General features: G+C 54.7%; 46 protein-coding genes and 1 tRNA gene (1 of these 47 cut by a window edge). 23 read left to right on the top strand and 24 right to left on the bottom strand.

What is annotated here, in order from left to right:
• Window positions 1-282: 282 nt before the first annotated feature.
• The 6 genes from NR201_RS11730 to aspA all read right to left on the bottom strand — a co-directional run bounded on the left by NR201_RS11730 (window position 283) and on the right by aspA (window position 6,013).
• Window positions 283-358 (bottom strand) — tRNA-Phe (locus tag NR201_RS11730).
• 107 nt (window positions 359-465) lie between these two features.
• Window positions 466-1,041, bottom strand: coding sequence for a transcriptional regulator (locus tag NR201_RS11725; protein ID WP_010252014.1), 576 nt, complete (start codon window positions 1,039-1,041; stop codon window positions 466-468).
• A 63-nt stretch (window positions 1,042-1,104) separates the two neighbouring features.
• A complete protein-coding gene (locus NR201_RS11720; RefSeq protein WP_256849796.1) occupies window positions 1,105-2,808 on the bottom strand; it encodes a protein-disulfide reductase DsbD in 1,704 nt (567 codons plus the stop codon).
• Window positions 2,784-3,098, bottom strand: a complete 315-nt coding sequence (gene cutA, locus NR201_RS11715) for a divalent cation tolerance protein CutA (protein WP_052271182.1) — start codon at window positions 3,096-3,098, stop codon at window positions 2,784-2,786. The genes NR201_RS11720 and cutA overlap by 25 nt, the downstream gene beginning before the upstream one ends.
• A gap of 65 nt (window positions 3,099-3,163) precedes the next feature.
• A complete protein-coding gene (locus NR201_RS11710; protein ID WP_033759606.1) occupies window positions 3,164-4,465 on the bottom strand; it encodes an anaerobic C4-dicarboxylate transporter in 1,302 nt (433 codons plus the stop codon).
• A 111-nt stretch (window positions 4,466-4,576) separates the two neighbouring features.
• Window positions 4,577-6,013: an aspartate ammonia-lyase gene (aspA, locus tag NR201_RS11705; protein WP_010251996.1), complete on the bottom strand. Its 1,437-nt coding sequence runs from the start codon at window positions 6,011-6,013 to the stop codon at window positions 4,577-4,579.
• Between the two features lie 328 nt (window positions 6,014-6,341).
• On the opposite strand from aspA, the gene NR201_RS11700 reads away from it, so the two are divergent.
• The 5 genes from NR201_RS11700 to NR201_RS11680 all read left to right on the top strand — a co-directional run bounded on the left by NR201_RS11700 (window position 6,342) and on the right by NR201_RS11680 (window position 10,358).
• Window positions 6,342-6,803, top strand: coding sequence for an FxsA family protein (locus NR201_RS11700; RefSeq protein ID WP_010251992.1), 462 nt, complete (start codon window positions 6,342-6,344; stop codon window positions 6,801-6,803).
• A 538-nt stretch (window positions 6,804-7,341) separates the two neighbouring features.
• Window positions 7,342-7,635, top strand: coding sequence for a co-chaperone GroES (locus tag NR201_RS11695; protein ID WP_010251990.1), 294 nt, complete (start codon window positions 7,342-7,344; stop codon window positions 7,633-7,635).
• 49 nt (window positions 7,636-7,684) lie between these two features.
• On the top strand, window positions 7,685-9,334 hold the full coding sequence (gene groL, locus NR201_RS11690) for a chaperonin GroEL (RefSeq protein WP_010251987.1): 1,650 nt from the start codon (window positions 7,685-7,687) through the stop codon (window positions 9,332-9,334).
• Between the two features lie 217 nt (window positions 9,335-9,551).
• Entirely contained in the window at window positions 9,552-9,707 is a 156-nt protein-coding gene (locus NR201_RS11685) for a DUF1508 domain-containing protein (protein WP_010251985.1), read from the top strand.
• A gap of 303 nt (window positions 9,708-10,010) precedes the next feature.
• Window positions 10,011-10,358 (top strand): DUF4156 domain-containing protein, encoded by a 348-nt coding sequence (locus tag NR201_RS11680; protein WP_010251983.1) that lies wholly within the window; start codon window positions 10,011-10,013, stop codon window positions 10,356-10,358.
• A 53-nt stretch (window positions 10,359-10,411) separates the two neighbouring features.
• On the opposite strand, the gene epmB is transcribed toward NR201_RS11680, so the two are convergent.
• Complete coding sequence (epmB, locus tag NR201_RS11675; RefSeq protein ID WP_033759609.1) at window positions 10,412-11,440, bottom strand: EF-P beta-lysylation protein EpmB; 1,029 nt, start codon at window positions 11,438-11,440, stop codon at window positions 10,412-10,414.
• Window positions 11,441-11,483: 43 nt separating this feature from the next.
• Here epmB and efp point away from each other — a divergent pair, with 43 nt between their 5' ends.
• The 3 genes from efp (at window position 11,484) to NR201_RS11660 (ending at window position 12,470) form a co-directional block, all read left to right on the top strand.
• Entirely contained in the window at window positions 11,484-12,050 is a 567-nt protein-coding gene (gene efp, locus NR201_RS11670) for an elongation factor P (RefSeq protein WP_010251979.1), read from the top strand.
• A gap of 51 nt (window positions 12,051-12,101) precedes the next feature.
• Window positions 12,102-12,233, top strand: coding sequence for an entericidin A/B family lipoprotein (locus NR201_RS11665; protein ID WP_003848306.1), 132 nt, complete (start codon window positions 12,102-12,104; stop codon window positions 12,231-12,233).
• A 102-nt stretch (window positions 12,234-12,335) separates the two neighbouring features.
• Window positions 12,336-12,470 (top strand): entericidin A/B family lipoprotein, encoded by a 135-nt coding sequence (locus tag NR201_RS11660; protein WP_003848302.1) that lies wholly within the window; start codon window positions 12,336-12,338, stop codon window positions 12,468-12,470.
• Between the two features lie 55 nt (window positions 12,471-12,525).
• Here NR201_RS11660 and NR201_RS11655 read toward each other — a convergent pair whose 3' ends face one another.
• A complete protein-coding gene (locus NR201_RS11655; protein WP_010672015.1) occupies window positions 12,526-13,050 on the bottom strand; it encodes a lipocalin family protein in 525 nt (174 codons plus the stop codon).
• A gap of 135 nt (window positions 13,051-13,185) precedes the next feature.
• Here NR201_RS11655 and epmA point away from each other — a divergent pair, with 135 nt between their 5' ends.
• Complete coding sequence (epmA, locus tag NR201_RS11650; RefSeq protein WP_003848297.1) at window positions 13,186-14,163, top strand: elongation factor P--(R)-beta-lysine ligase; 978 nt, start codon at window positions 13,186-13,188, stop codon at window positions 14,161-14,163.
• A gap of 151 nt (window positions 14,164-14,314) precedes the next feature.
• Here the strand turns inward: epmA and degS are convergent, their stop codons facing one another.
• From degS to zapG, 3 genes are all read right to left on the bottom strand, one after another.
• Window positions 14,315-15,376, bottom strand: coding sequence for an outer membrane-stress sensor serine endopeptidase DegS (degS, locus tag NR201_RS11645; protein ID WP_010251964.1), 1,062 nt, complete (start codon window positions 15,374-15,376; stop codon window positions 14,315-14,317).
• Window positions 15,377-15,465: 89 nt separating this feature from the next.
• Window positions 15,466-16,839, bottom strand: a complete 1,374-nt coding sequence (gene degQ, locus NR201_RS11640; protein ID WP_010251960.1) for a serine endoprotease DegQ — start codon at window positions 16,837-16,839, stop codon at window positions 15,466-15,468.
• Window positions 16,840-16,949: 110 nt separating this feature from the next.
• Window positions 16,950-17,351: a Z-ring associated protein ZapG gene (gene zapG / locus NR201_RS11635; RefSeq protein ID WP_003848291.1), complete on the bottom strand. Its 402-nt coding sequence runs from the start codon at window positions 17,349-17,351 to the stop codon at window positions 16,950-16,952.
• Between the two features lie 178 nt (window positions 17,352-17,529).
• Between zapG and zapE the strand changes: the two genes are divergently transcribed.
• The 5 genes from zapE (at window position 17,530) to sspB (ending at window position 21,183) form a co-directional block, all read left to right on the top strand.
• Window positions 17,530-18,657, top strand: a complete 1,128-nt coding sequence (zapE, locus tag NR201_RS11630; RefSeq protein WP_022625259.1) for a cell division protein ZapE — start codon at window positions 17,530-17,532, stop codon at window positions 18,655-18,657.
• Between the two features lie 227 nt (window positions 18,658-18,884).
• Entirely contained in the window at window positions 18,885-19,313 is a 429-nt protein-coding gene (gene rplM / locus NR201_RS11625) for a 50S ribosomal protein L13 (protein ID WP_008925400.1), read from the top strand.
• A 15-nt stretch (window positions 19,314-19,328) separates the two neighbouring features.
• Entirely contained in the window at window positions 19,329-19,721 is a 393-nt protein-coding gene (rpsI, locus tag NR201_RS11620; RefSeq protein ID WP_008925401.1) for a 30S ribosomal protein S9, read from the top strand.
• Between the two features lie 331 nt (window positions 19,722-20,052).
• Entirely contained in the window at window positions 20,053-20,694 is a 642-nt protein-coding gene (gene sspA, locus NR201_RS11615; protein ID WP_009092481.1) for a stringent starvation protein SspA, read from the top strand.
• Window positions 20,695-20,697: 3 nt separating this feature from the next.
• The gene (gene sspB, locus NR201_RS11610) at window positions 20,698-21,183 is read left to right on the top strand and encodes a ClpXP protease specificity-enhancing factor (RefSeq protein ID WP_010251939.1); all 486 of its coding nucleotides are present in this window, start codon (window positions 20,698-20,700) and stop codon (window positions 21,181-21,183) included.
• A gap of 111 nt (window positions 21,184-21,294) precedes the next feature.
• On the opposite strand, the gene NR201_RS11605 is transcribed toward sspB, so the two are convergent.
• A complete protein-coding gene (locus NR201_RS11605) occupies window positions 21,295-23,052 on the bottom strand; it encodes a sulfite reductase subunit alpha (RefSeq protein WP_010251935.1) in 1,758 nt (585 codons plus the stop codon).
• 185 nt (window positions 23,053-23,237) lie between these two features.
• The gene (locus tag NR201_RS11600) at window positions 23,238-28,769 is read right to left on the bottom strand and encodes a glutamate synthase-related protein (RefSeq protein WP_010251932.1); all 5,532 of its coding nucleotides are present in this window, start codon (window positions 28,767-28,769) and stop codon (window positions 23,238-23,240) included.
• 889 nt (window positions 28,770-29,658) lie between these two features.
• On the opposite strand from NR201_RS11600, the gene arcB reads away from it, so the two are divergent.
• A complete protein-coding gene (gene arcB, locus NR201_RS11595) occupies window positions 29,659-31,992 on the top strand; it encodes an aerobic respiration two-component sensor histidine kinase ArcB (protein WP_256849795.1) in 2,334 nt (777 codons plus the stop codon).
• 888 nt (window positions 31,993-32,880) lie between these two features.
• A complete protein-coding gene (gene mtgA, locus NR201_RS11590; protein WP_062759360.1) occupies window positions 32,881-33,600 on the top strand; it encodes a monofunctional biosynthetic peptidoglycan transglycosylase in 720 nt (239 codons plus the stop codon).
• Window positions 33,601-33,603: 3 nt separating this feature from the next.
• On the opposite strand, the gene npr is transcribed toward mtgA, so the two are convergent.
• From npr to NR201_RS11535, 11 genes are all read right to left on the bottom strand, one after another.
• Complete coding sequence (npr, locus tag NR201_RS11585; protein WP_010251923.1) at window positions 33,604-33,876, bottom strand: PTS phosphocarrier protein NPr; 273 nt, start codon at window positions 33,874-33,876, stop codon at window positions 33,604-33,606.
• Window positions 33,873-34,727: an RNase adapter RapZ gene (gene rapZ, locus NR201_RS11580; RefSeq protein WP_010251920.1), complete on the bottom strand. Its 855-nt coding sequence runs from the start codon at window positions 34,725-34,727 to the stop codon at window positions 33,873-33,875. The genes npr and rapZ overlap by 4 nt, the downstream gene beginning before the upstream one ends.
• Window positions 34,728-34,774: 47 nt before the next feature.
• Entirely contained in the window at window positions 34,775-35,254 is a 480-nt protein-coding gene (ptsN, locus tag NR201_RS11575; RefSeq protein ID WP_010251916.1) for a PTS IIA-like nitrogen regulatory protein PtsN, read from the bottom strand.
• Window positions 35,255-35,406: 152 nt separating this feature from the next.
• The gene (hpf, locus tag NR201_RS11570) at window positions 35,407-35,694 is read right to left on the bottom strand and encodes a ribosome hibernation promoting factor (RefSeq protein ID WP_010251913.1); all 288 of its coding nucleotides are present in this window, start codon (window positions 35,692-35,694) and stop codon (window positions 35,407-35,409) included.
• 21 nt (window positions 35,695-35,715) lie between these two features.
• Window positions 35,716-37,149, bottom strand: coding sequence for an RNA polymerase factor sigma-54 (rpoN, locus tag NR201_RS11565; RefSeq protein ID WP_010251911.1), 1,434 nt, complete (start codon window positions 37,147-37,149; stop codon window positions 35,716-35,718).
• Between the two features lie 48 nt (window positions 37,150-37,197).
• On the bottom strand, window positions 37,198-37,923 hold the full coding sequence (lptB, locus tag NR201_RS11560) for an LPS export ABC transporter ATP-binding protein (protein ID WP_003851107.1): 726 nt from the start codon (window positions 37,921-37,923) through the stop codon (window positions 37,198-37,200).
• Window positions 37,924-37,928: 5 nt separating this feature from the next.
• Entirely contained in the window at window positions 37,929-38,480 is a 552-nt protein-coding gene (gene lptA, locus NR201_RS11555) for a lipopolysaccharide ABC transporter substrate-binding protein LptA (RefSeq protein ID WP_010672013.1), read from the bottom strand.
• A complete protein-coding gene (lptC, locus tag NR201_RS11550; protein WP_010251907.1) occupies window positions 38,455-39,027 on the bottom strand; it encodes an LPS export ABC transporter periplasmic protein LptC in 573 nt (190 codons plus the stop codon). The genes lptA and lptC overlap by 26 nt, the downstream gene beginning before the upstream one ends.
• On the bottom strand, window positions 39,024-39,590 hold the full coding sequence (gene kdsC, locus NR201_RS11545) for a 3-deoxy-manno-octulosonate-8-phosphatase KdsC (protein ID WP_010251905.1): 567 nt from the start codon (window positions 39,588-39,590) through the stop codon (window positions 39,024-39,026). Before kdsC ends, lptC begins: the two co-directional genes overlap by 4 nt.
• A 13-nt stretch (window positions 39,591-39,603) precedes the next feature.
• Window positions 39,604-40,587: an arabinose-5-phosphate isomerase KdsD gene (gene kdsD, locus NR201_RS11540; protein ID WP_010251903.1), complete on the bottom strand. Its 984-nt coding sequence runs from the start codon at window positions 40,585-40,587 to the stop codon at window positions 39,604-39,606.
• 16 nt (window positions 40,588-40,603) lie between these two features.
• Window positions 40,604-41,584: a calcium/sodium antiporter gene (locus NR201_RS11535; RefSeq protein ID WP_010251901.1), complete on the bottom strand. Its 981-nt coding sequence runs from the start codon at window positions 41,582-41,584 to the stop codon at window positions 40,604-40,606.
• Between NR201_RS11535 and NR201_RS11530 the strand changes: the two genes are divergently transcribed.
• From NR201_RS11530 to ibaG, 7 genes are all read left to right on the top strand, one after another.
• The gene (locus NR201_RS11530) at window positions 41,583-41,840 is read left to right on the top strand and encodes a hypothetical protein (protein WP_124889623.1); all 258 of its coding nucleotides are present in this window, start codon (window positions 41,583-41,585) and stop codon (window positions 41,838-41,840) included. The two genes, NR201_RS11535 and NR201_RS11530, sit on opposite strands and share 2 nt — an antisense overlap.
• On the top strand, window positions 41,812-42,627 hold the full coding sequence (gene mlaF, locus NR201_RS11525; protein ID WP_010672012.1) for a phospholipid ABC transporter ATP-binding protein MlaF: 816 nt from the start codon (window positions 41,812-41,814) through the stop codon (window positions 42,625-42,627). Before NR201_RS11530 ends, mlaF begins: the two co-directional genes overlap by 29 nt.
• A gap of 4 nt (window positions 42,628-42,631) precedes the next feature.
• Window positions 42,632-43,414 carry a lipid asymmetry maintenance ABC transporter permease subunit MlaE gene (mlaE, locus tag NR201_RS11520; protein WP_010251894.1) on the top strand — a complete coding sequence of 261 codons (783 nt, stop codon included), beginning with the start codon at window positions 42,632-42,634 and terminating at the stop codon, window positions 43,412-43,414.
• A gap of 4 nt (window positions 43,415-43,418) precedes the next feature.
• Window positions 43,419-43,964 carry an outer membrane lipid asymmetry maintenance protein MlaD gene (gene mlaD / locus NR201_RS11515; RefSeq protein WP_010251890.1) on the top strand — a complete coding sequence of 182 codons (546 nt, stop codon included), beginning with the start codon at window positions 43,419-43,421 and terminating at the stop codon, window positions 43,962-43,964.
• A 15-nt stretch (window positions 43,965-43,979) separates the two neighbouring features.
• A complete protein-coding gene (mlaC, locus tag NR201_RS11510) occupies window positions 43,980-44,615 on the top strand; it encodes a phospholipid-binding protein MlaC (protein ID WP_010251887.1) in 636 nt (211 codons plus the stop codon).
• Complete coding sequence (mlaB, locus tag NR201_RS11505; RefSeq protein ID WP_010251883.1) at window positions 44,615-44,920, top strand: lipid asymmetry maintenance protein MlaB; 306 nt, start codon at window positions 44,615-44,617, stop codon at window positions 44,918-44,920. The genes mlaC and mlaB overlap by 1 nt, the downstream gene beginning before the upstream one ends.
• Before the next feature lie 113 nt (window positions 44,921-45,033).
• Window positions 45,034-45,053 carry the start of a BolA family iron metabolism protein IbaG gene (gene ibaG / locus NR201_RS11500; protein ID WP_010251880.1) on the top strand. The gene runs 238 nt beyond the window's last position, so 20 of the gene's 258 nt are visible here — the first part of the coding sequence; it begins with the start codon at window positions 45,034-45,036; its stop codon lies off the right edge, out of view.

The raw sequence follows: 45,053 nt of genomic DNA, 5'->3' as shown, positions 1-45,053 counted from the left end.
CATCGCGCGGCTTCGCGCGACCCGGAGGGTGAGCCACAGGATGTGGCGAGTGTATCGAACCTTCGATAACGGGTTCGTTCCACAAAAGCAAAAACCCGCCAGAGGCGGGTTCTTTAAATATGGTGCCCGAACCCGGACAAAAATGCCGGGAGCATTTTTGCATCGCGCGGCTTCGCGCGACCCGGAGGGTGAGCCACAGGATGTGGCGAGTGTATCGAACCTTCGATAACGGGTTCGCTCCACAAAAGCAAAAAACCCGCCAGAGGCGGGTTCTTTAAATTTTGGTGCCCGAACCCGGAATCGAACCAGGGACACGGGGATTTTCAATCCCCTGCTCTACCGACTGAGCTATTCGGGCAACGGGGCGCATTAAACCGTAAAGGCCGCGGGTCGTCAACGGCTTTCACCAAAAAACCCCTGGAAACGTGACTGATTGCCTGATTTTCAGTCAAAGCGGGTAAAACCTCAGGCCAGCGCGCCATTTTTACGGCACAGCGCGATGCTGTAAACATCCTCCGCCAGCCGCTGTGCGGTGGCGACATCCTGCACATTGCGCTTCACCAGCAGCTTGCTGAGGCAGCCTTCAAGAATCAGCTCCATCTGATCGGCCACCATGCTGGGGTTGTCCAGCGCCTGCTCCACCAGAATGTCGTGGGTGAACTGCCATGAGCCGCGTTTCTGCTGTTCGGCCAGTTGATGGATGGGCTGATCGGGCTGCGGGTAGAAGCTGCAGGCGGCGATAAACAGGCAGCCTGGAAAGCGTCCTTTGCTGACCTGCTCACTCAGGACCTCATAGCGTGCCATCAGCTTCTGGTCGGGCGACAGCGATTCATCCAGCAGGATCTGGCGTCGCCAGGTATCAATCTGCTGCCCGTGATAGCGCAGTGCATCGTAGAGCAGGGCGTCACGATCGGGCCAGAACTGCTGAAGCTGATCACGGGTTAATTCGGAACCCGCCAGGGTTTCCAATGAGAGGGTGGCGGCGAGGCCGTTCTGTTCAAGCACATTCAATGCATGCTCGAGTATCTGTTCACGCTGCAAGTGACTCTCCTCTGGTATGCAGGCCCGGTAATGCACCGGGCAATGACCTGACTCCAGTGTTGTTTACGGGGTAAGTTTCTGCAAATGCGCCCGGAAGTCGGCGGCATTGAGAAACCCGGTGATGCGCGATCCGGCGATTTCGCGGCCCTGCGCATCAAAGAACAAAATCGTCGGTAAGCCCAGCACCTGAAGGTGCTGCAACAGCGCGTTATCACTGGCGTTGTTGGCGGTGACGTTGGCCTGTAGCAGCTGTACCTGACTCAGGCTATCGCGCACGGCGCTGTCACTAAAGGTATATTTTTCAAACTCTTTGCAGGCGACGCACCAGTCAGCGTAGAGATCGACCATGGTGATGCGGCCACGGGCCTGCTGCAGCGCGCTATCGAGCTGCTGCGGCGTCTGGATAGTATGGAACGGCAGCGGTGCCACAGCCTGCTGCTGCGCCGCCGGGCCACCAAAGGCCCAGTCCTGCAACGGGCGTGCGCTGATCAGCGCAGCGGCCAGCATGATAATCTGCACGATGCGCCACTTACCGCTGCTGGCGCGCAGGCTGACGCTGAACGCCCAGCCAAAGAACGCGACGCCGAGCAGGCTCCAGAGCCGCAATCCCCACGCATCGCCCAGCACCCGCTCCAGCAGGAAGACCGGCAGCGCCAGGATGACAAAACCAAAGCCCTCTTTAACGGTTTGCATCCACGGGCCGCTTTTTGGCAGCAGCCGGTTGCCAAACAGGGTCACGGCGATCAGCGGTAATCCCATTCCGACCGCATAGAGCCACAGCGTCCCGGCACCGGCCCACAGATTTCCGCTCTGCGCGATGTAAAGCAGAATGGCGCTGAGCGGGGCCGTGGTGCAGGGCGAGCAGATCAAACCCGCCAGTGCCCCCATCAGGAAGACGCCGGGCAGCGAGCCACCCTGCTGACGATTACTCCACAGGGTCAGGCGGGTTTGCAGGCTGGCGGGCAGTTGCAGCGTAAACAGGCCGAACATTGACAGCGCCAGCACGATAAACAGCAGTGAGAGCGTGAACAGCACATAAGGATGCTGCAACGCGGCCTGGAAGCGCAGGCCCGCTGCCGCGACGACCACTCCCAGCAGCGTGTAGGTCAGCGCCATCCCCTGCACATAGACCATCGCCAGCGCGAACAGTCGGCCCAGCGAATAGTGGCGCTGTCCGCCAAGGATAATGCCGGAGATCAGCGGATACATCGGCAGTACGCAGGGCGTAAACGCGACACCGATACCAATCAGTAGCGCCCAGAGCGGCGAGAAAGGCAGCGGGCTGGCGGGCGCGGGCTGAGCGCTGACCGGCGGCGGTGCGCTGCTGGCGGTTACCGCACTTACCGGAACGCTGCGCGTCTCTGGCGGATAACAGAATCCGGCGGCGGCACAGCCCTGATAAGTCACACTGAGCGTGGCGCCGCTGGCCGCCTGTTGCAGCGTCACCGGCAGCGTCAGATCCTGCGGATAGATTTCACTTTTGCCGAAGAATTCATCTTCATGCGGCTGACCAGCCGGCAGCGTTAACGGCGCGATGGTCGCGTTCTGCGGTGTGATGTGGATCTGCTGGCGATAGAGGTAATAACCCGATTTCACTTTCCAGTGCAGGTTGAGCTGCGCGCCCTGCTGGTCGAAGTCAAAAGTAAAGGCCTGATCGACCGGCACAAAGCGACTGGTCGCCGGATTTGAAAAGAGTGAAGCGTGCGCCTGCAGGCCGATAAACAGCGTCAGCAGAAGCGTAATTAAGCGAGAGATGCGTGCAGCCATGACAAGTATTCACTGTCTCCATATTGAACCGGCAGCGCCAGCAGTTCGGGCACATCGTAAGGGTGAGCGTCTTTGAGCAGATCACACAGCGCCTGCTGATGATCGCTGTCGCATTTCAGCAGCATCTGGACTTCGCTGCTCTGCTCCATTTTTCCCTGCCAGAGATACCAGGAGGTGGCGCCCGGCAGCAGTGTGACACAGGCCGCCAGCCTGGCTTCCAGCGCTAGGCCAGCAAGGTGCTCCGCCGTGACCTGATCGGGTGTGGTGCAGAGGATAACGACAGCATTCATCCTGTGACTCCTGTTTTAAAGAGCGCCGATGATAGCACGCTCCATCCGTAACACGAGGAGTGCGCTTATAGCAGCAATCCGCCAAAAACGAAGCCAGAGAGCACCGACAGCGCAATGGCGATCACGCCGGGAATGATAAAGGCATGGTTAAACACATACTTGCCAATCCGGGTCGAGCCGGTGTCATCCATCTCAACGGCGGCCAGCAGGGTCGGGTAGGTCGGCAGCACAAACAGCGCCGAAACCGCCGCGAAGGAAGCGATGGCAGTAAGCGGCGTAACGCCCAGCAGCAGCGCGGCGGGCATCAGCGCTTTGGTAGTCGCAGCCTGCGAGTAGAGCAGCATCGAGGCGAAGAACAGCACCAGCGCCAGCATCCACGGATAGGTTTTCAGCGTGTCGCCCGCCAGCATCTGAATCTCCGCCAGATGTGCCTTCACAAAGGTATCGCCCAGCCAGGCGACGCCCATTACGCAGATACAGGCGCTCATGCCGGACTTAAAGGTGCTGGCGCTGAGGATTTCGCTGGTGTCGAGTTTGCAGGTCAGGCTGATCAGCGTGGCGATGGTCAGCATAAACACCACAATCGCTTCATTGCGTGGCAGCGGCGGATTGACGATCAGCCCGACGCTGGCGCTGGTCGCGGTGGCATAAAGCACCACGGCCACAATGCCCGTCAGAAACAGCAGCACCGATTTTTTCGCGCCCGGTTTTGCCTGGTAGAGGCTGGCGCCGCGCAGCGTGACTTCGCCTTTGGCGAGGCGCGCCTGATAGACCTCATCATCCTTTAGCTCACGGCCTAAGAAGTTAGTCACCAGAGCCGCCAGGAAGAGGCCCACCATGGTTGAGGGGATGGCAATCGCCAGCAGCGTGATATAGCTGACGCCGCGCGGCTCAAGCAGGGTGGCGAAGAAGACCACCGCGGCTGAAATGGGTGACGCGGTAATCGCGATCTGCGAAGCCACTACCGCAATCGACAGCGGCCGGGAAGGGCGAACGCCTTGCTCTTTCGCCACTTCTGCAATCACCGGTAATGTCGAGAACGCGGTATGTCCGGTACCGGCCAGCAGCGTCATCAGGTAGGTCACCAGCGGGGCCAGCAGCGTAACGTGGCGAGGATGGCGGCGCAGCAGGCGTTCCGCCAGACTCACCAGATAATCCATGCCGCCTGCCACCTGCATGGCGGCTATCGCGGCGATCACCGCCATGATGATTTCAATCACATCGAACGGAATAGCACCGGGTGCCATGCCAAATCCCAGCGTCAGGATCAGCACGCCCATTCCGCCTGCGAACCCGATACCAATGCCGCCAAGACGTGCGCCCAACCAGATCGCCATCAAGACGATAAGCAGCTCAACCACAAACATGAATGACTCCTGAAAGATAAACCGGTAATAGCCGGGTGTGCTGTTTAACAAAAAAAAAGGCACACCGTGTTGATCGCGGTGTGCCTTTGGTTAACCAGCGTCGGTTAAACCTTACTGTTCGTTTTCATCAGTATAACGTTTGGCTTTATAAACCGGGTACATCAGGTTCTGCACCGAGAAGATATCGTCCAGCTCACTTTCCGTCAGCAGGCCGCGCTCCAGCACGACTTCACGTACGCTTTTACCGGTTTCCGCACAGATTTTACCGACGATGTCGCCGTTGTGGTGGCCGATGTAAGGGTTGAGGTAAGTCACGATACCAATCGAGTTGAAGACATAGGCTTCGCACACTGCGCGGTTGGCGGTAATGCCGTTGATGCACTTCTCCAGCAGGTTATAGCAGGCGTTAGTCAGAATGCTGATCGACTCAAACAGCGCCTGGCCAATCACCGGCTCCATCACGTTGAGCTGCAGCTGGCCCGCTTCAGAGGCCATCGTCACGGTGATGTCGTTGCCAATCACTTTGAAGCAGACCTGGTTTACCACCTCCGGTACAACCGGATTGACCTTGGCGGGCATGATAGAGGAACCCGCCTGCAGCTCTGGCAGGTTGATTTCATTCAGACCAGCACGCGGGCCTGAGGAGAGCAGGCGCAGATCGTTACAGATTTTAGAGAGCTTCACCGCCAGACGTTTCAGCGATGAATGGACCATCACATAGGCGCCACAGTCGGAGGTTGCTTCAATCAGATCTTCCGCTGGCACCACCGGCAGGTTGCTGACTTCCGCCAGACGCTGTACCGCCAGGTGCTGATACCCTTCCGGCGTGTTGAGGCGGGTGCCGATGGCGGTCGCGCCCAGGTTCACTTCCAGCAGCAGTTCCGCGGTGCGCAGAATGCTTTTGGTCTCTTCGTTCAGCAGTACGCTGAAGGCGTGAAATTCCTGCCCGAGGGTCATCGGCACGGCATCCTGCAACTGGGTACGGCCCATTTTCAGGATGGTCTGGAACTCATCGGCTTTGTGCTGGAAGCCTTCGGCCAGCTGGCTGATGCCATCAAGCAGTTTCAGTAGCGAGCTGTAGACCGCGATGCGGAAACCGGTTGGGTAAGCGTCGTTGGTGGACTGGCATTTGTTCACATGATCGTTGGGGTTGAGGTACTGATATTCCCCTTTCTGGTGGCCCATCAGCTCAAGGCCGATGTTCGCCAGCACTTCATTGGTGTTCATGTTGACCGAGGTTCCGGCACCGCCCTGATAAACATCCACGGGGAACTGGTCCATACAGCGGCCGTTGTTGAGCACTTCGTCGCAGGCCTTAATGATGGTATCGGCAATATTGCGCGGGATGGTCTGCAGCTCTTTGTTGGCCATCGCCGCCGCTTTTTTTACCATCACCATGCCGCGGACAAATTCAGGTATGTCGCTGATTTTGCTGTTGCTGATATAAAAATTCTCAATCGCACGCAGAGTATGAACGCCATAATAGGCATCCGCCGGAACTTCGCGCATACCTAACAGGTCTTCTTCGATACGAATGTTGTTCGCCATGATAACCTTCTTGTTGTTGCCGCTAACCATCACAAAGGATGTGTTTATTTTGTCGTGGTGTACCCGTGCCGACATATTATCCGTCTTCATAGGGGCGTGTGCGATCATATTCTGATGCATATGAAAAGCACGCATGCAGATCACTTAATGCTGCAGCCTGGTTAACGATATGTGAAGTTGGTTACAAAATTAACCCCGCAGGATAAATTTGACAGGATCGGTTGAAAATGGCGGCGCGGGTGCCCATCTCTTTTCTTATCATCCTCAGGATGAACGCTTTCTGCTGACCGGCACGCTGCCGTTCAGCCCCTACTTACAGGAGAGTACGGTGCGCTGGATACCGTTATTAGTCTTTTTCGTTCTGGCCTGGATTGAGATTTCCCTCTTCATTCAGGTTGCACACGTCATGGGCGTGCTGCTTACCATGCTGTTGGTGGTCTTCACCTCGTGCATCGGCGTCTCGCTGGTCAAAAATCAGGGCATGAAAAACTTTATGCTGATGCAGGAGAAGCTGGCACGTAATGAAAGCCCGGCCAATGAGATGATCAAAAGCGTGTCGCTGATCATCGCCGGTTTCCTGCTGCTGCTGCCTGGTTTCTTTACCGACCTGCTGGGCCTGCTGCTGCTGCTGCCACCGGTGCAGAAACATCTGACGCTGAAGCTGATGCCTCATCTGCGCGTCTGGCGGGGGCCGGGAGCCGGTCCAGACAGCGGCTACACCATGGATGGCGAGTTCGAGCGTAAAGACAGCGATCGCCTTGAGCATCATGACGATCACAAGGATCGTTAACCGCAGCTGTCACCTTTGAAAGCGCAACCCTCGGGTTGCGTGAGATTGTTGAAAAACCTGACCCGGCCAGCTGTGAGACCGGAGCCGCACAGGGAACAGGGTCAGATCGGAAAGTCGCAAAATCGTCATCCATGACTGCTCGGCCCGCGCGATTACGCACCTCATCCCTGAGGTGCGCCCGTAGCCCGGGCCAACGCTTTGCGTTGTTCAAAAACGCTCCCGGCGTTTTTGTCCATGCGCGGGACGCTTTCCTCTTCTGACCCTGTTTCCTGCGCCCTGAGCTTAGCCGTTGCTGCCAGGGTCATCCTGTACTGAGTTTGTCAGCACGCTGGCGCAACCTTCGGGTTGCGTTTTTTATTTGCCCCATCATCTGTTCAAAAAGCCATCACTTATCACTCACAGGTAAAAAATTTGTTGTCCGCCCCCTTGAAAGTGGGTGGTAGCGGCCCTATCTCTCTGGTCACGAGGCCGGAAGCCATGCAGCCCGGTGTTCAACCCCAAAACTGAATGATTGGACTTCTCAAAGGAGAGCTATCAAATGAAAATTCGTCCATTGCACGATCGCGTTATCGTCAAGCGTAAAGAAGTTGAAGCTAAATCAGCTGGCGGCATCGTGCTGACCGGTTCCGCAGCCGGTAAATCCACCCGTGGTGAAGTACTGGCTGTCGGCAATGGCCGCATCCTTGAGAGTGGCGACATTAAGCCGCTGGACGTGAAGGTTGGCGACATCGTGATCTTCAGCGAAGGTTACGGCGCGAAAACCGAGAAAATCGACAACGAAGAGGTGCTTATCATCTCTGAGAGCGACATTCTGGCCGTTGTTGAAGCGTAATTTTTACGCGTAATTCACTGAACGAAACGAATTTAAGGGATATTTAAAGATGGCAGCTAAAGACGTAAAATTCGGTAATGACGCACGCGTAAAAATGCTGCGTGGCGTGAACGTACTGGCAGATGCAGTAAAAGTTACCCTGGGTCCTAAAGGCCGTAACGTAGTCCTGGATAAATCTTTTGGTGCACCGACCATCACTAAAGATGGTGTTTCTGTGGCACGTGAAATCGAGCTGGAAGACAAGTTCGAGAACATGGGCGCGCAGATGGTGAAAGAAGTTGCCTCTAAAGCGAACGACGCTGCGGGCGACGGTACCACCACTGCAACCGTACTGGCACAGTCTATCATCACCGAAGGCCTGAAAGCGGTCGCAGCGGGTATGAACCCGATGGACCTGAAGCGCGGTATTGACCAGGCTGTTATCGCTGCAGTTGAGAAACTGAAAGCGCTGTCTGTTCCTTGCTCTGACTCTAAAGCGATTGCGCAGGTAGGTACTATCTCTGCTAACTCCGATGAAACCGTGGGCCAGCTGATTGCTCAGGCGATGGAGAAAGTGGGTAAAGAAGGCGTGATCACCGTTGAAGAAGGCACCGGCCTGCAGGATGAGCTGGATGTGGTTGAAGGTATGCAGTTTGATCGCGGCTACCTGTCACCTTACTTCATCAACAAGCCAGAAACCGGTGCGATTGAACTGGAATCTCCGTTCATCCTGCTGGCTGACAAGAAAATCTCTAACATCCGTGAAATGCTGCCAGTGCTGGAAGCCGTTGCGAAAGCCGGCAAACCACTGCTGATCATCGCGGAAGATGTTGAAGGCGAAGCGCTGGCAACACTGGTGGTTAACACCATGCGCGGCATCGTGAAAGTGGCTGCGGTTAAAGCACCAGGCTTCGGCGACCGTCGTAAAGCTATGCTGCAGGATATCGCTATCCTGACCGGTGGTACCGTAATCTCTGAAGAGATCGGTATGGAACTGGAGAAAGCGGCTCTGGAAGATCTGGGCCAGGCAAAACGCGTTGTGATCAACAAAGACACCACCACCATCATCGACGGTGTGGGTGAAGAAGCGACAATTCAGGGCCGTGTAACCCAGATTCGTCAGCAGATCGAAGAAGCAACGTCTGACTACGACAAAGAAAAACTGCAGGAACGCGTAGCGAAACTGGCAGGCGGCGTAGCCGTTCTGAAAGTAGGCGCAGCAACTGAAGTTGAAATGAAAGAGAAGAAAGCCCGCGTTGAAGATGCGCTGCACGCAACCCGTGCTGCTGTAGAAGAAGGTGTGGTTGCTGGTGGTGGTGTGGCGCTGGTTCGCGTGGCAGCACAGCTGGTTGATCTGCGTGGTCAGAACGAAGATCAGAACGTCGGTATCAAAGTTGCGCTGCGCGCGATGGAATCTCCACTGCGTCAGATCGTTTCTAACGCCGGTGAAGAGCCATCTGTTGTCGCTAACAACGTGAAAGCGGGCGACGGTAACTACGGTTACAACGCGCAGACTGAAGAGTACGGCAACATGATCGACTTCGGTATCCTGGATCCAACCAAAGTGACCCGTTCTGCTCTGCAGTACGCGGCCTCTGTTGCGGGTCTGATGATCACAACCGAATGTATGGTCACTGACCTGCCAAAAGGTGACGCACCTGATTTAGGCGGCGGCGCTGGCGGTATGGGTGGCATGGGCGGTATGGGCGGCATGATGTAATTGCCGTTGACTGCTTAAGTCATCAAAGAACCCCCGATCGGAAACGGTCGGGGGTTTTTCTTTTTCAGCGTCTGAATGCTGGCAGCAGCAGGAAAAACCCATTAACTTTTTTTATGTTCTGCATCATGGTTTAGTCAGGGCGGGATGCTCTAACGTGGATCCCGGCGCAAAATAGCGCGCTCTGAAAGGGATAAACAACAGATTAAGGAAAATTAAAATGCACGATAAATGGGAATTTTATAAGGACGAAGCACACAAGTGGCGCTGGAGAAGAACGGCGCCCAACGGCAATATTACCGGCGCCGCCAGTCAGGGCTACGTTAACAAAGCCGATTGCATCGAAAATGCACGACGTAATGGCTACACCGGTTAAGGGCATCACGCTCTGACATCACCCCCGATCGGAAACGGTCGGGGGTTTTTCTTTTGGGTGGGAAAATAGTATAAGTAAGGCGCAATCGTTCGTCTTTCCTCTTGATATGTCACGCTGTCTGCGGCTGCGCCGACTGATCGACTGGCTTCATTTTATTCACCAGCATCGGCACGCTTGCCAGCCTGCAAGCGGCGTGAAATATTGAGACGATATAACGGGATAAGGGCAATGAATGTGCAGAAAGAAAAATCCTTTTTCTGCTACGCTGCCACCCGACTCTGATGATAATAAATGGGGATTACAATGCGGATTAACCTCTTGCTCGGACTGACGGCTGGCGCGTTATTGCTGGCGGGCTGCAGCAGCTCTACGCAACTCTCTTCAGCAGGACAGCGCGTAACGTTCACCGATCAGCAGCCTGGCAATACCTGTCAGCTTCTGGGCAATATTACCGGCTCTCAGAGCAACTGGCTGAGCGGTGCAGGCGGGGAAACCAGCGCACTGCGTGGCGCAGCAAACGACCTGCGCAATCGCGCAGCGGAGATGGGCGGTAACGTGATTTATGGAGCAACCAGTCCGACGCAGAACCTGTTGTCCGCGTTCGCGCCACTCGACAGCAAAATGACCGGCCAGGTCTACAAGTGCCCATAATGTGAATCAGGCAGTCTGCCAAATTGAACCGGCCAGCCTTTTGCTGGCCGTTTTTATTCCTGACGTAACTGTAAATCTAACGGTGTTTTACTTGGCTCTCCGCCAATTTCACGCGCCAGCTTTGGCACCAGATAGCCGGAGACCTGTGACAGTAATGCACGCACCAGCTGGCGGGCCTCGTCATCTGACACGAAGAAATGCGCCGCACCCTGTACCTTATCCAGCACGTGCAGATAGTAGGGCAGAATGCCGGCATCAAATAGTGCATTGCTCAGGGTGGCCAGCGTCTGCGCATTATCGTTGATGCCACGCAACAGGACGCTCTGATTCAGCAGGGTCACTCCAGCACGCTTCAGGCTGCTCATCGCCTCACGCAGCTCATCATCAATCTCCTGCGCATGGTTGATGTGCGTCACCATCACCACCTGCAGATGCGTCTCGCTGAGCATCTGACAGAGCTGATCGGTAATGCGCGCCGGTATCACCACCGGTAAACGGCTGTGGATGCGCAGACGTTTCAGATGCGGGATCTGTTCCAGCGCGGCGATAAGCCAGGCGAGCTCATGATCTTTCGCCATCAGCGGATCGCCGCCGGAGAAAATGATCTCATCCAGCTCGGGATGATCGGCGATATAGTCCAGTGCAGCCTGCCAGCTACGCTTATTGCCGGGATTATCCTGATAGGGGAAATGACGACGGAAGCAGTAGCGACAGTTGACGGCGCAGCCGCCTTTTACCAACAATAAAGCCCGGTTTCGGTATTTATGCAGCAATCCAGGTACAACGTTGCTTTGTTCATCGAGCGGATCGGTGCTATAACCTGGCGCATCAGTGAATTCCTGGCGGCGGGTCAGTACCTGAAGCAGCAGCGGGTCGTGCGCATCGCCTTTTTTCATCCGGCGGATGAACGCATGCGGTACACGTAAGGCGAAAAGACGCCGCGCATCCGCACCTTCAGCCAGCTCAGTGTGCTGATCAAGGGCTAAAATCCGCAGTAATTCATCAGGTTCGGTGACAACATCCGCAAGTTGCTGCAACCAATCTTCTCTGGAAGGTGTTTTTAGGGTTACAATGTGTGCCATTTTTTTGGCTTAGTACCAGTGTCAATTTTCGTAGAGGGCCTTCATGGCGACTTATTCTAGCAACGATTTCCGTCCCGGTCTTAAAATCATGTTCGAAGGCGAGCCGTATGCCATCGAATCCAGTGAGTTCGTTAAACCGGGTAAAGGTCAGGCATTCGCGCGCGTTAAAATGCGTCGCCTGCTGACGGGTTCTCGCGTTGAGAAAACTTTTAAATCTACCGACTCCGCCGAAGGCGCTGACGTAGTAGATACCAACCTGAACTACCTGTACAACGACGGTGAGTTCTACCACTTCATGCATCCGGAAAGCTTTGAGCAGTTCCAGGTTGAAGAGAAGACGGTAAGCGATGCAGCGAAATGGCTGCAGGATAACGCTGAATGTATCGTTACGCTGTGGAACGGTCGTCCGATCGCCGTTCAGCCGCCGAACTTTATCGAAGCTGAAGTTATCGAAACCGATCCAGGCCTGAAAGGTGATACCGCAGGGACTGGCGGCAAGCCAGCTAAACTCTCTACCGGTGCCGTGGTGAAAGTGCCACTGTTCGTGCAAGAGGGCGAAGTGGTGAAAGTTGACACCCGCTCTGGCGAATACGTGTCACGCGTGAAATAAGATTCGCAGGCGCATCTTCTGGTGCGCCTTTTTCTTGTCTGAGAGAAAAAAATGATCAAGCTGGCAAAATTAATCGCGTTCGCGTTGCTGGTCTCCTCTGCGTTAAGCGCCTGCAACACATTCCACGGTTTTGGCGAAGATGTCTCTCACTTAGGTGGTGCCATTTCGCGTGCAGCAAAATGACCTTAACTGATTGTCCTTTTTAAAGTCTCGCCAGCAGCAACTGCCGGAAATCCGGCTATGCTTAAAGCGCTGTACTTTACATCCATCAAAAAGGACATTGTTATGTTAAAGAAAAGTATTGCTGCAATCTTCTCTGTACTGGTGCTCTCTTCCCTGCTCACAGCTTGTAATACAACGCGTGGCGTAGGTGAAGATGTCGAAGCGGGCGGCCAGGCGATTCAGAACAGCACGAAGTAACCTGTTATTCCAACCGGTACGAAATGCTTTTCGTACCGGCTTGTCAGATTCTGCACTATTTCTGTTTTACCCAGATTAACTCTTCAACCGGGAAACCATCCCGACGCGCCTGATCAACCAGTTTCTCTTTTACGCCCGGTTCCAGTTGTGGTGTGCGTGACAGTATCCAGAGATAGTGGCGATTCGGTCCACATACCAGCGCATAGCGGTAGTCAGGATCGAGAGCAATCACGTTATAGCCGCCATAGAAGGGGCCGAAGAAAGAGACTTTCAGAGAAGCCCGCGTGGGTTCACCGGTAAAGTAGGCTTTGCCAACGCTCTCCTGCCAGCGCTGCTTTTTGACGTTATAGCCACGGTTGATTACCTTCAGGCCGCCATCTTCACGCGGGCTGTAGTTTGCCGTTACCTGTTCAAGGCCGCGCTCAAAAGGGTGGTTAAGGCGGGCAATCTCATACCACTGACCGAGATAGCGCTGGCTGTCAAAGTTATCTACGACCGTGACGTTCTTTGGCGGCGTAGTGCTGCAGGCGACAGAGAGAAAAGCACTCAGGCTGGCAACAACTGTTTTCCATGGAGACATAGTGGGATTCCTTTGTGATTTAACCGCTTAAGTATAGAAGCCGAAACGCTGTTTTTGGCAGTACGGGCACGAGATTGTTTGCCGCAGGCATTGCAGGTAGACTTCCCCCCCTAATTTGTATCAGGAGTCATCACCATGAGCGAAACGGCAAGCTGGCAACCAAGCGCATCCATCGCCAATTTGTTAAAACGCGCCGCTATTTTAGCAGAAGTGCGTCGTTTCTTTGCCGATCGCGGCGTGCTGGAAGTGGATACGCCGGCGATGAGCCAGGCCACCATTACCGATATCCATCTGGTGCCATTCCAGACGCGTTTTGTCGGGCCTGGCGCTGCGCAGGGGCGCGATCTCTGGCTGATGACCAGCCCGGAATATCATATGAAACGCCTGCTGGCGGCGGGCAGTGGCCCGATCTATCAGATGGCGCGCAGCTTCCGCAACGAAGAGGCGGGACGTCACCACAACCCGGAATTCACCATGCTGGAGTGGTACCGGCCGCATTATGATATGTACCGTCTGATGAACGAAGTCGACGATCTGATGCAGCAGGTGCTGGAGTGTGACAGCGCTGAGTCGCTCTCCTATCAGCAGGCGTTTATCCGTCATCTTGAGCTGGATCCGCTGTCAGCGGATAAAGCGCAGTTGCGTGAAGCGGCAGAGAAACTGGGTGAAGGCGAGCTGGCGCGTGCAGAAGAGGATCGCGATACCTTACTGATGCTGCTGTTTATGCTGGGTGTGGAACCGAAGATTGGTCAGGATAAACCCTGCTTCGTTTATCATTTCCCGGCCAGCCAGGCAGCCCTGGCGGAGATCAGCACCGAAGATCACCGCGTGGCCGAACGCTTTGAGGTCTATTACAAAGGCATTGAGCTGGCGAACGGTTTCCGTGAGCTGACCGACAGCCGTGAGCAGCGTCAGCGTTTTGAGCAGGATAACCGTCGCCGTGCGGCGCGCGGCCTGCCTGTGCATCCTATTGATACATATCTGCTGGATGCGCTGGCGCATGGCATGCCAGCCTGTTCCGGGGTCGCACTGGGTATCGATCGCCTGATCATGCTGGCGTTGAAAGCGGAGTCATTGAGCGATGTCATCGCGTTTCCGGTGGATCGCTGCTAATCGGTTAATCACAAAAGATGGTGGATTAGAGGGGAAGGGTTGGCCCGGATGAAGAGCAAAGCGTCCGAGCCAGGATGGCGAGGCCGACCGCCATGGATGGCGGCCTTCTTTGCGATCAGCCGGGCCATCCCTGACCTGGCACAGGTTTCAGCTAACTGCTGCTGTCAGGAAACTCCTGAATGGTGACCGGCAGCGTCAGTTTCTGATCGTTTCGCAATACCTGCACATCAATCACTGAACCCGGACGAATTTCTGCCACCTGATCCATGGTCTCCTGCGCGGAGATGGCCGGCTTGCCATTAACGCTGAGCAGCACATCGTTGGCCTGAATTCCGGCTTTATCCGCTGGCCCATCTGGCGTGACCACGCTGACAATAATGCCCTGAACCCGATCCAGATTGCTGCCCTGTCCATGCAGCGGCGGCAGCTCACGCCCGGTAATGCCGATATAGCCGCGGATCACCCGACCATCACGAATCAGCTTATCCATGATCTTCGAGGCTAAAACGGTTGGAATGGCGAAACCAATCCCTTCCGGGGTTTCACCATCACTACTTTTATCGAAGGTCAGGGTGTTAATGCCCATCAGCTCGCCTAGCGAGTTAATCAGCGCGCCGCCGGAGTTACCCTGATTGATTGACGCATCGGTCTGCAGGAAGTTCTGTCGGCCTGATGAGCTTAAGCCAACCCGGCCCGTGGCGCTGATGATGCCCTGCGTGACCGTCTGACCAAGGTTATAGGGGTTGCCGATAGCCATCACCACATCCCCGATATGCGCCTGGCGATTTGGATTGATGGGGATAACGGGCAGGCCGGAGGCCGTAATTTTAAGTACCGCCAGATCGGTCATGCCATCGGAACCCACCAGCGTCGCTTCAAAGAAGCGGCCATCCTGCAGCGCCACGATAATTTGATCGGCATTATTGATCACATGCTTATTGGTAAGGATGTAGCCTTTTGCATTCATGATCACCCCTGAACCCAGGGTCGTGATGCCACGATTGTTGTTGCCGTGGGCGCTACGATTGTAAACGTTCACAACGGCAGGCACGGCGCGGCGCACCCCTTGATTGAAGCTAAAGGGCGTTTCGTCTGTAATATTTTCGTGGTTATAGAGGGCGTCGCTGCCCATACGCAGTGCAGGCAGTGCTGCGAGCAAAATACCCGCCACAATCAGGCCCAGCACCACGGCACGCAAAAGTTTAAGAAACATGGTGTTAAATTACGCCAGGGGAGATCGCAGGGGAGAATAGCATGAGAGCGGCGGACACACACGCGCTTGTGTCCGCCGTAATGCGAGGTTTATCTCAACAACAGATAGATACTTTCATCGCCGCGCACCACATTCAGTGCCAGTACCGGCGGTTTCCCTTCCAGTATTTTACGCATTTCAGCAATGGTCTGAACCCGGTTACGGTTAACGCCGATAATCACATCATCTTTCTGCAGACCAACCTGTTCAGCCGGTGTGCCTTTTTCGATGGTATCGACCTTCACGCCTTTATCACCGGTCTTAGTCTGTCCATCACTCAGGGTTGCGCCCTGAAGCGCGGGTGACATCAGCTGTGCGCTGGCGGTGCTCTGTGCGCTCTGCTCCAGCGTAACGGTAACCGTTAATGGCTTACCTTCACGCAGCAGGCCAAGCTTAACCTGTTCACCTGGCGGCGTGGTTCCCACTTTGACGCGCAACTCAGCGAAGCTGGTAATCGGCTTGTCGTTGATCGACGTAATGATATCGCCTGACTTCACGCCCGCTTTCTGCGCGGCAGATTGCGGTAAGACTTCAGAGACAAAGGCGCCGCGCTGTGCATCGACATTGAATGCTTTAGCCATATCGGCTGTCATTTCAGTGCCTTTGATGCCGAGCTGACCGCGCTTCACTTCACCAAATTTAATCAGCTGCTGCGCGAGGTTCATCGCCATATCACTCGGGATAGCAAAGCCGATACCGATGTTACCGCCGCTGGAGGCGAGAATCGCGGTGTTGATACCGATCAGTTCACCATTAAGGTTGACCAGCGCACCGCCTGAGTTGCCACGGTTGATCGCGGCATCGGTCTGAATAAAGTTTTCCAGCCCTTCCAGGTTCAGGCCGCTACGGCCCAGTGCGGAGATAATACCGGAGGTGGCCGTCTGTCCCAGCCCGAACGGGTTACCGATCGCCACCGCGAAATCACCCACTTTCAGCTGGTCAGAGTCCGCGACTTTCACCTGCGTGAGGTTTTTTGCGCCCTGAATCTGAATCAGCGCGATATCGGTCTGCTCATCATGACCAATGAGTTTGGCTTCATATTCACTGCCGTCACCAAGCTGTACGTTGATTTTATCCGCACCGTTGACCACGTGATTATTGGTGAGCACGTAGCCTTTCGCGGCATCGATGATCACGCCAGAACCTAAACCTTCAAACGGCTGTGGCTGACTATTTCCGCCAGGCATCTGACCAAAAAAACGCTTCAGCGGTTCAGGAATATCCTGAGCCTGTGCACCCGAATCAGTGCCTTCCACGTGCACACTGACCACGGCAGGTAACACTTTCTCCAGCATCGGCGCCAGACTCGGCAGCGGCTGGCCCGCAATTTGTGCTGGCAGCGTTGCCATCGCGTCTGGCGCGGCGGCAAGGCTCATCCCAATACTCAGGGCTAATGCGCTAAACAGGCGTGCTTGTTTTTTCATTGCTACAACGCTCTCGCTGCAAAAGGTGGGAGGAATTAATAAGTGTGACAGTCGTTTGCGGTCAGGGTTCGCAAAAACAGCGGGCGCAGACAGGCTGCGCCCCAAAAAGATTAGTCGCGGGCAGGGCGCTCGCCACGCAGTAAACCGGATGCGCCTTCAGAATAGTCGCGCGGCATCTGCACCGGCACCTGATCGTTGTCCGCTTCGGCTTCAGTCAGCTGATAGGCAAACGGATTTTTCTGGCCAGGCAGATTCGGCAGCAGGTCATTTGAGCCTTTTGCCATGTGCTGATAGAGCTGACGATAATCACGCGCCATGTTGTCCAGCAGCTCCGCGCTCTGCGCGAAGTGATTGGTCAGCTCTTCGCGATAATCCGCCAGCTCCGCTTTCGATTTTTCCAGCTCGTACTGCATGCTGCGCTGCTCACGCAGCTTTTTGTTGCCAAAACGCATGGCGACTGCGCCGACAATAATACCAACCACTAAACCAATTAGCCCGTATTCCCAGGTCATAATGACTCCCGTGTTATTTCCATTGTTCCGTAGGGCATTGCACCATTTCAATAATAGTCACTATACCCGTTAATCTTATGGATGTGGAACTCTGGAGCAGCATGGCTTAGTGTAGAACGGCCTTTTTTTCAGCAACCGTGGTATGAATCAGACACCATTCAGGGACTTTGAAACAACAATGCAAACCTCAACTCCGCTTGCACGCTATGAACAGGCGCTGTCGCAGGGCGAATTCAGGCCCGATGACGTACAACGTGAAGCGATTACCCGTTTAGACGCGCTGCAGCAGGCGCTGGTTGCCCGGCAACAATCCGCCGCGCCTGCCACATCCGGCCTGCTGGGTCGCCTGTCAAAATTGATCGGTAAAGAGAAAAACGAGACGCCACAACCGGTACGTGGACTCTATATGTGGGGCGGTGTCGGTCGCGGTAAGACCTGGGTCATGGATCTCTTTTTTCAGTCTATTCCTGGCGATCGCAAACTGCGTCTGCACTTCCACCGCTTTATGCTGCGGGTGCATGAAGAGCTGACGCAGCTTCAGGGGCAGAGCGATCCGTTACTGATTATTGCGGACAGATTCAAAGCGGAAACGGACATCCTCTGTTTTGATGAATTTTTTGTCTCCGATATCACCGATGCGATGCTGCTGGGCACGCTGATGGAGGCGCTGTTTGAACGCGGCATTGCGCTGGTGGCCACCTCGAACATTCCGCCTGATGATCTCTATCGTAATGGTCTGCAGCGCGCGCGCTTCCTGCCTGCCATCGAGCAGATCAAACGTCATTGTGATGTGATGAATGTGGATGCCGGTATCGACTACCGGTTACGCACGCTGACCTCCGCGCACCTGTGGAACTCTCCGCTGAACAAAGAGACGCACGCTGAAATGGCGCGGATGTTTAAAGCACTGTCGGGCAGCCAGCCTGAAGATGCGCCGGTTCTGGAAATTAATCACCGCCAGATGCCGACGCTGGGCGTCAGCGAGGGCGTGCTGGCGATTAATTTCACCACCCTGTGTGGCGAAGGGCGCAGCCAGCATGACTATATTGCGCTGTCGCGCCGTTTTCACAGTGTGCTGCTGTATGACGTGCCGGTAATGATCTACAAAACCGAAGATCAGGCACGGCGTTTCCTCGCACTGGTCGATGAGTTCTATGAACGTCATGTGAAGCTGGTGGTCGCGGCAGAAACGTCACTGACCGAGATTTATCAGGGCACGCGGCTGAAGTTTGAATACCAGCGCTGTTTATCCCGACTTCAGGAGATGCAGAGCGAAGAGTATCTGCGTTTACCTCACCTGCCGTGAGAATAATCGGGATAAATACCGAAATAGGGTTCGATTTTTGTAACCGACTTCTCTATAATCTTGCGACCCCACGTTACAGCAAAGGATTTTTTTCCCAAATCCTCTGTGTTCCAGTAACTCTATCCGAAGGGGTGGCTTGCTGGTCAAAATGGTCGTGTGAGCCTCATTCGTTTACTTAAGCGTTTGGGATTTCACCAACGTGTAACTTAATTTGGGTAAGCTTTTCGATGAAAACTTTTACAGCTAAACCAGAAACCGTCCAACGTGACTGGTTTGTAGTTGACGCAACGGGCAAAACTTTGGGTCGCCTGGCGACTGAACTGGCGCGCCGTCTGCGTGGTAAGCATAAAGCGGAATACACTCCGCACGTTGATACGGGTGATTACATCATCGTTCTGAACGCAGAAAAAGTTGCTGTAACCGGCAACAAGCGTACTGACAAGATCTACTATCACCACACTGGCCACATCGGTGGTATCAAACAGGCGACCTTTGAAGAGATGATTGCTCGCCGTCCTGAGCGTGTGATTGAGATCGCGGTTAAAGGCATGCTGCCGAAGGGCCCGCTGGGTCGTGCTATGTACCGTAAACTGAAAGTTTACGCAGGCAACGAGCACACCCATGCGGCACAGCAACCGCAAGTTCTTGACATTTAATCGGGATTAAAGGCAATGGCTGAAACTCAAAACTACGGCACTGGTCGCCGCAAAAGCTCTACCGCTCGCGTATTCATTAAGCCGGGTAGCGGTAACATCGTAATTAACCAACGTTCTCTGGAACAGTACTTCGGTCGCGAAACTGCCCGCATGGTAGTTCGTCAGCCGCTTGAGCTGCTGGACCTGGTTGGTAAATTCGATCTCTATGTCACTGTTAAAGGTGGCGGTATTTCTGGTCAGGCTGGTGCGATCCGTCACGGTATCACCCGCGCTCTGATGGAATACGACGAATCACTGCGTGGCGAGCTGCGTAAAGCTGGCTTCGTAACGCGTGATGCGCGTCAGGTTGAACGTAAGAAAGTCGGCCTGCGTAAAGCACGTCGTCGTCCTCAGTTCTCCAAGCGTTAATTGTTTGCAGCTCCGGCTGCGGCAATTGGCTCAAAAAACCCGCTTCGGCGGGTTTTTTATTTTCTGCCTTCCCATAAACTGTCCGCGAAAACCGTAACGCCGCGCTCAATTTACCTGCAAAGATTCATTCCACGCCCACAAGCAGCCTAAAATCTGGTAAACTCTGTGTCACTTTGCGCCCGCAGGCCGGTGCGTTATGCGCCTCCCCACTGTCGGGGCGTCAGTATCTGTGACGCAGCTAACCAGGTTGCGTGCGAGTTCGATAAGCAAGTGAGTCGCCGTGTGGTTGGCTATTCGCAGTATCTTTTTGTGAACAAACTTGGAGGTTTTCATGGCTGTCGCTGCCAACAAACGTTCGGTAATGACGCTGTTTTCTGGTCCTACTGACATTTTTAGCCATCAGGTACGTATCGTCCTGGCGGAGAAGGGTGTCAGCGTAGAGATCGAGCAGGTCGAAATGGATAACCTGCCGCAGGATCTGATTGACCTCAATCCGTATCGCACGGTACCGACGCTGGTAGATCGTGAGCTGACGCTGTATGAATCACGCATCATCATGGAATATTTAGATGAGCGCTTCCCGCATCCGCCACTGATGCCGGTTTATCCGGTTGCCCGTGGTGATAGCCGCCTGATGATGCACCGCATCGAGCAGGACTGGTATAGCCTGATGAGGAAAGTAGAGAACAGCAGCGGTCAGGAAGCGGAAGCGGCACGCAAGCAACTGCGTGAAGAGCTGCTGGCTATCGCGCCACTGTTTGGCCGTACGCCTTATTTCATGAGCGAAGAGTTCAGCCTGGTTGATTGCTATCTGGCTCCGCTGTTATGGCGTCTGCCGTCAATGGGTATCGATTTGATCGGCTCAGGTTCAAAAGAGCTGAAAGGTTACATGAATCGCGTATTTGAGCGTGACTCCTTCCTCGCTTCATTAACTGAAGCTGAACGTGAAATGCGGCTGCAAGCCCGGGCTTAACGTATGGAAATGTCGCAACTTACTGCACGTCGTCCCTATCTGCTGCGCGCCTTTTATGACTGGTTGCTCGACAACCAGCTGACGCCGCATCTGGTGGTCGACATAAATCTGCCGGGTGTGCAGGTGCCGCTGGAGTATGCGCGCGATGGTCAGATAGTCCTGAACATTGCGCCACGTGCTGTCGGTAACCTCGATCTGGCAAACGATCAGGTGTCGTTCAACGCCCGCTTTGGTGGCGTTCCTCGCCAGGTTAACGTGCCGATGGCGGCGATTCTGGCAATCTATGCGCGTGAAAATGGCGCCGGGACGATGTTTGAACCGGAACCGGCTTACGAGCTGGGCACGCATGAGGCGTCAGAGGGTCAGGAAGAGACTATGATGTCGGTGATTGATGGTGATCGTCCTGACGATGCCAGCGATGACGAGACACCGCCTGATGACGATCCACCGCCACGTGGTGGACGACCTTCACTGCGCGTAGTGAAATAGCAGTGACATAACAGCGAATACCCGTCCATCCGACGGGTATTTTTTTGCCTGTCGGCCATAAAAAAATCCGGCTGCCTGCGCAAGCCGGATTTTTTCAGCAGACCATCGCGATCAATAGACGTCGCGCAGGTAGCGCTTCTCTTTCTTCAGCTGATCGACATAGTCAGCAGCGCGCTCGGTGGAGAGGCCACCAAACTGGCGAACCACTTCATACAGCGCATTATCCACATCCTTCGCCATACGCGATGCATCGCCACAGACATAGAAGTAAGCCCCTTCCTGCAGCCAGGCATACAACTCAGCGCCCTGTTCAAGCATCCGGCTCTGCACGTAGATCTTCTTCTCCTGATCGCGTGAGAAGGCCAGATCCAGACGCGTCAGCAAGCCATTATCGCGCCAGGCAAGTAATTCATCCTGATAGATAAAGTCATGTTCCTGATGCTGATCGCCGAAGAACAGCCAGTTTTTCCCCTGCGCGCCGGTTGCCTGGCGCTCCTGCAGGAAGGCACGGAATGGCGCGATGCCGGTACCCGGTCCCACCATGATCAGCGGTGCGCTGTTGTTGGCAGGCACGCGGAACGATTTATTGGGTGAGATAAAGATGGCGGGCTTTTCACCACGACGCACACGCTCGGCCAGATAGGTTGAGCAGACACCACCGCGATTACGGCCACCACTGTGATAACGCACCGAGGCAACGGTCAGATGCACCTGATCAGGATGGGCTTTAGAACTGGACGAAATAGAGTAAGCGCGATGCTGCAGCGGACGCAGCAGCGCGACAAACTCGGGTACCGCCAGCGTGCGCGTCAGCTCAAGCTGCAGCAGGTCAAGGGTATCTTTGCCCCACAGCCATACGCCCAGCGCATCTTTATCATCATGCTGTAACACATGACGCAGCTCCTGGTTGGTGGTGTTCTGCCCGACCCATTCGATTAACTTGCGTGACGGCTCTGAGATCTCAAACTGATAGGTCAGCAGGTCGCCAAGGCTGCGATCAAAGCCGGGCACCGGCGTCTCGTAGTCCGCGTTAAGCTGGGTCAGCAGCAGGCTGACCAGCGACGGCTCGTTGACCGGAATTACGCCCAGCGCATCGCCCGCTTCATACTTCAGGCCGCTGTCAGACAGGTCGAACTCGAAATGACGAATATCTTTGGCTGACTGCTCGCCTGACAAACGCTTGTTGGTGATCAGCGCGGCGGCGTAAGGATTGGATTTGTTGCTGCCTGGAATGACTGGCGCTTCAGGCGCACTCTCCAGCACGGTGCCGCTGCTGCCCGCGCTGGCGGCAAACTGTGGCATTGAGCTGTTCAGCCACTCGCTGGAAGGCTCCTCAAAATCGATATCACAATCGATACGATCAACCACGCGTTTCGCGCCCAGCTGCTCAAGGCGCATATCAATAAACTTGCCCGCCTGACAGAAGCCATCGTAGCCAGTATCACCAATCGCCAGCACGGCGAAATGCATCTGCTCCAGACGCGGTGCGGTACTGGCAGAGATCGCGTCCCAGAACAGCTGCGCGTTGTCCGGCATTTCACCTTCGCCATAGGTCGAGGTGACGATCAGTACATGGCGCATGGTGGCAAATACGTCGAGATCGACATCGCCCAGCGCCTGAACCACCGGCACCAGTCCTTTAGCGCGGGCAGATTTCGCTGCGGTCTGCGCCAGTGCTTCAGCATTGCCGGTCTGTGAGCCATAAAGAATGTGCAGTTGCGTCGTCGCGGCTGCGCTTGTGCCCGCGGCGGGTTGCTGCTTGTCTTCTAATACCAGCAAACGGGAGTGCAGACCCGCAAGAAAGCCAGCCAGCCAGTACTTCTGATCGCCATTAAAAGGTGCATCTTCTGGAATATAAGGAATTTTCATGGGTACTTTTACTCAATCCCGTTCTCGCCCGTCATCAGTGGCATTGTCCGGTGTGAAAGCGGTTCCGCTTTCCCGCGCCGCAGCGTGTGCGACAGGGGAGAGCGGTGCTGCATCTGTCCGGTACAACGATTAATCCGGGCAATGATCAATTAATAATATTCAGTTCAGCCTGATCAGTATCACTGTCAGGAGAGTTTACCCACCGCAGCGGCGATTTCCGGCAATGCCGCACGTGCAAACAGCTCTTCAAAGTCAGGCAGGTGGCCCAGCACTTCCCGGTTACAGGCATCCTGGTACATGATCCAGCCGTAGGTTGCCAGACTGTCCATGGAGCGGATGTTACGTTGCGTCAGCGCCGCTTTGTAATCTGACATGCGTTTGGTTCCAATCAGACTCGCCAGTTCATCATCGCTGTAGCTCTCGATAGCGGAACGGGCATGACGCTGCAGCTTGCTTATCAGCGAAAAGTCTTCCGTCATCAACAGATTACGGACCGCTTTTTCAACTGCCGCATCTTCAACCGGGGTGCCTTTCGGTAATTTGCCCAGCGCCAGCTGCTGGGCAAAACTCAGCACGGTGTAGTTGTTGAGCAGGACAAACATCTCCAGCGTATCGGTCGCGCCATAAGCTGGTACGGCACCGTTGGCGATGGTTTTACCCTGACGCCATGCGGCTTTAAACTTCGCCACCTGATGGCCTGCCAGCGCCGTCGACAGCTCTTCGAGCAGATCTTTGCGGCTCTTGGCTTTCAGAATCTCGCCGCCATCCTGATAGAGCAGCAGCGAGCGCGGCATCACGTAAACAAAGTGGTGACACTCCGTTTCCCAGTTCTCCAGCAGCCAGGCGGCACGCGGTGATTTGGTCGCCTCCAGATGCCAGTTCAGCATGGTCAGTACCGCCTGCTTATGCACCTGGGCCATTTCATCCTGATCGGCAATCGAGCCGAACTGTACCGAATCACCGGCAGCATGGCTGGCCAGCGATCCATAGGGGTCGTACTGGTAGGCGAAGCCGCCGCTCATGCCGTTGCCAAATCCTTTACCGAAGGTGCCCAGGTTGAGGATGGCGCCATTGGTCATATATTCGCAGCAGAAGTCACCGACGCCTTCAACCACGGCGGTGGCACCGGAGTTACGCACCGCGAAACGGTCACCGGCCTGGCCCTGCACGAACAGACGTCCGCCGGTCGCGCCAAACAGCGCAAAGTTACCAATCAGCACGTTGCCATCGGCATCCTGCGCGCCGCCACCAGGCGACATCACGATCAGTTCGCCGCCACACTGTCCTTTGCCGACACCGTCGTTACAGGTGCCGTAATGGGTCAGCTGCATGCCATCGTTGCAGAAGGCGCCAAACGACTGACCGGCAGAACCGGTGGTGGAAATTTTTACGCTCTCAGGGGCCAGATAGCGACGACCGCGATCGTCAGTCATTACGGCAGGCATCGCCTGCAGCTGCTCAGAACTCAGCTGATGGTTCAGCATCCGCTCAATATCGATGGCCAGCTGGCCGCCGACACTTTTGTTTCGGTTATTCAGCACGATGTTGTTGCCCAGAGTGACGTCAGGATTTCCCTGATCCACCAGCGACAGCTTCAGTTGCTCAATCCAGACATCATCCAGCTCAAAATCTTTTTCCAGATAAACCGGCTTGTCGATTTTCAGCTCAGGCACCACGGTAAGCATGGCGCGTAAGTCGAGCTTGCCCACTTCCAGCGGGTGATCCATCAGGTGCAACAGGTCAGAGCGACCGCGTGCCTCACGCAGGGAACGCAGGCCCATACGCGCCAGTATTTCACGCACTTCATGCGCCACGTTGAGGAAATACTGCGCCAGCTGACGCGGATCGCCATCAAACGCTTCGGCATTCGTGGTTAAGCCAGCTGGGCACTTAACGTTACAGTTCTTCGCCATCACGCATTTCAGCATCATCAGCGCCGTCGTACCGAACTCAAAGCTGTCGCCGCCAAGCAAAGCAGATTTCACCACGTCGCTGCCGGTCTGCTGTGCGCCAGAACAGCGCAGCAGCACTTTCTCACGCAGACCGTTGGCGCACAGCGCCTGGTGGACTTCAGCGATGCCGATTTCAGCCACGCGTCCGGTATATTTCAGGCTGGTCACCGACGCAGCGCCGGTACCGCCGGTGTTACCCGCAACGTTAATCACGTCTGCACCGGCTTTGGCCACGCCAACCGCGATGGTGCCGATCCCTTCAGACGAGACCAGCTTGACGATAACGCGCACCCGCGCGGCTTTGCAGTCGTGGATCAACTGCGCCAGATCTTCGATGGAATAGGTGTCGTGATGCGGCGGCGGTGAGACCAGCTCGACGCCAGGCGTACCGCCACGCGCGGCAGCAATCTCGACGGTAACTTTGGCCGCCGGTAGCTGGCCGCCTTCGCCAGGTTTCGCACCCTGACCAATTTTGATCTCCAGCTCTTCCAGCATCGGATCCGCCAGATAGGCAGCCCAGACGCCGAAACGGCCCGAAGCCAGCTGTTTGATGCGTGAGGCACGAATGGTGCCGTGACGGGAATAATGCTCGCCGCCTTCACCGCAGTTACTCATGCCGCCGACCATATTGGTACCGTGCGCGACCGCTTCATGAGCGGGAGCCACCAGCGCACCGTGGCTCATCGCCCCGGAGGCAAAGGTACGGGTAATTTCACAGGCTGGCTGCACTTCGCTCAGTGGCAGTGAGGGCAGGGTGGTGAAGATACGTGACAGATAATCGGCCGCTTTACCGTAAGCGGTCACTTTCAGACCGCCAGTCACCACTTCGCTGCTTTCGATATCGTCGCCGAAGCGGGATTTCAGGGCGCGAGACAGGTTCTGCAGGCGTTCGCTCTCAGGCTTCAGTCCTTCAATCGCATCGGTCAGACGCAGCATAAAGTGATTCAGGCTGCCATCTACCGCTTCACACTCCATGCCACGAATGGCAAAGCCGTTGTTGGTCAGCGAGTAGCGTCCCAGCTTGCGGCGGAACTCCGCTTCGCTGTCGATGTGGGTCAGGTCAGCCGGGAATGTCAGGATGTCGCGCAGGGCCGCCGGGCGACGTTTACGCTCTTCATACATCAGGCTTGAGAACTGACGGTAATCAGCAGTAATCGCGAAATTATTGATCACCTCATCCGGGATGCGCTCAAAGCTGCTGTCTTTAAAGGTCTCAGGCTTGATGCCAAACGCATTATCCAGTTTAGCCAGCGTCATCAGGCGGATGAAGTTGTCCTCTTCGCGCGCTTTGTCGGCAAAGCGAATCGGTTCTTCGGTCATATCGATAAAGGTCCGCACGGCGATGGTGCCGTAGGAGTGACCTGCGCCTTCTGCACGCTCTTTGAACAGGCCCAGCAACGGAACTTCAGATTCGCCCTGAATCTTCAGTGCGCTCTGGTGCCAGTCAACGGCCATCTGCGCGATCGTCGCGAAGCCTGCGCCGCCCACCGGCGTTTTGATATTCGGGAAATACTTTTTCAGCACCGGATCATCGGTGTTGAGGAAGTTAGGCTCAAAGAACTCACCGCTGCTGTAGCTCTCAACGGTACAGAGGCCCACTTTGCCCATGGTTTTCATCAGTGCTTTTTCAGCCGCTTTGGCATAGCGCTTAAAGGCTTTGTTACCTTCTTCACCTTCACCAAATTTCTCCTCTGCGCGCATCTGTACGCCCAGCGGATAGATAGCTGACGCTCCAAAGCCAAGTGTGGCGGCAATGTGGTGCGACGAGATGCTCTGGCCGCTTTCAACCACCAGAGAAACATCCAGACGCAACCCTTCCTTTATCAGGCGCTGGTTGATGGCGGAAACCACCAGCAGCATCGGGATCGCGGCGTGCTTTGAAGAGATATGGCGATCGGTAAGTACGGCGATGCCACCCTGGGTACGGGCAAAATCAACCACCTGTTGCGCCAGGTCATCAATCGCTTTTTCCAAAGCATTCGCGTTCGCGGTGGTGCTCAGCAGATCTTTGCCGATCACCGGCTCATAAAGCATCTCAAAGCGGGCATAAGGTGCGATAGTCTGCTCGCGTAAACGCAGCATATCGAGGTGGCTGAGAATCGGGGTCGGCACCACAATCTGACGGCCTTTGCTGCGGCCCAGATGGGGTTTTGCCCCCAGCGCGACACGCAACGTCATGCCATCCACTTCGCGGATAGAGTCCAGCGGCGGGTTGGTAACCTGCGCAAAGCGCTGAGAGAAGTAGTGCGCCATGCCGCCTTCATGATCGGATAAGCCGTTGATGGCGTTGCCGTAACCCATCGCAGAGATCTTCTCTGCGCCGGTATTCAGCATCGGGTCCATCATGAACTTGAAGCTTTCCTGATTGTAGTAGTAGGCAACAAAGCGCTGATACGTTTTCAGATCGCCACGATAACGCAGCGGTGAACCCTGCTGTTCTGCCGGGATCTCGGGCAGATCGTCAAGACCGACGCGCGCTTCACGCAGCAACGCCGAATAATCTTTCTCTGCGGCCAGTTTTTCAAGTGCCTGCAGCGTGGTATAGCTGCGTTTTTCACGGTGATCGAAATAGAGCATACCGCCCGCTTCGATACGCCCACGACGCAACACGCTTTCAGGTGGGAAGGCGATCTGGCCGGCTTCCGACATCGCACCGATATAGTCAGCGGTTTCTACTGAACGCAGTGGACGCAGACCCAGACGATCAAGACGGGCGCCAATTACTTCGCCATTACCAAAGATTAAGGCAGCAGGGCCGTCGTTCTTCTCTTCATACAGCGAGAAGTACTCCAGCATGTCACGCACTTCTGGCGACAGCGCGCTGTCGTTTTCCCAGGCGGGCGGCATCATTGACACCACGGCGGTGATCAGATCGAGGTCATCTTCCATCAGACGGCTGTGGATGCTCTGATCCAGGCGCGAACTGTCGGACTGGCCTTTAGGCCGCACGATGGTCTTGCCACGGGCCAGTGCCAGCGCGGACTCAGCGATGCGGTTTTTACGGTCAGTGTTCAGCTCGCCATTGTGCGCCATCAGGCGGAACGGTTGCGCCATCGTGGTATGGGGATCGGTGTTAGTGGAGAAGCGGGTGTGGAAAAACAGCCCGCGCACCTGATGATCGGGATCGGTCAGATCTTTGAAGTAAGGGATCACTTCATTGGAATTCAGACGGGCTTTGAACACCTGCGTGCGTGATGACAGCGACAGCGGATAGAGGCCGCCAAATTCGCTTTCGGTGAAAGCTCGGGCTTCAATGGTTAACAGGGCACGGTAGATGCGTTTTTCGAAGTCGTTCTGATCCACCACATCCTGTGGCGCAGTGAAAATCCACTGCAGAATCGGTAACTGGAACTGCGCGGCTGCCGGGCGCGTCACGCTGCTGTCGAGCGGCATGTCACGCTTCATAAGTACCGGCAGACCAAAGCTGCTGAGGGTTTCATCCACCAGACGTTCGGCATTCGCGCGCAGCTCAGCATCTTTCGGCACAAAGAAGTTACCGACACCAAAGCGTCCCGCTTCCAGCGGCTGGCCGGTAATTTTGCGGAAGAACTGCAGCGAAAGATCAACGTTGACCCCCGCGCCGTCGCCAACGCCTTCCGCTGACATGCCGCCGCGGTGAGGCACCGTACACAGGGCGCTGTGCGCCATCTGCAGAATCTCGTGGGTCTGCTCGCCGTCCTTACGCGTAATGAAACCTACACCACAGCTGTCACTGCCTGCTGTCGGATCATACAAGCCATAGGATTGAGGTTTTTTAGTGGACATTGAGGGTCTCCTTAAACTGCTTTGACATTACCTGCACTGTTTCAGGGTCTGAGCGCAACGGGGGCGCTATCATTTTCATCGCCATGCTCTGTCGAGCGCGCGTCATAGCCCTGAGCATTTCTCTCCAGACATCGGTAAAACGTCCTTAATTGAGCTGCTCTCTGATTTCCGGTCTCTTAAAGGAGATGACTTAAACCACGCGGGAGTCTTCTTGTTGCATAGATATGCCGAGACAATGGCCCGTCTGGAAAGCTTTCAGCGGATTTCCAACTTATCGGGAAAGCGTAATCAGGTCAAATAGGGCGGTCAGACGGGATTATCATGCGTTTTATCTGCTTAAGTCTATGAATTAAATGCTTTTTAAGGTTTAAAATGTATCACTCTGGTGCCTGGCGACAGGCCGATAAATGTGAACTGACTCACTGTAGTGCAGGCGTCAGATCTCTGCACCATGCTGGTGACAGGGTGTTAAGCAGCATTAAATGCTGTTCAGCACCCATGATGCATAGCATGTATCTGTTTTTCTTATGTCCGGTTATTTGAATGAAACCGCGGTTGGTTATAAGAAAAATTAATCAGCATGGGCATGCTTAAAACAGCATTAAAGATGAATGGCTATGCATATAAAAGGGTGTGCCTGTGCAACAGGACGCTGCCAGGATATTGAAAAAAGGCCGTACAGAGAAATCGGTGATTCGCTGGCGGCCTTACAGATTATTCATTTGGCACAGTCAGTCAAGGGTTTTAACCGCTTTGTCCTTAACGTCGCCGATCGGCGAGGCTGCTGCACCATAAAAGCGCATTTGATCCCTTATCTCCACGCGACGTGCTGCGACGGCAGCGGGTTAACTGCGCTATTATGAGGCTGTTTCTCTTCCAGGGAGTTGTTATGAAACAAATTCGTCTGTTGGCGCAGTACTACGTTGATTTAATGGTGAAGCTTGGACTGGTGAGGTTCTCGCTGCTGCTGGCGTCTGCGCTGGTGGTGCTGGCGATGATTGTCCAGATGGCGGTCACGATGGTACTGCGGGGCCATGTCGAGAGCATTGACGTGGTGCGTTCGGTCTTCTTCGGGCTGCTGATCACGCCCTGGGCGGTCTATTTTCTCTCGGTGGTGGTCGATCAGCTGGAGGAGTCACGGCAACGACTGGCACGGCTGGTGGATAAGCTGGAAGAGATGCGTACCCGGGATCTGGAACTCAATCAGCAGATGAAAGAGACCATTACGCAGCTGAATCAGGAGATCAGCGATCGTAAAAAGGCGGAGCTGGCACGCGAACAGGTGATGGATAAGCTGCGTGAAGAGGTAACGCGTCGTGAGCAGGCACAGATTGAGCTGGAACAGCAATCCTCCTTCCTGCGCTCCTTCCTGGATGCCTCGCCTGACCTGGTGTTCTATCGCAACATCGATAAACAGTTCTCCGGCTGCAACCGTGCAATGGAGCTGCTGACCGGCAAAAGCGAAAAGCAGCTGATTGGCCTGACGCCGCGCGATATCTATGATGATGAAGCGGCCACTAAGGTGCTGGAAACGGACGAAAAGGTATTCCGCCACAACGTCTCGCTGACCTATGAACAGTGGTTGCAATATCCCGACGGACGCAAAGCCTGCTTCGAGATCCGTAAAGTGCCTTACTACGACCGTGTGGGTAAGCGCAGCGGATTGATGGGCTTTGGCCGCGATATAACCGAACGTAAGCGCTATCAGGACGCGTTAGAGAACGCCAGCCGGGAGAAGACCACCTTTATCTCTACGATCAGCCACGAGCTTCGTACGCCGCTTAATGGCATTGTCGGCCTGAGCCGCATCCTGCTGGACACCGACCTTAATCAGGAACAGCTGAAATATCTCAAAACCATCCACGTCTCCGCCATCACGCTGGGCAATATCTTCAATGATGTGATTGAGGTGGACAAAATCGAGCGCCGTAAAGTACAGCTGGATAATCAGCCGCTCGACTTCACCGGTTTCCTGGCCGATTTAGAAAACCTCTCTGGCCTGCTGGCACAGCCGAAAGGGCTGAAGTTTGTGCTCGCGCCGCAACTGCCGCTGCCGCATATGATCTCGACCGATGGAACGCGTCTGCGCCAGATTCTGTGGAACCTGATTGGTAACGCCGTGAAGTTCACCCAGCAGGGCGAGATCGTGGTGCGGGTAACCTATGAGCAGGACGAGACGCTGCGCTTTGAGGTGCAGGACTCCGGCATGGGTATCCGTCAGGAGGAGCAGGACAAGATCTTCGCTATGTATTATCAGGTCAAAGATCAGCATGGCGGTAAACCGGCTACCGGTACCGGCATCGGGCTGGCAGTATCACGCCGCCTGGCGCAGGCGATGGGCGGTGATATCCGGGTGCACAGTGCGCCGGGACAGGGTTCCTGCTTCACCGTAGAGATTAAAGCGCCACGCATTGCTGAAGAGGTGGAGGATGAAGGCGTGGACGACAGCCTGCCACTGCCTGCGCTGCACGTGCTGCTGGTTGAAGATATTGAGCTTAATGTGATTGTCGCGCGCTCGGTACTGGAGAAGCTGGGCTGCAATGTGGAGGTCGCCATGACCGGCAGCGAGGCGCTGGCGATGTTTGACCCGCTGGAGTTTGACCTGGTGCTGCTGGACATTCAGCTGCCCGATATGACCGGGCTGGATGTCTCACGTGCGATTCGCCAGCAGTACCAGGGAACGCATCTGCCCCCGCTGGTTGCTCTTACCGCCAATGTTCTCAAAGACAAAAAAGAGTACTTCGACGCGGGAATGGATGACGTGCTCAGCAAACCGCTGGCAGTGCCGGCACTCACTGCGATGATTAAAAAGTACTGGGATTATCAGGCAGAACCGGAAGAGGAGATCGCTGATGTCAGCGATGACAAAACCCGGATGCTGCTGGATGTCGCGATGCTCGAACAGTATATCGAGCTGGTTGGTCCCAGCCTGATTACCCAAAGCCTGACGATGTTTGAAAAGATGATGCCGGACTACCTTGCGGTGCTGGAGTCGAATCTGATGGCGCGCGATCAGAAAGGCATTGCTGAAGAGGGACACAAAATCAAAGGGGCGGCGGGTTCGGTCGGGCTGCAGCGTTTGCAGATGCTGGCGAAACAGATTCAGAGTCCGGAGTTACCGGCGTGGTGGGACAATGTGGGTGAATGGATTGATGAGCTGAAGCATGAATGGCGACACGATGTGCAGGTATTACGCGACTGGGTGGCAGAGCAGGATAAGTGATACCCCGGAAAAAAATGACCCCAGCCGAGGCCGGGGTGCGCGAAATACTGCGCCAACACCAGGGAAATCATTGCGGCCGCTATGATTTGAATAATTAATGCAGCCGCAGGGTATTGGTTAACACTGTCATCACCTTAGCAAATTCATCTTCTCATGCGACAAGATTCATTAAAATTTGTGATATTGAGCAGCGTTTAAATACAGAAAACATTAATTTGGCAACACAGTCAAGTAAGGAATTAATTTCTGTGCTGTGTTGCTGCTATTTTAATCAGTTTTACGCTTTTTCGTGTAGTTTTAATGCTGCCGGGCAGGGAAACTGAGGCTGAGCAGCACCAAAGTGAGCCGCCGTTAACATTTGCCTTTTGAGTGAGGCTAACGCGCTGATATTGCAAGCGCGCTGCCTGAAATGACACGAATTATCCAAAACGATTTGGAATGATAAAAAAGAATCTAAAAGTTTGTCCTTCTGTCGTTCTGCTATCAGGGTTATTCCTGGAAGGAAATAGTGCCATTCTGGCAACCCGTGACGCTATTAAGCGCTGCTTATTTATCCGTTATAACGATAATTCTGATTAACCTTTAGGCGCGGCAGGATTAAGAAAACAATAACAGTTAAGCATGGTAAATGATTCATGCGGGCGCTTATTACTCATGATTAAGTGTTTATCTGGAAAGATGCTAAGCAATGGCAATGAATGGAACCGATTCCTTTTTTGCGGAAGTACTTGAACTATTTCGAACTGTTGCAGCATGTTGATGCAAAATGATTGAATAAAGTCTGGAAACAGCCTGTCAGTTTTCAGCGATAATCGTAAAAAGGCTGCTTTTGTAGCAGTGATTACATGAGTGATTGATTAACGTCTGAAACAAGTGTGGGAAGATTGCATGAACAAGCATAAAGGAAGCGTCGGACAGCGTATCGGACGTATTGTTGGTCGTATCGTACTGGTGTGGCTGGGAATATGGCTGGCGGGCATTTTACTCTTTTCGTTCTTACCCGTGCCGTTCTCAGCGGTGATGGCTGAACGACAGATCGGAGCCTGGTTACGCGGTGATTTTAGTTATGTCGCCCATTCAGACTGGGTCGGCCATGACGAGATTTCGCCCTGGATGGGGCTGGCCGTTATCGCCTCAGAAGATCAAAAGTTTCCCACCCATTGGGGCTTTGATGTGGCGGCGATTGAGTCTGTACTGGATAACAGCGATAGCCGGATGCGTGGGGCGTCCACGCTGTCTCAACAGACGGCGAAGAATCTGTTCCTCTGGGATGGTCGCAGCTGGGTGCGTAAAGGTCTGGAAGCGGGTCTGACGGTAGGAATTGAAACGGTCTGGACGAAGCGGCGTATTTTAACCGTCTATCTCAATATTGCGGAGTTCGGGCCCGGCATCTTTGGCGTTGAGGCGGCTTCTCAGCGCTACTTCCATAAGCCTGCCAGCCGGCTGACCGCAGCAGATGCTGCCTTACTGGCAGCGGTGCTGCCTAATCCGATACGTTATCGTGCTGCAGCACCCTCAGGCTACGTCAGAGAGCGGCAGCAGTGGATACTGCGTCAGATGCGCCAGCTTGGTGGGGAAGGCTTCCTGCAGCGTAATCAGCTCGACTAAGCATTAATCTTCATCGAAACCCGCTTCAAATAACTCAATCACCGCTGCCAGCGCCGGGATCTCCTCCGGGCCGCTGGCTTCAATCTCAATGTGGCCGCCTTTTGCCGAGTCGAGCATCAGCAGCGCAATCACGCTGCTGGCTTCGGCTTCAGTGCCCGCTTCATTACGCAGTAATACTTCGGCATCAAAGCTCTGCACCAGCTCAAATAACTTCATCGCCGGACGTGCATGCATGCCCAGCTTATTTTTGATTTCTACAGTTTGTCTGACGGTCATGATTTGCGCTTTTCCAGCGTACGATGGCGTGACTGCACATTCTTACCCCGTGAACGGAAGTAATCTGCCAGCTGTTCTGCAATATAGACTGAGCGGTGTTTACCGCCGGTGCAGCCAATCGCCACGGTAAGATAGCTACGGTTATTGGTCTCCAGCATCGGCAGCCAGAGTTCAAGGTAGCTGCGCGTCTGGTAGATAAAATTATGCACTTCAGTGTGGCGATCAAGGAAGGCCGCCACAGGACGATCGAGGCCGGTCATCGGGCGCAGTTTGGGATCCCAGTGGGGGTTGGGCAGAAAGCGCACGTCAAATACATAGTCAGCGTCAATCGGAATGCCATGCTTGAAGCCAAACGACTCAAACACCATGGTCAGCTCACGTTCACGCTTGCCCAGCAGGCGGGTACGCAGCATCTCTGCCAGCTCATGCACCGACATCTCTGAGGTGTCGATGATCAGATCGGCACGTGAACGAAGTGGCTCCAGCAGATCGCTCTCTTCATCAATCGCGCTCTCCAGCGAGAGGTTTTTGCTGGAGAGGGGATGCAGACGGCGCGTATCGCTGTAACGACGAATCAGGGTGTTGCGATCGGCGTCGAGAAACAGCAGCTGAGGGGAAAATGTATCAGGCAGATTATTCAGTGCGGTTTCAAAAATTTCCGGGGATTCGGGCATATTACGCACGTCGATGCTGACCGCCGCCGAAATATTGCGCTCAGCCAGCGAGTTAGCTAACTCAGGCAGCAGCACGACCGGCAGGTTATCAACGCAGTAGAACCCCATATCTTCCAGCGCACGGAGCGCCACTGACTTCCCCGAGCCTGAACGACCGCTAACGATCATCAGCACCATGACCTTCTCTCCCGTTTTAAAACCGGCACCGGGCCGGTAAAGACGCGTTACTGCTCCGACTGGACTTCCGTAATAATGGCATAGAGCTCTTCATCACTCTGCGCTGCGCGCAGACGACGGCAAACCGTTTTATCTGCCAGACGCTTTGCCACCAGTGACAGGGTGTGCAGATGTGTTTTGCACTGATCAGCCGGGACCAGTAAGGCAAACAACAGATCGACCGGCTGGTTGTCGACGGCATCAAACGCAATCGGCTGTTCGAGGCTGATAAACACCCCAACCGCGCGCAGCGTATCCTCTTCCAGCTTGCCGTGCGGGATGGCTATCCCGTTACCAATACCGGTACTGCCCATGCGTTCGCGGGTCAGGATCGCTTCGAAAAGCGTCTGGTGCGGCAGGTTGAGCTGCTTAGCGGCCAGTTCGCTGATGATTTCCAGCGCACGTTTTTTGCTCTGGCAGTGGACGCCGCTGCGGGTGCAGTCTGGCGAAAGCACTGTGCTCAATTCCAGTGTGAGATCGTTGTTCATTATCGTTTCACTTGCGTGTTCACCAGGCCATTCACCGCCAGCGCGTATTGACGCGTGTGACAAACGGCGCCTGCTCAGATGACAAAACGGGGCGGATTATCCGCCCCATCCTGTCGGCTCTGCGCGCCAGGCGCGCGTCGCTAGCGTGAAGGTTAGTGTTTTTTCAGTTTATCTTTGTGTTTGGTCAGCTGACGGGTGAGCTTATCGATCAGTCCGTCAATGGCCGCATACATATCTTCCGCTTCGGATGTGGCGTGCAGCTCGCCACCATTCACGTGTAGTGTTGCGTCAGCCACCTGCGTGACTTTCTCAACCTTCAGGACAATATAGACCTGATTGATATGTTCAAAATAGTGTTCCAGTTTGGCAAATTTACCGTTGACGAATTCACGCAGAGGTGGAGTGATTTCAACGTGTTGCCCGGTCAGGTTCAGCTGCATAGGTCTTCCTTCTCATTTCTTTCAAACCAGTTGTTTACGCTGGTTCGATGGCGGGATGGATAAAGACTCACGATATTTGGCGACGGTACGCCGTGCCACCATGATCCCCTGATCAGATAACATGGAGGTCAGTTTACTGTCGCTCAAGGGTTTGGCTGGATTTTCCGCCGAAATTAATTTTTTCACCAGGGCACGAATCGCGGTAGAGGAGGCTTCACCGCCACCTTCGGTATTCACGTGACTGGAGAAAAAGTACTTCAGTTCAAAAATGCCACGCGGGCTGTGCAGATACTTCTGCGTGGTAACGCGGGAGATGGTCGATTCGTGCATCTCAACGGCCTGGGCGATATCCGCCAGCACCATCGGGCGCATAAATTCTTCACCCTGCTCGAAAAAGGCCTGCTGCTGCTCAACAATACAGCGCGTCACTTTCAGCAGGGTATCATTGCGGCTTTCCAGGCTCTTAATCAGCCAGCGGGCTTCCTGCAGATTACTGCGAATGAACTGGCTGTCGCTGTCGTTCCGCGTCGCGCCGCTCATTGCCGCATAGTGCTGATTGATCTTCAGGCGTGGCACGCTATCGGCATTGAGTTCAACCGTCCAGCGGCTGCCGATCTTACGCACCAGCACATCGGGAATGACATATTCTGGTTCGCCGGTATTGATCGACTGACCCGGACGCGGGTCCAGCGACTGAATCAGCAGCATCGCCTCTTTCAGCACCTCTTCTTTGAGGCGTGTGACCCGCATCAGGCTGCGGAAGTCGTGGTTTGCCAGCAGATCGAGATGTTCGCTGACGATCAGGCGCGCTTCTGCCAGCATCGGCGTTTCGGGCGCATATTGTGAAAGCTGCACCAGCAGGCAGTCACGCAGATCGCGCGCGCCAACACCAATCGGGTCAAAGCGCTGGATGCGTTTCAGCACCGCTTCAACTTCATCCGCTTCGAGCTCATCATCGCCAATGCTGTCAAGGATCTCCTCAAGCGAAACGGTGAGATACCCGGTGTCATCAATAGCATCGACAATAGAGGTGGCAATGGCGCGATCGGTATCGCTGAACGGCGTCAGTCCGACCTGCCACATCAGATAATCCTGCAGCGACTGGGTTGTTTCGCCCTGATAAACCGGTAATTCATCATCCTGGTAATCGGTGCCGGTGCCGGAAGGCGTACCCGCGGTGTAGATCTCATCCCAGGTCGCATCCAGCGGCAGTTCATCAGGCATCTCTTTCTGCTCAAGCGCTTCGCGTGTATCCAGCGCCTCGGCCTCTGAAGACTCCCGTGAATCGATCTCTTCATGCAGGTCAGTCTGCTCAAGCAGCGGATTACTTTCCAGCGCAAGCTGAAGCTCCTGCTGGAGTTCAAGCGTAGAGAGTTGCAGCAGGCGAATCGCCTGTTGCAATTGCGGAGTCATTGCCAGCTGTTGGCTGAACCTGAGTTGTAAACCTTGCTTCATAGACAGGATGATCGTTCCCAGGTAAACATCGGTATTAACGACACCTTATCAGAGTCTGAACTCTTCACCCAAATAAACCCGCTTAACCTGCTCATCCGCAAGAATTTCATTCGGTGTGCCGTGTGCGATCAGGTGCCCCTGGCTGACGATATAAGCCCGCTCACAGACCGCTAACGTTTCGCGTACGTTATGGTCGGTAATCAGCACACCGAGGCCGCTGTCACGCAGATGCTCAATGATCTTCTTAATATCGATAACGGAGATGGGGTCAACACCGGCAAAAGGTTCATCCAGCAGGATAAATTTAGGATTAGCCGCCAGCGCCCGCGCAATCTCAACACGACGTCGCTCACCACCCGAAAGTGCCTGGCCCATGCTGTCGCGCAGGTGCTCAATGTGAAACTCTTCCATCAGCTCACGAGCACGATCCTGGCGTTGCTCTTCGGTCAGATCGTCACGGATCTGCAAGACCGCCATCAGGTTATCGTAGACGCTGAGGCGACGGAAGATCGATGCCTCCTGCGGCAGATAGCCGATGCCACGACGCGCACGGGCATGCAGCGGCAGGATGCTGATATCTTCATCATCAATAATAATGCGGCCAGCGTCACGCGGCACAATGCCCACTACCATGTAAAAGGTGGTGGTTTTACCGGCACCGTTCGGGCCCAGCAGGCCGACAATCTCGCCGGATTTGACCTGCAGGCTGACATCTTCTACCACGCGACGGCCTTTATATGCCTTCGCCAGGTTTTCTGCGATTAATGTGGCCATAGCTATCAGTTACTCTTCTTTCCGCTGTTGGACGAACCTTTGTCCTGAAGTTGCGACGGCACCAGTACAGTCGTGACGCGCTTGTTCTGGCCCTGACTGAAAGCCTGCATTTTCTGCTCTTTCACCAGGTAGGTAATACGATCGCCTTTGATGTTGCTGTCCTGCTGCTCAATGAACGCATTGCCGGTCAGTTCAACGAAATCGTTAGCCAGTTCATAGTGCAGTTTTGCGGCATGGCCCTGCACCGGCTTACCGCTGTCCTGCATCTGATAGAAGGTGGCGGGATTACCGTAGGCGTCAACGATGGTTTTCTTGCTGTCGCCGCCCGGACGGGTCACCACGACTTTATCTGCCGTGATTTTAATTGAGCCCTGCGTCACGATGACATTGCCGGTAAAGGTCGCGACATTGCCTTGCAAATCCAGCGCCTGATTTTGCGAGTCAATATTGACGGGCTTGTCCGAGTCACCGGTCAGAGCCAGCGCCGGAACGCTGGTTGCCAGCAGCATGCTGGCCAGTAAAAGCTTCAGGCTATTTTTGTTCATTTTGAATTTCATAAGAGGTTTTGACCTTCTCGATTAACTCGGCGTTTTTTGTCCGTAAATTGCCGCGCATTTTCATGCCGGTGGAGTTAAAACTGCGGCCATACAATGTCACCTGGTCATCAGAGGTAACGTCCTGAGTGACAAGATTAATCTGGGCGTTATCGGTTTTGATCCGCTCAAGCTGAGAATCCTGCGTCAGCGTATTCAGCTCAACATGGCCATACAGGTAAAGCATACGATCTTTGGTGAGCTTTGCTTTATCCGCGCGTAACGTCCAGGTAGGGATTTTGTTCTCATCAAAGGTGGTCATGACCGGATTGTCGAACCAGCTCAGTTCATCATCCGAGAAATAGGTCACTTTGTCAGAGACCAGTTTATATGACAGCGCGCCCTGCGGGTTATAAACCACAGTGTGTGAATCAGCACTGGTGTAGGTCGGTGACTGACTGTCCGTGCCGACTGGCGTGCCATCGTCATCCTGGTTAGTAAGATTCCAGCCGATCAAAACCAGTGCAATCAAGGTCAGAATCAGCGTTATCCAACGCCTGCTTTTACTCATACTGATTGCCCTTTGGCATCCTCAAATTTGTTCTGCGCCATTAAGATCAGGTCACATACTTCGCGAACTGCACCGCGTCCACCGGCAATCCGCGTGACATAATGCGCGCGCGGCAACAGGATCGGATGTGCATCCGCCACCGCCACGCTTAAACCCACTTTCGCCATAACCGGCCAGTCGATCAGATCGTCACCAATGTAGGCGACCTGGTCGTCGGAAAGAGACAGTTTATCCAGAAGTTCACGATAGGCCAAAAGCTTATCCGATTGTCCCTGATAAAGATGACGGATGCCGAGCGTTTTGCAGCGATCTTCCATCAGGCGGGCATTGCGGCCGGTAATAATAGCCACTTCCACATCGGAGGTCAGCAAACAGCGAACGCCGTAACCGTCCCGCACGTTGAATGCCTTCAGCTCTTCGCCATTATTCCCCATGTAGATCACTCCGTCGGACATCACGCCATCGACATCGCAGATCAGCAGACGAATCCTGCTGGCGCGCGCCATAACGTCAGCGCTGACCGGGCCGTAGCAGGTTTCAATCGGGTGGGTTGCCTGTTGCATTTTCTCTTCCTGTTCAGACTACGCCAGCGCGCAGCATGTCATGCATATGTACCACACCGAGCAGATGGTCGTCATCGGCCACCAGAATCGAGGTAATGTTTTTGGTCTGCATCAGGTTCAGGGCTTCCACTGCCAGCATATTAGGCCGGACGCGGATGCCACCTGGCGTCATCACTTCCCCGATGGTGGCGCGCTGGAAATCGATGCCCATATCAAAGATGCGGCGCAGGTCACCATCGGTAAAGATACCTTCAATTTTCATCAGATCGTCGACGATCACCGTCAGCCCCAGATTTTTGCGGGTAATCTCCAGCAGCGCATCGCGCAGCGAGGCGTCCCGTGTGACGTGCGGCAGCTCATCGCCACTGTGCATGATATCAGCCACATGCAGCAGCAGTTTACGGCCCAGCGCACCACCAGGATGGGACAAAGCAAAGTCTTCGGCGGTGAAGCCGCGCGCTTCCAGCAGCGAAACCGCCAGCGCGTCACCCATCACCAGCGTGGCCGTGGTGCTGGTGGTCGGTGCCAGACCCAGCGGGCAGGCTTCCTGCGGAACATGGACACACAGATGCACATCGGCAACCCGGCCCATCGCACTGTCAGGCCGTCCGGTCATGCAGATCAGCGTAATGTGCTGACGCTTTAAAACCGGAATCAGCGCGAGGATTTCGTTCGACTCACCGCTGTTGGAGATGGCGATGACCACATCATTTTTGCTCACCATGCCCAGATCGCCATGGCTGGCTTCGGCCGGATGAACAAAAAAAGCGGGCGTGCCGGTACTGGCAAAGGTCGCCGCCATTTTTTTGCCGATATGGCCAGACTTGCCCATGCCCATCACCACCACTTTACCCTGACAGGCGTAGATCAGGGCGCAGGCGCGGGCGAAATCGTCGTTAATATATTGATCGAGTTGTTCCAGACCTTCGCGCTCAATGCGCAGTACGGTTTTCCCCGCCTGCTGGAAATCAAATGCTGTTGGTTGCTGATATGACATAGTGAGTCTGTCCTTGTTAGCCGTCCATGAATGCCGGCTGCATCCACAGCAGCGTCACCCAGACGAAGAAACCACAGAGTAAAAATAAGCCTGCCGTACGGCCAACGCGGCGGCGACGTAGCAGGCAGAGCAGGGCAAACAGCACGCTGACTCCCAGCATCACCCAGTAATCACGGGCGAAGGCGTGATAATCGACACTGCCAGGGTGAATCAGCGCCGGCAGACCCAGCACAATGGCAATATTATAAATGTTGGCGCCGATCAGATTGCCGATCGCGATATCATCTTCGCCTTTCAGCGCACCGGCAATAACCGTTGCCAGCTCGGGCAGGCTGGTGCCCACGGCGATCAGCGTCAGGCCCATCACCAGCTCGCTGACGCCAAAATAGTCGGCAAACGCCGTGGCATTGTCGATCACCATTCGTGTCGACATCGGCAGGATAATCAGCGCGACGGCCAGCCAGAGAAAGGCCACCGTATTTCCGCTCTCTTCGCGTGGCAGCTCGGCCAGCTGCTCGCGGGTCAGGGTGTCGTTGTTATCCCGTTCTGCTTTACGCGCAATGCGAATTACCACCATCAGATAAATCGCGGCAATGGCGATCAGGCCTATTCCATCCAGTCGACTAAGCTGATTGTCAAACAGCATGAAACCGCTGAGCAGGGTAACCAGCAACATTAACGGCAGTTCACGGCGTATCAGATTAGAATGGACGCTAAGCGGGTGCATGAGCGCAGCGGCACCCAGGATGAGTAAAATATTGGTAATATTCGAGCCGAGCGCGGTGCCAACAGCAAGATCCATCTGGCCATGCTGCGCGGCGGAAAAGGAGAGGATCATCTCTGGCAGCGAGGTGCCGATGCTGACAACGGTCATGCCAATAATCAGTGGCGGGATGCCAAATGATCGACACAGTATAGAGGCGCTAAACACCAGACGATCGGCACCATATGCCAGTAAAAGCAAACCGATAATCAGCAGTGCAGAAGCTACGAACATGAAAAATCCTTGCGTAAAAACCCAGGCCGGCAATGCCTTTCCCGACCGGTTTAAGGTTCTGTTTGGCGAGACAGGCGCTGATTTTGACCGTCCGGACGGCAAAAGTAAATTTAATGACCATTTTCGCCAAATCTTAGCGGTAAGTTTCTGTAAAGCTATCGTGAATCAGGACCGAACAGGCTACCATCGTACCCCATGTTTACGCCCGATCCTTACAAGAGGTTATAATGATCCAGCAGCAATCGAATCTGGTTGAGGTTCGTGGCGTGAGTTTTTCGCGCGGAGATCGCACCATCTTCGATGACATTTCGCTGACCGTGCCAAAAGGCAAAGTGACGGCGATAATGGGGCCGTCGGGGATAGGAAAAACCACGCTGCTACGCTTGATTGGGGGGCAACTTCAGCCGACCCGCGGTGAAATCTTTTTCCGTGGTGAAAACATTCCGTCACTGTCTCGCACTAAATTGTACGAAGCGCGCAAAAAAATGAGCATGCTGTTCCAGTCTGGCGCGCTGTTTACTGACCTGACGGTCTATGAAAATGTTGCCTGGCCGCTGCGTGAACATACTCGTCTGCCTCCTCCGTTACTGCACAGCACCGTGCTGATGAAGCTGGAAGCGGTGGGTCTGCGTGGCGCGGCCCAGCTGAAGCCCGCGGAGCTGTCGGGCGGAATGGCGCGTCGTGTGGCACTGGCGCGCGCTATCGCGCTGGAGCCGGAACTGATCATGTTTGATGAGCCTTTCGTCGGTCAGGATCCGATCACGATGGGTGTGCTGGTAAAACTCATTGATGAACTGAACCATGCTCTGGGCCTGACCTGTATTGTGGTCTCGCACGACGTACCGGAAGTACTGAGTATTGCGGACTATGCCTATATCGTGGCCGGACAAAAAATTATCGCACACGGCACCACGCCGGAGTTGCGAGCGAACAATGACCCGCGCGTTCGCCAGTTTATTGATGGCGATGCGGATGGTCCGGTTCCCTTCCGTTTTCCTGCCGGCGACTATCTCGCTGATTTAACCGGCTCAGGGAGTAACTAAACTGATGGTGTTGAAGGCGCTGGCGACATTTGGACGTCAGGGAATTGAAACGTGCGCCAGTTTTGGACGCGCAGGACTCATGCTCTTTCATGCGCTGGTGGGCAAGCCAGCGTTCCGCAGACACACGCCGCTACTGATTAAACAACTTTATAGCGTCGGCGTGCTGTCGCTGCTGATCATCGTGGTTTCCGGTCTGTTTATCGGCATGGTGCTTGGCCTTCAGGGTTATCTGGTCTTAAACACCTATGGCGCGGAAACCAGCCTCGGTATGCTGGTGGCGCTGTCATTGCTGCGCGAACTGGGGCCGGTTGTGACCGCGCTGCTGTTCGCCGGACGGGCAGGGTCTGCGCTGACCGCCGAAATCGGCCTGATGAAGGCCACCGAACAGCTCTCCAGTATGGAGATGATGGCGGTTGACCCGTTGCGCCGGGTGGTCTCGCCGCGCTTCTGGGCCGGTTTTATCAGTATGCCGTTACTGACGCTGATTTTTACCGCGGTAGGGATTGCCGGTGGGGCGCTGGTCGGGGTGAGCTGGAAAGGGATTGATCCTGGTTTCTTCTGGTCGGCGATGCAGAATGCCGTCGATTTTCGTGCCGATGTGGTTAACTGCCTGATTAAAAGTGCGGTATTTGCCATTACCGTGACGTGGATTGCGCTGTTTAACGGCTATGATGCGATTCCAACTTCTGAAGGGATCAGTCGCGCGACGACGCGCACTGTGGTGCACGCGTCACTGGCGGTGCTCGGATTGGATTTTGTGCTGACAGCACTGATGTTTGGGAATTGATGCAATGCAAAGCAAAAAAAGCGAAATCTGGGTTGGCATATTTATGATTATGGCGTTGCTGGCGGCGCTGTTTCTCGCGCTGCGCGTCGCCGATTTAAAGTCAATGGGCACCGAGCCGACGTGGAAGCTCTACGCCACCTTTGACAATATTGGTGGTCTCAAAGCCAGTTCGCCGGTCAAGATTGGTGGGGTGGTGATTGGCCGGGTGACCGACATTGAGTTAGAGCCGAAAACGCTGCTGCCGCGTGTCACCATGGACATCAGCGATCAGTATGCGAATAAAATTTCAGACACCAGCTCGCTGGCGGTTCGCACTCAGGGACTACTGGGTGAGCAATTCCTGGCACTCAATTTAGGATTTGACGATCCTGAACTGGGTTCGGCGATGCTGAAAGATGGCGATACGCTGCGCGATACGAAATCCGCCATGGTGCTCGAAGACCTGATCGGTCAGTTCCTTTATAAGAGCGGCGATAATAAACAAAACAGTGAAAACAAGGATGCGCAGGAAGGCGACAGTGCTGCGCCTGCGGCACCGGCTCAACCTTAAAGAAGAGGGTATACCATGTTTAAACGTTTACTGATGATTGCCATGCTGGTGGTTGCGGTACCGCTGACGGCAACCGCAGCCGATCAGAGCAACCCCTACAAACTGATGAATGAAGCGGCGCAAAAGACGTTCACCCGTCTGAAAAACGAGCAGCCGAAAATCAAGCAGGACCCTAACTACCTGCGTCAGATTGTGCGTCAGGAGCTGCTGCCCTATGTGCAGATCAAATATGCGGGCGCGTTAGTGCTGGGCCGCTACTATCGTGATTCGACGCCCGCTCAGCGTGAAGCCTACTTCAGCGCCTTTGGTGACTATCTGGCGCAGGCTTATGGTCAGGCACTGGCACTGTACAATGGGCAGAGCTACCAGATTCAACCTGAGCAGCCGTTAGGCGATGCCCAGATTGTCGCTATTCGCGTTTCCATTATCGATCCCAATGGTCGTCCACCGGTTCGCCTCGACTTCCAGTGGCGTAAAAACAGCCAGAGCGGTAACTGGCAGGCGTATGACATGATCGCTGAAGGCGTCAGCATGATCACCACCAAACAAAATGAGTGGAGCGATCTGTTACGTACCAAAGGTATCGATGGTCTGACGGCGCAGCTGAAATCTTCTGCGGCACAGCCAATCACGCTGGATAAACAACAATAATGCACGAATCGTTACGCTGGGAGCGGGAAGCCAGCACGCTATTACTGAAAGGCGAACTGGATCGCGACACGCTGATGAGCCTGTGGCAGCAACGTGAAACGCTGATTAAAGATGTCGATACCATCGACGTCGCGGCGCTGGAGCGTGTGGACTCTTCCGGGCTTGCCCTGCTGGTGCACCTGCGGGAAATCGCGCGGGCACAGGGTATTACCCCTCGCTTTACGGGCATCAGCGACAAACTGCATTCGCTGATAACGCTTTACAATCTGCAACAGATTATTGTTTCTGCGGATAAAAGCGCCTGATATCCGGTTGTTATGCTAAGCCCCTGTTTTCAACAGGGGCTTTTGCGTATTTAAGAGTCAGCCGCTTTCCTCTACTATGTCAGCCTTATTATTATTAAGTGAAGTTAAGCCCAATGGAAAACAGTGAAATTCA

Source organism: Pantoea sp. Fr-CA_6, assembly GCF_024520895.1.
Taxonomy (GTDB): Bacteria; Pseudomonadota; Gammaproteobacteria; order Enterobacterales; family Enterobacteriaceae; genus Pantoea; species Pantoea agglomerans.
This window is presented reverse-complemented; position numbering and strand designations above follow the sequence as displayed.

Bases quoted from the DNA above. Each gene is read 5' to 3' on its own strand.
- NR201_RS11605 (WP_010251935.1), bottom strand. From the start codon at position 23,052: ATGAAAATTCCTTATATTCCAGAAGATGCACCTTTTAATGGCGATCAG.
- NR201_RS11660 (WP_003848302.1), top strand. From the start codon at position 12,336: ATGTTAAAGAAAAGTATTGCTGCAATCTTCTCTGTACTGGTGCTCTCT.
- groL (WP_010251987.1), top strand. From the start codon at position 7,685: ATGGCAGCTAAAGACGTAAAATTCGGTAATGACGCACGCGTAAAAATG.
- epmA (WP_003848297.1), top strand. From the start codon at position 13,186: ATGAGCGAAACGGCAAGCTGGCAACCAAGCGCATCCATCGCCAATTTG.
- efp (WP_010251979.1), top strand. From the start codon at position 11,484: ATGGCGACTTATTCTAGCAACGATTTCCGTCCCGGTCTTAAAATCATG.
- rplM (WP_008925400.1), top strand. From the start codon at position 18,885: ATGAAAACTTTTACAGCTAAACCAGAAACCGTCCAACGTGACTGGTTT.
- sspA (WP_009092481.1), top strand. From the start codon at position 20,053: ATGGCTGTCGCTGCCAACAAACGTTCGGTAATGACGCTGTTTTCTGGT.
- rapZ (WP_010251920.1), bottom strand. From the start codon at position 34,727: ATGGTGCTGATGATCGTTAGCGGTCGTTCAGGCTCGGGGAAGTCAGTG.
- degS (WP_010251964.1), bottom strand. From the start codon at position 15,376: ATGTTTCTTAAACTTTTGCGTGCCGTGGTGCTGGGCCTGATTGTGGCG.
- rpoN (WP_010251911.1), bottom strand. From the start codon at position 37,149: ATGAAGCAAGGTTTACAACTCAGGTTCAGCCAACAGCTGGCAATGACT.
- NR201_RS11600 (WP_010251932.1), bottom strand. From the start codon at position 28,769: ATGTCCACTAAAAAACCTCAATCCTATGGCTTGTATGATCCGACAGCA.
- kdsC (WP_010251905.1), bottom strand. From the start codon at position 39,590: ATGCAACAGGCAACCCACCCGATTGAAACCTGCTACGGCCCGGTCAGC.
- rpsI (WP_008925401.1), top strand. From the start codon at position 19,329: ATGGCTGAAACTCAAAACTACGGCACTGGTCGCCGCAAAAGCTCTACC.
- lptC (WP_010251907.1), bottom strand. From the start codon at position 39,027: ATGAGTAAAAGCAGGCGTTGGATAACGCTGATTCTGACCTTGATTGCA.
- epmB (WP_033759609.1), bottom strand. From the start codon at position 11,440: ATGGCACACATTGTAACCCTAAAAACACCTTCCAGAGAAGATTGGTTG.
- lptA (WP_010672013.1), bottom strand. From the start codon at position 38,480: ATGAAATTCAAAATGAACAAAAATAGCCTGAAGCTTTTACTGGCCAGC.
- NR201_RS11535 (WP_010251901.1), bottom strand. From the start codon at position 41,584: ATGTTCGTAGCTTCTGCACTGCTGATTATCGGTTTGCTTTTACTGGCA.
- kdsD (WP_010251903.1), bottom strand. From the start codon at position 40,587: ATGTCATATCAGCAACCAACAGCATTTGATTTCCAGCAGGCGGGGAAA.
- mlaF (WP_010672012.1), top strand. From the start codon at position 41,812: ATGATCCAGCAGCAATCGAATCTGGTTGAGGTTCGTGGCGTGAGTTTT.
- NR201_RS11530 (WP_124889623.1), top strand. From the start codon at position 41,583: ATGAAAAATCCTTGCGTAAAAACCCAGGCCGGCAATGCCTTTCCCGAC.
- zapE (WP_022625259.1), top strand. From the start codon at position 17,530: ATGCAAACCTCAACTCCGCTTGCACGCTATGAACAGGCGCTGTCGCAG.
- degQ (WP_010251960.1), bottom strand. From the start codon at position 16,839: ATGAAAAAACAAGCACGCCTGTTTAGCGCATTAGCCCTGAGTATTGGG.
- NR201_RS11680 (WP_010251983.1), top strand. From the start codon at position 10,011: ATGCGGATTAACCTCTTGCTCGGACTGACGGCTGGCGCGTTATTGCTG.
- npr (WP_010251923.1), bottom strand. From the start codon at position 33,876: ATGACCGTCAGACAAACTGTAGAAATCAAAAATAAGCTGGGCATGCAT.
- sspB (WP_010251939.1), top strand. From the start codon at position 20,698: ATGGAAATGTCGCAACTTACTGCACGTCGTCCCTATCTGCTGCGCGCC.
- NR201_RS11695 (WP_010251990.1), top strand. From the start codon at position 7,342: ATGAAAATTCGTCCATTGCACGATCGCGTTATCGTCAAGCGTAAAGAA.
- NR201_RS11685 (WP_010251985.1), top strand. From the start codon at position 9,552: ATGCACGATAAATGGGAATTTTATAAGGACGAAGCACACAAGTGGCGC.
- hpf (WP_010251913.1), bottom strand. From the start codon at position 35,694: ATGCAGCTGAACCTGACCGGGCAACACGTTGAAATCACTCCACCTCTG.
- NR201_RS11655 (WP_010672015.1), bottom strand. From the start codon at position 13,050: ATGTCTCCATGGAAAACAGTTGTTGCCAGCCTGAGTGCTTTTCTCTCT.
- NR201_RS11710 (WP_033759606.1), bottom strand. From the start codon at position 4,465: ATGTTTGTGGTTGAGCTGCTTATCGTCTTGATGGCGATCTGGTTGGGC.
- aspA (WP_010251996.1), bottom strand. From the start codon at position 6,013: ATGGCGAACAACATTCGTATCGAAGAAGACCTGTTAGGTATGCGCGAA.
- ptsN (WP_010251916.1), bottom strand. From the start codon at position 35,254: ATGAACAACGATCTCACACTGGAATTGAGCACAGTGCTTTCGCCAGAC.
- mlaB (WP_010251883.1), top strand. From the start codon at position 44,615: ATGCACGAATCGTTACGCTGGGAGCGGGAAGCCAGCACGCTATTACTG.
- NR201_RS11665 (WP_003848306.1), top strand. From the start codon at position 12,102: ATGATCAAGCTGGCAAAATTAATCGCGTTCGCGTTGCTGGTCTCCTCT.
- mlaC (WP_010251887.1), top strand. From the start codon at position 43,980: ATGTTTAAACGTTTACTGATGATTGCCATGCTGGTGGTTGCGGTACCG.
- mlaD (WP_010251890.1), top strand. From the start codon at position 43,419: ATGCAAAGCAAAAAAAGCGAAATCTGGGTTGGCATATTTATGATTATG.
- zapG (WP_003848291.1), bottom strand. From the start codon at position 17,351: ATGACCTGGGAATACGGGCTAATTGGTTTAGTGGTTGGTATTATTGTC.
- lptB (WP_003851107.1), bottom strand. From the start codon at position 37,923: ATGGCCACATTAATCGCAGAAAACCTGGCGAAGGCATATAAAGGCCGT.
- arcB (WP_256849795.1), top strand. From the start codon at position 29,659: ATGAAACAAATTCGTCTGTTGGCGCAGTACTACGTTGATTTAATGGTG.
- mlaE (WP_010251894.1), top strand. From the start codon at position 42,632: ATGGTGTTGAAGGCGCTGGCGACATTTGGACGTCAGGGAATTGAAACG.
- mtgA (WP_062759360.1), top strand. From the start codon at position 32,881: ATGAACAAGCATAAAGGAAGCGTCGGACAGCGTATCGGACGTATTGTT.
- NR201_RS11720 (WP_256849796.1), bottom strand. From the start codon at position 2,808: ATGGCTGCACGCATCTCTCGCTTAATTACGCTTCTGCTGACGCTGTTT.
- cutA (WP_052271182.1), bottom strand. From the start codon at position 3,098: ATGAATGCTGTCGTTATCCTCTGCACCACACCCGATCAGGTCACGGCG.